This is a genomic window from Delftia sp. WSY_12 (assembly GCF_043104645.1).
GTDB lineage: Bacteria > Pseudomonadota > Gammaproteobacteria > Burkholderiales > Burkholderiaceae_C > Comamonas > Comamonas tsuruhatensis.
Genome location: NZ_JBICKW010000003.1, coordinates 280,258 through 337,034, shown reverse-complemented (window position 1 = coordinate 337,034; position 56,777 = coordinate 280,258). Strand labels below are relative to the sequence as shown.

The window sequence follows — 56,777 nt, the reverse complement described above, 5'->3', positions numbered from 1 at the left end:
GCCGTCAGCCCGCGCATCACGGGCGGCTGCACGCCCGACTGGCCGAAGGCCTGGAACACAAAGCCCGGCACCTGGGCGGACAGCGCGTCCAGCCCGCGCACGCCGGCCGCCTCCAGCGCCGCGCCGTCGAAGACGGAGACGCTGGCGGGCACGGCGTCCAGGCTCTCGGCCTGCTTGTTCACCGTGACCGTGATCTCGGGCAGGGCCGCTTCGGGCGCCTGGCCCTGAGCCGCCACCGTGAAGGGGACCAGGGCCAGCGCGGCCGGCCAGCGAAGGGGGAATGCCATGGTTTTCTCGTCCTCTCCAAAAGGGAATCTCGTTGGAGACCGATGCTATGGAAGATGAGAATCGCTATCATTTGAAAACGTATGCGCGCCGGAGCGTTTCCTATGCGAAGCGCGCATCCATTCCTCTCCCATGACCTCCCGCATCCCTTCCTCGCTTGCCTTGCCCCAGCCCTGTGCACCGGGCTGGACGCGGCATGCCCTGCCCGCCGAGCTGGGCGACTGCCATGCGGAGCGCTTCACGCTGGGCGACGGCATCGTGCTGGCGCGCTCGCACTACTGCCCGCTGCGCGACCTGGTGGAGGACAGCGTGCAGGCCGATGCCTCGGACCAGGGCCGCACCCTGGTCATCACGCTGGGGCTGGCCGGGGAATCGGGCTTTGTGGCGCGCACGGGTGCGGCGCTGCGCTTCGGCGCGGGGCAGACCACGCTGGCAGCCTTTCGCGGCAGCCAGGGCGAGCGCCGCTATGCGGCAGGCCAGACCGTGCGCCAGCTGCGCCTGCTGCTGTCGGGCGCAGCGCTGGACCGCTATCTGGGGCCTGAACTCTCGCAGCGGCTGACGCAGGTGGACGGCGCGGCCGGCGTGCGGCCCTTGGACCACCGCGCCAGCCTGCCGGCCAGCCTGGCGCTGGCGCGGCGCCTGGCCCAGCCGCCCGGGCACCAGCCCACCGATGCGCTGGACCGCCACATCGCCATGCTGAGCCTGGCCGCGCTGGAGCTGCGCCACCTGGCACCTGCGCCGCAGCCGGCCAAGGCGGCACCGCGCTGGTCGGCCGACGAACTGGCCCGGCTGGAGCAGGCGCGCGAACTGCTGTCCACCCAGATGGACCGCGCGCTGACCCTGGCCTACCTGAGCGCCGCCGTGGGCCTGGGCGAGCACCGGCTCAAGCAGGGCTTTCGCGCCGTCTTCGGCACCACGCCCCAGGCCCTGCTGCTGGAGCTGCGCATGCGCCGCGCCTGGGCGTTGCTGGAGACCGGCTGCCAGGTCGCCCAGGCCGGCTGGCAGGTGGGCTATGCCCATCCGTCGAACTTCAGTGCTGCATTTGCGCGGTTCTACGGGCGCAGCCCGAAATCGGTCTTCGGCCGCCGCTCCTGATCTGCGTCAAGCCTTTTTGTCCTCGATAGTTCTTTGGAACTAGGCCCGCCTGCGCGCTCCTAGTTCTTCCGCCTTGTCCGAGCGTACGGCTGGCGGATGTGCGGCGCGGCCCTCGCGCGGGACCATGGAAGCCATAGCCCCCACGAGGAAAACAAAATGGCAAACACAGCGCCCACCGCACAGGGCGACCCCCGAAAGAGCACCAGCACAGGCACACGCCACGACCGCCAGGCCTGGTCGGTCCTGGCCGTCAGCACCCTGGCCTTCACCGTCTGCTTCATGGTCTGGATGATGTTCGGCATCATCGGCATCCCCATCAAGAAGATGCTGGATCTGAACGCCACGCAGTTCGGCCTGCTCACGGCCATGCCCGTGCTCACGGGCTCGCTGGTGCGCGTGCCGCTGGGCATCTGGACCGACCGCTTCGGCGGGCGCATCGTGATGGCGGTGCTGATGGCCGTCACCGTGCCCGCGATCTGGGTGATGGGCTATGCCACCGAGTACTGGCACTTCCTGACCATCGGCCTGTTCGTGGGCCTGGCGGGCGGCTCGTTCTCGGTGGGCACGCCCTATGTGGCGCGCTGGTTTCCCAAGGAGCGCCAGGGCATGGCCATGGGCATCTATGGCGCGGGCAACTCGGGCGCGGCGGTCAACAAGTTCGTGGCGCCGGTGATCCTGGTGGCCTTCGGCTGGGCCGCCGTGCCGCATGCCTATGCGGCCATCATGCTGGGCGCGCTGGTGCTGTTCTGGCTGTTCAGCCACAGCGACCCGGCCCACCTGGTGCCCAGCAACGTACGCTTCAGCGACCAGTTGAAGGCGCTCAAGGACCCGCGCGTGCTCAAGTACTGCCAGTACTACAGCATCGTCTTCGGCGGCTATGTGGCGCTGAGCCTGTGGATGGTGCAGTACTACGTGGGCGAGTACGGCCTGGACATCCGCGTGGCGGCCCTGCTGGCGGCCTGCTTTTCGCTGCCGGGCGGCGTGCTGCGCGCCATCGGCGGCTGGCTGTCGGACAAGTACGGCGCACACAGCGTGACCTGGTGGGTGCTGTGGGTGTGCTGGATCTGCCTGTTCCTGCTGTCCTATCCGCAGACGGATTTCACGGTACTCACCACCGAGGGCAGCACCCGCTTTCACCTGGGCCTGAACGTCTATGCCTTCACCGCGCTGATGTTCGTGCTGGGCATTGCCATGGCCTTCGGCAAGGCCAGCGTCTTCAAGTACATCAGCGACGACTACCCCGGAAACATCGGCGCCATCAGCGGCATCGTGGGCCTGGCCGGCGGCCTGGGCGGCTTCATCCTGCCCATCCTGTTCGGCGTGCTGCTGGACTGGACGGGCATCCGCTCCAGCGCCTTCATGCTGCTGTACGGCGTGGTCTGGGTGTCGCTGATCTGGATGTATTTCACCGAGGTGCGCCGCACCGACGTGCTCAACAGCCACGGCGGCCACAGCGATGTGCAGCCGGCCGCGCGCTGAACCGCAGGAGTTGCACATGCATGCGAACACCAAGACCGCCGCAAAGGCATCCGCGCGCAGCCGCCCCGGCAGCGTGCTGACCCTCTGGCGCCCCGAGGACAAACAGTTCTGGGAGCGCGAGGGCGAGGCCATCGCCAGGATCAACCTCTGGATCTCGGTGCCCGCCCTGTTCCTGGCCTTTGCCATCTGGCAGGTCTGGAGCGTGGTGGCCGTGAACCTGCCCGCGCTGGGCTTCACCTACTCCACCAACCAGCTGTTCTGGCTGGCGGCCGCGCCCGCGCTGTCGGGCGCCACGCTGCGCATCTTCTATTCCTTCATGGTGCCGCTGATGGGCGGGCGCCGCTGGACGGCGCTGTCCACGGCCTCGCTGCTGATCCCGGCCATCGGCATAGGCTACGCCGTGCAGGATGCCAGCACCGGGTATCCGACCATGCTGATCCTGGCCCTGCTGTGCGGCCTGGGCGGGGGCAACTTCAGCTCCAGCATGGCCAACATCAGCTTCTTCTTTCCCAAGGAGCGCAAGGGCTCGGCCCTGGGCGTGAACGCGGGCCTGGGCAACCTGGGCGTATCGGTGGTGCAGTTCCTGAGCCCGCTGGTGATCACGGCCGGCATCTTCGGCGTCTTCGGCGGCGATGCGCAGACCATCACCAAGGCCGGCGAGACCACCCGGGTCTGGGCGCAGAACGCGGCCTTCATCTGGGTGCCGTGGATCGCCATCGCCTCGCTGGCCGCCTGGTTCGGCATGAACGACATCGCCGACGCCAAGGCCAGCTTCGCGGCCCAGGCCGCCATCTTCCGGCGCAAGCACAACTGGGTGATGTGCCTGCTGTACCTGGGCACCTTCGGCTCGTTCATCGGCTTTGCCGCCGGCTTTCCGCTGCTGATCAAGAGCCAGTTCCCGGCGGTCAATCCGTTGGCCTATGCCTGGCTGGGCCCGCTGCTGGGCGCGCTGTCACGGCCCTTTGGCGGCTGGCTGGCCGACAAGGCGGGCGGCGCGCGCGTGACGTTCTGGAACTTCCTCGTCATGGCCGTGGCCGTGGTGGGCGTGCTGTATTTCCTGCCCAAGGGCAGCGGCGGCTACGCGCTGGGCTTGGGCCCTGCCGAGGGCAGCTTCATGGGCTTCTTCCTGATGTTCCTGGTGCTGTTCCTGACCACGGGCATCGGCAACGGATCGACCTTCAGCATGATCCCGGCGATTTTCCTGGCCCTCAAGCAGCGCGAGCTCGGCGCCCATCCCAGCGAGGAAGCCCAGGTCCATGCCCTCAAGGAGGGCAATACCGAAGGCGCGGCCGCCCTGGGCTTTGCGGGCGCGCTGGGAGCCTACGGCGGCTTCTTCATCCCCAAGAGCTACGGCAGCTCCATCGCCGCCACGGGCGGGCCCGAGCTGGCGCTGTGGGTGTTTGCCGCCTTCTATGTGCTGTGCGTGGGCGTGACCTGGTGGTACTACGCGCGCAGGAACGCCGAGATGCCCTGCTGAGCCCCGGGCCGCAGGCACTACTGCACCGAACAGCAACGCACCGCAACGAACAACAAGGAGTCCCGCGATGAGCCATTTTCTGGACAAGCTTTCCTACTTCTCCCTGCCCCGGCAGGAATTCTCCAACGGCCATGGCCAGGTGACGGGCGAGGACCGTACCTGGGAAGACGCCTACCGCGACCGCTGGGCGCATGACAAGGTGGTGCGCTCCACGCACGGCGTGAACTGCACGGGCTCGTGCTCGTGGAAGATCTACGTCAAGGGCGGCATCGTGACCTGGGAGACCCAGCAGACCGACTACCCGCGCACGCGCGCCGACCTGCCCAACCACGAGCCGCGCGGCTGCGCGCGCGGAGCCAGCTACAGCTGGTATCTGTACAGCGCCAACCGCGTCAAATACCCCATGGTGCGCGGCCGGCTGCTCAAGCACTGGCGTGCCGCCCTGGCCGTGGCCAGGAGCCCGGTCGATGCCTGGGCCGCCATCGTCGAGAACGCGGATGCGCGCAGCGAGTGGCAAAAGCAGCGCGGCCTGGGCGGCTTCGTGCGCAGCAGCTGGGACGAGGTCAACCGCATGATCGCGGCGGCCAACGTCTACACCATCAAGAAGCACGGGCCGGACCGCATCATCGGCTTCTCGCCGATTCCGGCCATGTCCATGATCTCGTATGCCGCAGGCAGCCGCTACCTGAGCCTGATCGGCGGCGTGTGCATGAGCTTCTACGACTGGTACTGCGACCTGCCGCCGGCCAGCCCCCAGACATGGGGCGAGCAGACCGACGTGCCAGAGAGCGCCGACTGGTACAACTCCAACTTCATCATCGCCTGGGGCTCCAACGTGCCCCAGACGCGCACCCCCGACGCCCACTTCTTCACCGAGGTCCGCTACAAGGGCGCCAAGGTCGTGGCCGTCACGCCCGACTACTCCGAGGTCGCCAAGCTGGCCGACCTGTGGATGCACCCCAAGCAGGGCACGGACGCGGCCGTGGCCATGGCCATGGGCCACGTCATCCTCAAGGAGTTCTACTTCGGCGAGCGCGGCCGCCCGGCCTATTTCGAGGACTATGCGCGCCGCTACACCGACCTGCCGCTGCTGATCCGCCTCAAGCGCCAGCAACTGCCCGACGGCCGCACGGCCCTGGTTCCCGAGCGCTATGTGCGCGCCAGCGACTTCGACGGCCACCTGGGCCAGGACAGCAACCCCGAGTGGAAGACCGTGGCCTACGGCGAGGACGGCGGCGTAGCCCTGCCCAATGGCTCCATCGGCTTTCGCTGGGGCGAGGCCGGCCGTGCCGACGAGGGCCTGTGGAACCTCGAATCCAAGGAGGCGCGCACGGGCAACGACGTGCAGCTCAAGCTCTCGGTGCTGGACGGCCAGGGCGTGGACAGTGAAGTGGCCGACGTGGCCTTCCCCTACTTCGGCGGCCTGCAGTCGCCGGGCTTCGACGCCAACGAGCAGGGCACGGATGTGCTGCTGCGCCGCGTGCCCGTCTCGCGCATGGTGCTGGACGGCGAGGAGGCCATCGTGGCCACCGTGTTCGACCTGCTGGCGGGCAACTACGGCATCCACCGCGGTCTGGAAGGCGAGGGCGCTGATGGCGGCTATGACGCCGATGCGCCCTACACCCCGGCCTGGCAGGAAAAGATCACCGGCGTGCCGCGTGACCAGGTGATCGCCATTGCGCGCCAGTTCGCCGACAACGCCGAGAAGACGCGCGGCAAGTCCATGGTCATCATCGGCGCGGCCATGAACCACTGGTACCACTGCGACATGAACTACCGCGGCATCATCAACATGCTGATGCTGTGCGGCTGCATCGGCCAGAGTGGCGGCGGCTGGGCGCACTACGTGGGCCAGGAAAAGCTGCGCCCGCAGACCGGCTGGACCGCGCTGGCCTTTGCGCTGGACTGGCTGCGCCCGCCGCGCCAGATGAACTCCACCAGCTTCTTCTACGCCCACACCGACCAGTGGCGCTACGAGAAGCTGGGTGTGGAAGAGGTGCTGTCCCCGCTGGCCGACCGCAGCCAGTACGGCGGCGCCATGATCGACTACAACGTGCGCGCCGAGCGCATGGGCTGGCTGCCCAGTGCGCCGCAGCTGCAGGCCAACCCGCTGCAGCTGGTGCGCGACGCCCAGGCCCAGGGCCTGGACGTGAAGGACCACGTGGTGCAGTCCCTGCAGGACGGCTCGCTGTCCATGAGCTGCGAGGACCCCGACCACCCGGCCAACTGGCCGCGCAACATGTTCGTGTGGCGCTCCAACATCCTGGGCAGCTCGGGCAAGGGCCATGAGTACTTCCTCAAGCACCTGCTGGGCACCACCCATGGCGTGCAAGGAAAAGACCTTGGAGAACAAGACCCCCCCGATGCGCTGCGCGCCTCCCCCCAGGGGGCGGCCGGCTTGGGGCGGCCCGGCGCCGGCCATTCGGCCAAGCCGCAGGAAGTGCGCTGGCACGACAAGGCGCCCGAAGGCAAGCTGGACCTGCTGGTCACGCTGGACTTCCGCATGAGCACCACCTGCCTGTACTCGGACATCGTCCTGCCCACGGCCACCTGGTATGAGAAGAACGACCTCAACACCAGCGACATGCACCCCTTCATCCACCCGCTGTCGGCGGCCGTGGACCCGGCCTGGCAGGCCAGGAGCGACTGGGAGATCTACAAGGGCTTCGCCAAGTCCTTCAGCGAGGTCTGCGTGGGCCACCTGGGCGTGGAAAAGGACGTGGTGCTGACGCCGCTAATGCACGACACCCCCGCCGAGCTGGCCCAGCCCGATGGCGTGCGCGACTGGAAGAAGGGCGAGTGCGCCCTGATCCCCGGCAAGACCGCGCCGCAGATTGCCGTGGTCGAGCGCGACTATCCCAACCTCTACAAGCGCTTCACGGCCCTGGGCCCGCTGATGGACAGGCTGGGCAACGGCGGCAAGGGCATCGGCTGGAACACCGAGACCGAGGTGGAGCAGCTGGGCGAGCTCAACGGCCTGGTGCGCGAGGAAGGCGTGAGCCAGGGCCGCCCGCGCATCGTCACCGACATCGACGCCACCGAGGTGGTGATGATGCTGGCGCCCGAGACCAACGGCCACGTGGCCGTCAAGGCCTGGGAGGCGCTGTCGAAGCAGACGGGGCGCGAACACGCCCACCTGGCCCTGCACCGCGAGGACGAGAAGATCCGCTTTCGCGACATCCAGGCCCAGCCGCGCAAGATCATCAGCTCGCCCACCTGGTCGGGCCTGGAAAGCGAGAAGGTCAGCTACAACGCCTGCTACACCAACGTGCATGAGCTGATCCCATGGCGCACCCTCACCGGCCGCCAGCAGTTCTACCAGGACCATCCGTGGATGCGCGACTTCGGCGAAGGCTTCGTCAGCTACCGCCCGCCCGTGCACATGAAGGCGCTGCAGGAAGTGCAGGGCCAAAAGCCCAACGGCCACCCCGAGATCGCGCTGAACTTCATCACGCCGCACCAGAAGTGGGGCATTCACTCCACCTATGGCGACAACCTGATGATGCTCACGCTGGCGCGTGGCGGCCCCATCGTCTGGCTCAGCGAGGACGACGCCAAGAGCGCCGGCATCGCCGACAACGACTGGGTGGAGCTGTACAACGCCAACGGCGCCATCGCGGCGCGGGCCGTGGTCAGCCAGCGCGTCAAGCCGGGCATGGTGATGATGTACCACGCGCAGGAGAAGACCATCAACACGCCGGGCTCGGAGATCACCGGCACGCGCGGCGGCATCCACAACTCGGTCACGCGCATCGTGCTCAAGCCCACCCACATGATCGGCGGCTACGCGCAGTACAGCTACGGCTTCAACTACTACGGAACCATCGGCACCAACCGCGACGAGTTCGTCCTGGTGCGCAAGATGCGCCGCATAGATTGGCTCGACGACGAAGCCGAGGCCGGCGCGGCCGCCCATGCCTGAACAACAAGGAGAAACACGATGAAAATCCGCGCACAGATCGGCATGGTGCTGAACCTGGACAAGTGCATCGGCTGCCACACCTGCTCCGTCACCTGCAAGAACGTCTGGACCAGCCGCCCCGGCGTCGAATACGCCTGGTTCAACAACGTCGAGACCAAGCCCGGCATCGGCTACCCGCGCGAGTGGGAAAACCAGGCCAAGTGGAACGGCGGCTGGATGCGCCGCACGGACGGCTCCATCGCGCCCCGCCAGGGCGGCAAGTGGAGCCTGTTGATGCGCATCTTCGCCAACCCCAACCTGCCCCAGATCGACGACTACTACGAACCCTTCACCTACGACTACGAGCACCTGCAGTCGGCCAGGGAAAGCAAGGCCGCGCCCACGGCGCGCGCACGCAGCCTGATCTCGGGCCAGCGCATGGAGAAGATCGAATGGGGTCCGAACTGGGAGGAAATCCTGGGCGGCGAATTCAGCAAGCGCAGCCATGACGTGAACTTCGAGCAGATCCAGAAGGACATCTACGGCCAGTTCGAGAACACCTTCATGATGTACCTGCCGCGCCTGTGCGAGCACTGCCTGAACCCGGCCTGCGTGGCGTCCTGCCCCTCGGGCTCGATCTACAAGCGCGAGGAGGACGGCATCGTCCTCATCGACCAGGACAAGTGCCGCGGCTGGCGCATGTGCGTCTCGGGCTGCCCCTACAAGAAGATCTACTACAACTGGCAAAGCGGCAAGGCCGAAAAATGCATCTTCTGCTACCCGCGCATCGAGGCCGGCCAGCCCACCGTCTGCTCCGAAACCTGCGTGGGCCGCATCCGCTACCTGGGCGTGCTGCTGTACGACGCCGACCGCATCGAGGAAGCGGCCAGCGTGGAGCGCGACCGCGACCTCTACCAGGCGCAGCTGGACATCTTCCTGGACCCCAATGACCCCGAGGTCATCCGCCAGGCCCGCATCGACGGCATCCCCGACGCCTGGATCGAGGCGGCCCAGTCCAGCCCCGTCTACAAGATGGCAGTGGACTGGAAGGTAGCCCTGCCGCTGCACCCCGAGTACCGCACCCTGCCCATGGTCTGGTATGTGCCGCCGCTGTCGCCCATCACCTCGGCGGCGAACGCCGGGCATCTCGACAGTGTCGGCCGCAGCCCCATCAATGGCGACCTGCCCGATGTCTCGCAGCTGCGCATCCCCGTGCAGTACCTGGCCAACCTGCTCACCGCCGGCGACACCACGCCCGTGGTGCGCGCGCTGGAACGCATGCTGGCCATGCGCGCGTACCAGCGCAGCAAGCACGTGGACCAGGAGCAGAACCTGGCCGTGCTCCAGTACGCGGGACTGACGGTGGACGAGGTCGAGGACATGTACCAGACCATGGCGATCGCCAACTACGAGGACCGCTTCGTCATCCCCTCGGCCCACCGCGAATACGCCGAAAGCGCGTTCGATTTGCGCGGCGGCTGCGGCTTCTCGTTCGGCAACGGCTGCTCCGACGGCAGCACCGACGCCAGCCTGTTCGGCGGCAAGAAGCCGCGCACCATCCCCATCCGCGCGCAAATGTGAGGACTGCCGCCATGTTCAATCACAACACCTCCACCCCCGTGCGCCTGACGCTGCGCGCGCTGGCCTGCCTCATCGGCTACCCCGGCGCCGAGCTGCGCGCCCTGCTGCCGGGCCTGATCGACGCCCTGCGCCTGGAGCAATCCGTGGCGCCCGCGCGGCTGCGCGAGTTGCAGCAGCTGGCCGAGCAGCTGCAGGCCATGGACCCCTTCGAGGCCGAGGCCCGCTACGTGGACACCTTCGACCGGGGCCACCAGACCTCGCTGCACCTGTTCGAGCATGTGCACGGCGACTCGGCCGACCGGGGCCCGGCGCTGATCGACCTGCAGCAGACCTACGAGCGCGCGGGCCTGGCCTTCGAGGCCGACGAACTGCCCGACCACCTGGCCGTGGTGCTGGAGTTCGCCTCCACCCAGCCGCCGGCCATCGCCCGTGAATTCCTGGGCGAGATGGCCCACATCCTCAACGCCCTGTTCACGGCGCTGGCGCGGCGCGACAGCCCCTACGCCAGCGTGATCGCGGCCGTGCTGGAGATCACCGGCCACAGGGCCGAGCGCGTGGAAATCCGCCCCGAGCCCGCCATGGACGAGGCCTGGGCCGAACCCGCCGCCTTCGACGGCTGCAGCAGCCAGGGCAAATCCCGCCCCGGCGCCGAGCAGCCCGTGCATTTCGTGCGCCGCACGGCGGCGCCCCAAGCCCAAGGACCCCGCCAAAGGAGCCTGACATGACCCCCTCCTGGATAGACCACCTGCTCTTCGGCCTCTACCCCTACATCTGCCTGGCCGTGTTCTTCATCGGCAGCTGGCTGCGCTTCGACCGCGACCAGTACACCTGGAAGAGCGACTCATCGCAGCTGCTGCGCAGCGGCAGCCTGCGCTGGGGCAGCAACCTGTTCCACATCGGTGTGCTGTTCCTGTTCTTCGGCCACACCGTGGGCATGCTCACGCCGCACTTCGTCTACGAGCCCTTCATGGCCGCAGGCGCCAAGCAGCTGCTGGCCATGGTCAGCGGCGGCATCGCGGGCACGCTGGGCTTCATCGGACTCACCATCTTGCTGCACCGCCGGCTGTCGGACGTGCGCATCCGCGCCAACTCCAGGTTCAGCGACATCGCCATCCTCTGGCTGCTGTGGCTGCAGCTGCTGCTGGGCCTGGCCACCATACCGCTGTCGGCAAAGCACATGGACGGCTCCATGATGATGGCCCTGGCCGAATGGGCGCAGCGCATCGTCACCTTCCGTGGCGGCGCGGCCGAACTGCTGGCCGATGCCGGCTGGGTGTTCAAGGCCCACATGTTCCTGGGCATGAGCATCTTCCTGGTCTTCCCCTTCACGCGCCTGGTCCACGTCTGGAGCGGCTTCGGCACCCTGGTCTACCTGCTGCGCCCCTACCAGCTGGTGCGCTCGCGCCGCCTGGGCCTGCCCGCATCGTCGGCACGCCGTGACGCCAAGCCCGGCCATTGAGGAGATCGACATGGAACATGGATGCAACGGATCGGGCGGCGGCCACTGCGGCTGCGCGTCTTCAACCCCTTCTTCTTCTACTTCTTCTGCCCCGATGGGGGATCTCCCGGCGATTCCCGAAGTGCCCGCCTTCCAGCCCGTGGGCGAGGCCGGGGCCGAGGTGGCCCGCATTAACAACACGCCGCTGCACGCACCCGGACAGCGCCCGCCCGAGCGCGAACTGCGCCAGCGCGCCTGCACCGAGCTGCTGCGCCAGGCGGCCCAGCGCGAAGGCCTGCTGGGCGCCGATGATGCGGCCGGCGACGACGGCGTCATCAGCGAGCGCGCCTCCCAGGCCATAGAGCAGCTGCTGGAGCAATCGCTGCATCTGCCCGAGCCCGGCGAGGACGCCTGCCGCCGCCACTTCGATGCCAACCCCGCGCGCTTCGCCCAGGGCGAGCGCGTGCGCCTGCGCCACGTGCTGTTTGCCGTCACGCCCGGCGTGGACGTGCGCGCCCTCACCCAGCGGGCCGAGGCCCTGCTGATCGAGCTGCGCTGCGCCGACGACGCCGGCCTGCGCTTTGCCGAGGCCGCGCGCCAATGGTCCAACTGCCCCAGCGGCCAGCACGGCGGCGAACTGGGCTGGCTGGGCCGCAGCGACTGCGCACCCGAATTCGCGCGCGATGTCTTTGCCTCCCAGGAAATCGGCGTGCTGCCGCGCCTGGTGCACAGCCGCTTCGGCCTGCACGTGGTCGAGGTCTGCGCGCGCGAGGCGGGCGTTCTGCCCGACTGGCAGCAGGCGCGCCCGGCCGTCGCCCAGGCCCTGCACCAGCAGACCTGGGTGAGCGCGCTCCACCAGTACCTGCAACTGCTGGCCGGCCAGTCCGAAGTGGTGGGCGTGCGCATCGCTGCGGCCGACTCGCCGCTGGTGCAATAGCCGGGGAAGTGCCCATGCCCGACGACGAGCTGCTGCTGCGCCTGCGGCGCTTCCACGAGCACGCCTTCCCGCAGTACCGCGCGCAGTTCCGCACCCTGGTCGAAGAGGGCCAGCACCCGACCACGCTGTTCATCGGCTGCTCGGACTCGCGCCTCGTGCCCTACCTGCTCACGGGGGCGCCGCCGGGCGAGCTGTTCCTGGTGCGCAACGTGGGCGCCTTCGTGCCGCCGTACGACAGATCGCACGGCCACCACGGCACGGCGGCGGCCATCGAATTCGCCGTGCTCAACCTGCAGGTCAGCCGCATCGTGGTCTGCGGCCACAGCCACTGCGGGGCCATCAAGGCCCTGTATGGAGAAGTCTCGCCCGAGGCGCGCAACCTGCAGCGCTGGCTGGACCTGGGCCGCGAGGCCGTGCTGCCCGTGCAGGCCGGCCCCGAGGCGCTGCGCCGCACCGAGCAGCGCGCCGTCGTGCTGCAGCTCGAACGGTTGATGGACTATCCCATGGTGCGATCGCGGGTAGAGGCCGGGCAGCTCAGCCTGCACGGGTGGCACTATGTCATCGAAGACGGCGAAGTCCATGTCTTCGATGTCCAGACCGGCCGCTTTGTTGCGGCATCTCAAGCTCCGCACAGCGGCACCGGGCCGTACCCGCCCTACGTGGAGCATGATGGACAAGTGCTTGTCGACTGAGGCCCGAGCAAGTGCCAGGGACGGCGGCAGGCAAGTCAACACGGGAGCCATGCCAATGCATCGCGAAAACCTGGGCCGCGCGCAGGACGCGGCGGATCTGCAGCCCATCAGCCTCGATGTGCTGCGCGAGAAATACCTCAAGGACGGCGAGACCGGCGTGGGCGAGCTCTACGCCCGCGTGGCCCGCGCCCTGGCCTCGGTCGAGCCCGAGGCGCGCCGCGCCGAATGCGAGGCCCTGTTCCTGGCCAACCTGCAGGCCGGCGCCATAGGCGCGGGGCGCATCATGAGCGCGGCCGGCACCGACTTGCAGGCCACGCTGATCAACTGCTTCGTGCAGCCCGTGGGCGATTGCATCCAGGGCGTGGACGACGGCGGCTACCCCGGCATCTACGAAGCCCTGCGCGAAGCCGCCGAAACCATGCGCCGTGGCGGCGGCGTGGGCTACGACTTCTCGCGCATCCGCCCCCGTGGCGCCGAGGTGCGCGCCACCGCCTCGCTGGCCTCGGGCCCGTGCAGCTACATCAACGTCTTCGACCAGTCCTGCGCCACCGTGGAAAGCGCGGGCGCGCGGCGCGGCGCCCAGATGGGCGTGCTGCGCATCGACCACCCCGACGTGCTCGAATTCATCACCGCCAAGCGCACGCCGGGCCGCTGGAACAACTTCAACGTCTCGGTCGGCGTCAGCGACGCCTTCATGCAAGCCGTGGCCGAAGACCAGCCCTGGCACCTGGTGCATCGCGCCCGCCCCGGCACCGCCCTGCTGGAGCAGGGTGCCCACCAGCGCGCCGACGGCCAGTGGGTCTACCAGACCCTGCCCGCCCGCACGCTGTGGGACACCATCATGCGCTCGGCCTACGACTTCGCCGAGCCCGGCATCCTCTTCCTGGACCACATCAACGACGACAACAACCTGCGCTACTGCGAGGAGATCGCGGCGACGAATCCTTGCGGCGAACAGCCGCTTCCCTCCTACGGCTGCTGCGACCTCGGCCCCGTCATCCTCACGCGCTTCGTGCGCCATCCGTTCGGTTTCGCGGGCGAGCCTGCGTTCGACTTCGAGGCCTTCGAGCGTGCCGTGGCCGTGCAGGTGCGTGCGCTGGACAACGTGCTGGAGCTGACCTGGTGGCCGCTGCCGCAGCAGCGCGAGGAAAGCGAGGCCAAGCGGCGCATCGGCGTGGGCTTCACGGGCATGGGCAATGCGCTGGCCATGCTGCGCCTGCGCTACGACACGCCCGAGGGCCGGGCCATGGCCGCGCGCATTGCCGAGCGCATGCGCGATGCGGCCTACGGCGCCTCGGTGGAGCTGGCGCGCGAGAAGGGGGCCTTCCCCAAGTTCGACGCCGATGGCTACCTGGCCGAAGGCACCTTCGCCAGCCGCCTGCCCGATGCGCTGCGCCAGCGCATACGCCAGCACGGCATACGCAACAGCCACCTGCTGTCCATCGCGCCTACGGGCACGGTCAGCCTGGCCTTTGCCGACAACGCCTCCAACGGTATAGAGCCGCCGTTCTCCTGGACCTACAAGCGCAAGAAACGCACGGCCGATGGCGGCAGCGCCGAGTACGCGGTCGAGGACCATGCCTGGCGCCTGTACCGCACGCTGGGGGGCGACGTGCAGCAGCTGCCCGAGTACTTCGTCAGCGCGCTGCAGATGCCTGCGGCCGGCCACATCGCCATGATGCAGGCCGTGCAGCCCTTCGTGGACACGGCGATCTCCAAGACCGTCAACGTGGCGGCCGACTATCCCTACGAGGACTTCAAGGACCTGTACCGCCAGGCCTGGAAGGCCGGCCTCAAGGGCCTGGCCACCTACCGGCCCAACACCATCCTGGGCGCCGTGCTCGAGACCCATGCGCCCGAATCTGCTGAAAAGCCGGCCTCCCCCGCGCCGGCAGGGGCCGCGGCTTCGGCACCCGACCCGCTGCGCACCGTGATAGAAAGCCGCCCGCAGGGCGCGCTGGACGCCGTGGCCGAGAAGATCGAGTACTGGACCCAGCAAGGCCCCAAGCGCCTGTACCTGGTCGTCTCCTTCCTGCCCGTGGTCCTGCCCGATGGCCGCACGGTGGACCGCGCCATCGAATTCTTCATGCCCGTGGGCCAGAGCGGCGAGTCCCAGCAATGGGTGACCTCCAGCATGCGCCTGCTGTCACTGGCCGCGCGCGGCGGCTTCCTGGAGCGCGCCCTCAGCGACATGCGCAAGGTGGCCTGGGACCGGGGCCCCGTGCGCCTGGGCACCCACCAGCGCGACGACGGCACGCGCGTGCCCATGTGGCACGACTCCGAGGTGGCCGCCATCGCCTATGCGGTGCAGAACATCCTGTCCCGGCGCGGCAGCGGCGCGCCGCCCGCCCCATCGCCGCTGCCCGAGCCCGAGGCCCTGGCCACCGACCCCATGGTCATGGCCGGCCGCAAATGCGAGGAATGCGGCGCCCATGCCGTGATCCGCAAGGACGGCTGCGAGTACTGCACGGCCTGCGGCCATCTGGGGAGCTGTGGGTGAAAGTTGCCGTGGCCCCACGCCCGCAGGGCGATGCCGTGCCCGGCTGGCGCGCGCCCGGCACGGGCTTCGACCAGCCCTTCGAGATGCTCGAAGCCTGCCACGAGCGCGTGCTGCGCATGCTGGCGCTGCTGGACCGGCTGCGCGTGCATCTCCGGACCAAAGGTTGCGACGACAGCGCACGCCAGGCGGCGCGCGACATCCTGCGCTACTTCGACCAGGCGGCGCCGCTGCACCATGAGGACGAAGAGCTGCATGTCTTCCCGCCGCTGCTGGAGCAGGGCGATGCGCAGACCGTGGCCCTGGTGCAGCGCCTGCAGCGCGAGCATGGCCTGATGAGCGCCGACTGGGCGCTGGCGCGCCAGCCGCTGCTGGACATGGCCGAGGGGCGGTCCCAGGGCTTTGGCGCGGCTGACGAGGCGGTGTTCGAACGCTTCGCGGCCTGCTATGCCAGCCATGTCGAGAATGAAGAGCGGCTGGCCTACCCCCAGGCGCGCGGCCTGCTGCCAGAGGCAACGCAGGCGGCCATGGGCCGTGAGATGGCCGTGCGGCGCGGCGCGGACCTGTCACGGAGATAGCGCCGCCGGCAGCGCGCGGGAGCCGGCGCGGCGATACTCGCAGGCTTTGGACCTGCCCCCGCCTCGCCTGCCATGCCCGAGCGCCGCCCCATTTTCCTGCTTCGCATCGCACTGACCCTGCTGGGCGCCCTTGCCGCCGCCCAGCTGTGCCTGTGGCTGCGCACGCCGCTGCCCTGGATGCTGGGGCCGCTGATCGCCACCTCGCTGGCCTCCATCCTGGGCGCGCCCACGGCCAGTTCGGGCCGGCTGCGCAACGGCGGGCAGTGGATCATCGGCGCCTCGCTGGGCCTGTACTTCACGCCGGCCGTGGTGCAGTTGATCGCGGGGCTGTGGTGGGCGATTGCCGTGGCCATCGTCTGGGCGCTGCTGCTGGGCTGGGGCTTCGGCGCCTGGCTGTACCGCGTGCATGCGCCGCGCATGCCGCAGATACCGGCTGGCGAGATGCGCGCCACCACCTATTTCGCTGGCGCCATTGGCGCGGCGTCGGAGATGACGCTGCTGGCCGAGCGCGAGAACGCGCGCACCGACCTGGTGGCGGCCAGCCACAGCCTGCGCCTGGTCATCGTCACCGTGAGCATTCCGTTTGCGCTGCAGTGGAGCGGCCTGCACGGCCTGGAGGGGCTGACGCCGCCCAGCATCCGCATCGTCGAATGGCCGGGGCTGGCGCTGCTGGCCGTGCTCACGGGCCTGGGCGCCTGGGCCATGGACCGGCTCAAGCGGGCCAACCCCTGGTTCCTGGGCGCGCTGCTGGTGTCCATGCTGCTGACCATGTGCGGCCAGGAACTGTCGGCCGTGCCCCAGGCCCTGGTCAATGCGGCGCAGCTGGTGATCGGCATCAGCCTGGGCGTGCGCTTCAAGCGCGAATTCCTGCACACCGCGCCGCGCTGGCTGGGCTCCGTGGCCGTGGGCACCGTGGGGCTCATGGCGATCTGCGCGGCCTTTGCCTGGCTGCTGCACCTGGCCGTGGACCTGCCCTGGGTCACGCTGCTGCTGGGCACCTCGCCGGGCGGCATCACCGAAATGGCCATCACCGCCAAGGTGCTGCAGCTGGGCGTGCCCGTGGTCACGGCCTTCCAGGTCTGCCGGCTGATCGCCGTGCTGCTGTTGGTGGCGCCGCTGTTCCGCTGGGTGGAGGCGCGCGGGCCGGCCGCGTCGCGCACGGCCTAGGGCCCGCCTCACCACAGCCCACTGTCGCTGGTAGACACCGCAATCGCACCACCGGCCAGCGCCTGCTGGACCTGCTCCTGGCTGCAGACGAAGCCCGAGGCCACCAGGGGCGGCAGGATGCGGCGCTCGGCCTCGGTGATGTGGGCCAGCATGGGGGCGGGCATGATCTGCACGAGGTTGGGGTCGCTCTGCTCCACGGCCTTGATGCTGCGCGGCCAGGTGGAGCGGTCGGTGACGAAGACCTTTTGCATGGTCAGCAGCCCGGCCTTGTTGGCGCGCTGGATGGTGGCCACGCGCGTGGACAGCAGGCTGCTGGCGCCCAGGTCCACAAGGTAGTCCACGCCGCCCTTGTCGGGCGAGATGCCGTCGCAGCTGTCGATATTGACGATGGCGATCTTGCCCGCCCCGGTGATGGTGGAGATCACCGAGCGCAGGCGGCGCAGTTCGATGTTGGCGACGATGGCGACCTCGGCCTGGCTGGCCAGCAGCGCGTCCATCTGCTCGGCCCCGTACAGGGTGGCGATGACGGGGCGGCGCGCCAGCCGCGCGCCCAGGGAGTTGTCCGGGCGGCCCATGTCAGAGGTCCAGCCCCAGCTTGCCGGGGTTGAGCAGGTTCTTGGGGTCCAGCATGCGCTTGGTGGCCTCCAGCAGGGCAAAGGCCGGGCCCAGCGACTGCCGCATGTAGGGCGCGCGCAGCAGGCCCACGCCGTGGTGGTGGCTGAGCGTGGCGCCGTGGCGCAGCAGCACGGCGTTGGCCGCGTCCCAGGCCGCGCGGTACCACTGGGCGCGCTGGTCCACGGCCACCTCGCCGCGCAGCGAAAAGTACAGGCAGGCGCCATCCACATAGGCATGCGACTGGTGGGCCGAGCCGGCCAGGGTGCCGGGGATGGCCTGCAGGGCGGAGACCACTTCCTCGTAGATGGCCGGCAGGTCTTTCCAGGGGCCGCACATCTCCAGCGTGTCGGCGACGAAGCCCGGGCCTTTCTTGAAGCCCTCGGCGCTCTTGCCGGTCAGGTAGCGCGTGTCCAGCCAGCGCTCCAGGGTGGCGGCGCCGTCCAGCCGTTCACCCAAAGGTGCACATACACGCTCGCAGATGGCCATGACGGCATCGACGATCTCGGGCGCGCCTTCGTCGGCGATCAGCAGCACGTTGAGGTCGCTGCGGCCGAATTGCACGCCGCTTTCCAGCGCGTCGTACAGCCGCAGCGCGGCGGGGTTGGCGCCTTGCTGCAGGATCTGGCGGCAGGCCTCCAGGCCCTGGGCAAAGCTGGCAAAGCCATAGGCGATGGCGCGGCCGTGGTCGGGCAGGCGGTGCAGCTTGAAGCGGATGCGCACGATCACGCCCAGCGTGCCTTCCGAGCCGATGAACAGCTGCTGCAGGTCCGGCCCGATGGCCGCGCGCGCGTAGCCGCCCACGGTGACGAGGCGGCCATCGGCCAGCACCACGTCCATGCCGTGGACCATGTCCTCGATCTTTCCGTAGCGCGTGGACAGCTGGCCCGCGCCCCGGCAGGCCACCCAGCCGCCCACGGTGCTGATGCCGAAGGACGAGGGCCAGTGGCCCATGGTCATGCCGTGGCGGCGCTGGATGGTTTCCTCGAACACGTCGCCGAACATGCCGGCCTCGACCTCGACGATCTGGCTTTGCTCGTCCATGGCGATGAAGCGATTGAGTTCGCACAGGTCCAGCACGATGCCGCCGCGCAGGGGCAGGGCCGCGCCCGTGACGTTGCTGCGCCCGGCCGAGACGGTGACGGGAATGGCGTGCGCGTCGGCAATGCGCATCACGGCCTGCACCTGCTCCACGGTGGATGCATGGGCGATGACGGCCTGCGGCGTGGCCGGGTTGCCCGAGGTCTCGGCCACCATGGTGCGGGCCCACCAGTCGCGCGTGCCGGCAACGATGTCGGCGCGCTCGGTCTGCACGCGGTCGCAGGCGGCGCGCAGCGCGGCGAGCGCGGCCTCGGGCACGGCCACGGGCTCGTGCTGCAGGCCGTAGGGGCTGCCAGTGGCCGCACCATCGGATGCGGGTGCGGCCTGCGCCGCCCAGCCCGGGGTCGTGGGGGCGCCCACCACGTAGTTGCGGCGGTTGTAGCCGCGGGCGATTGCGTCTTTGCTCAGCATTGGATGTCTCCCATCAAAATCTGTTTCTCGCGCTCCATGGCGCGGCGGTAGTCGTGGATCTGCTGCGCTATCTGCGCAGGCGCCAGCCCCAGTTCCTGGGCCAGGATGTCGCCCACGCGCGCTGCGGCGCGGGCCGATGCATCGCGCGCCATGAGCCGGGCGCGCATGCGGCGAGAGAGCACGTCTTCCACCGTGCGCGCCATTTCGTGGCGCGCGGCGTAGACGACTTCGGCCTCGGTGTGGGGCAGTCCCTCGACGATGGGCCGGGCCAGCGCGGGATGCGCGTCGAGGATGTCGCTGACGAAGCGTGCCTCCGTGCCGTAGCGCTCGCCCAGGTGGGCCGACAGTCCGCCCGTGGCCGTGATGGCCTGGGCGTCGTAGCCGGCCGCGCCCAGCAGGAAGGCCGAGGCGGTGGTGCAGCGCGTGCGCCGGCCCAGCAGCTTTTCCACGGCGTCCACGGTCTGCTCGGCCATGTGGCGCGAGGTGGTGAGCTTGCCGCCGACGATGGTGACCAGGCCGTCGCCGGCCACATGGATCTCGTGGTTGCGCTTCATCTCCACGGTCTTGCCGCCGGGCGGGCCGACCAGGGGGCGGCAGCCGGCGATGGAGCCGACCACGTCCTCGGGCGACAGGTCCACCTTGAGCGCCGATCGCGCGCCTTCGAGCAGGAAGTCCAGCTCGGCGCGCGTGCAGTGCACATCGTCCAGGCTGCCCGCATAGTCCTCGTCGGTGGTGCCCAGGTAGGAGACATCGCCCCAGCGCGTGATGGTGGCGCGCCGGCTGCGGCCCGGCACGGGGATGGTGACGGTGCAGTCGTTGCGTATGCGCAGCCAGGGAATGGCCACGTGCACGCCCTTGGCGGGGCGCACGTGCAGCTGCGCCTGCTGGTCGGACCTGCGGCCATCCCAGTCGCGCAGCCAGACGCCCGTGGCCATGACCACGCTGCGCGCGCGCACCGTGATCTCGCGGCCATCGGCGTGGACGATGGCGCCGTCCACGCCGCCGTGGGCGTTGCGCGTGATGGCGGTGGCCCGGGCATGGTTGAGCACGGCCGCGCCATGGAAGGCCGCCGTGCGCGCCACGGCCAGCGTGAGCCGCGCATCGTCCACGCGCGCGTCGAAGTACATGTAGCCGCCCAGGAGCTGCTCTTCGCGAAAGGTCGGGCAGTGCGACAGCACCTCGGCCTTGCCGAGCTTGCGGTGCAGGATGCCTTCGCGCCAGCCGCCGGCCAGGTCGTAGGTCCACAGCAGGCTGCCGAAGGCCTTGGCCAGGCGGGCGTCGAAGACGCCGTCGCGCTCCATCACGGGAAACAGGAAGGGCAGGCGCTGCACCAGGTGCCGCGCATTGCGGCGCAGGCGCTGGCGCTCCAGCAGCGAGTGCCGCACCAGTCCCAGGTTGCCCTGCTCGATGTAGCGCAGGCCGCCGTGCACCATCTTGGAGGACTTGGACGAGGTGCCCGAGGCGAAGTCGTCCTTCTCCACCAGCGCCACGCGCAGGCCGCGCAGGCTGGCGTCCAGCGCCGCATAGGCGCCGGTGATGCCGCCGCCGATGACCAGCAGGTCGAATGCCTCGTCGCCCAGCCGCGCGAGCTGGTCCGCGCGCTGCAGCTGCAGCGGCGCGGTCTGGGTCAGTGCGGCGCTGTCCCTGCGCTCCTTGCCAAAGGGCCATTGCATCATGCGCAGCCCTCCAGGGCGGCGCTGCGGCCGGGGGCCCGGGCGCGGGCCAGTTCGTCGCCCACGCGGGCGCGCCAGATGCGGCGGCGCTCGCCGCGCTCGTCGGCGGCCATGCGCGGGGTGAAGACCGCTTCGGTGCGCAGCGTGGCGCAGGCCTGCTCCAGCCCGTCCCACAGCAGGCCTGCGCTGCCGGCCATGAAGGCGATGCCGCGCAGGCTGGCCTTGTCGGTATCGGCCAGGCGTCGCACGGGCAGGCCGCCCAGGTCGGCCTGGATCTGCAGCAGCGCATCGCTGCCCGACAGGCCGCCGCCCACCAGCAGCTCGCCCACCTCGGTGCCTGCGGCCGCCTCGTCGGCCTGCACGCAGGAGGCCACGGAATGCGCAATGCCTTCGAGGATGGAGCGCGCCAGCTGCGGCCGCGAGGTGGCCATGGACACGCCCGAGATCGAGGCCCGCGCGCCCGGCTCCATGGCCGGCAGGCGCAGGCCGGTGAGCGCGGGGATGAAGACCAGGTCGGTCGGCGTCTCGGCCTCGCGGGCCAGGGTGCTGATCTGCTGCGGGTTGTCGAACCACTGCAGCTTCTCGCAGATCCAGTTGAGCGCCGATCCCGTGGTGGGCACATAGGTCTCGATGGCATAGCGCGAGACACCGTCCATGCGCCGCGCCGTCATGGTCAGCGAGCTTTCATGGGCCGCGTCATGCGCGGGCAGCTTTGTTCCCGTGAGCACATCGACGAAGCTGCCCGTGCCATGCACGCACAGCGCCTGGCCCCGCTCCAGGCAGCCCAGGCCCACGGCGGCCGCATGCTGGTCGCCCGCGCAGGCCAGGATGGGCACGGCCAGGCCCAGCAGCTCGGTGCGCGTGCGGCCGAAGTCCTGCACGTCCTCGCACAGGCGGGGCAGCAACTCGGCGGGAAACTCCAGCGCGTCCAGCCAGTCCTGCAGGTAGCGGTGATCGCCCAGCGCATAGGAGTTGCCCGAGGTCACATTGGTGGGCGTGGTGACCACGGCGCGCGCATCCGACAGATGCCACAGCAGCCAGGAGTCGATGGTGCCGAAGGCCAGGCGGCGCTGCTGCCAGGCCTGGGCCACGGCCGGGCATTCGCGCAGCTTGCGCGCGGCCCACAGGTAGGGCGAACGCACGCCCACGGGCCGGCCCGCGTGACGGATCAGCCGGGCATCCCAGTCGCTGGCCAGCAGGGCCAGTTCGTCGCGGTGGCGCGAGTCCTGCCAGACCATGATGGGCGCCAGCGAACGGCCCGTGGCCGTGTCCCAGAGCACGGCCGAGCAGCGCTGGTTGGCAATGGCCAGGGCCACGATCTGCTGGCCGCTGCTCTGGGCGCGGGCGATGGCGCGGCGGCACACGTCCAGCGTGCGCTCCAGCAGCAGGTCGGCGTCCTGCTCGACCACGCCGGGGCGCGGGCAGTGGATTTCCAGCGGCAGATAGTCCTGGGCGGACACCTGCCCGTCGCGCCCCACGACGGCGGCGCGCGTGCCCGAGGTGCCTTCGTCGATGCAAAGGATCACGGCTTCATGGTGCATGGGGTGGTCTCTTTCAGGCGGTGGTTTGAGCGATCTTGGCGGGCGGGGCGGCGTCGTCCGCGAACTGGGGCGCGCCGGGCTCGTCGTCGGGGTTCACCGTGGTGCGCGTGGGGTCCCAGCGGATGGAAAAGCAGACGATGCTGGCCAGCAGCGGCACCACGGACAGGATGAGGAAGGTGTTCTCCAGCCCGTACTGCTGGCGGAACAGCGGGAACACCAGCAGCCCCAGCGCCGCGCCCATGGCGCCCAGCGCGCCGATCACGCCGTTGGCGCCCGCGCGCAGCTCGCTGCGGAACGACAGCGTGGACAGGCTCTTGCCGTTGGCGCCGGGCCCGCCCGAATGAAAGAGGATGAACAGCGAGGGCACGGCCACGGCCAGCCAGATCGGCATGCGGCCGTTGAACAGGCCCAGCACCAGCAGCATCAGGAACACCAGCGCAAAGCCGAAGGCCGAGGCCCGCCGCAGGCCCAGCCGGCGCCCGATGACGGGCGACAGGAAGCCGCCGACAATGCCGAACACGTTGAACACCAGCGCTCCCAGCGTGGCCTCGCGGAAGTCCTTGCCGAACAGCGAGGCGCTGATCAGCGGCAGGTACCAGCCCACGGCGAAGTACTGGATGGACTGGCCTATCTGCACCGTGGCCGCCAGCAGCGTGCGCGGCAGGTAGATGCCGCGAAAGATCAGCAGCACATTGGCCAGCCCGCGCCGCGCCGGGTTGAGCACGGGAAGGCGTTCGGCGGGCGGCGCGGCCTCGAAGCGCTGGCCGTGTGCGCCGTAGATGCGCGTCATGGCGCGGGCGGCGTCATCCAGCCGCTCCTTGCGTGCCAGCCAGGTCGGGCTTTCCACCAGCAGCGCGGCCTGCATGCCCAGGATGAACAGGCCGAACACCGCCGTGGCGGCCACCGAATAGCGCCACAGCGAATCGCCCACATCCCATGAATGGAACCACAGCGCCAGCACCAGGTTGCTGCACACGGCCATGTACCACATGCCCTGCCAGACATTGAGCCGGCTCTTGAGGCGGGCGGGCGTGAATTCGGCCAGCACCGCCATGGCGATGGCGAAGTCGATGCCATAGGCCGCGCCCACGAAGAAGCGTCCGAAGAGGATGGTGGCGTAGTCGGGCGCCATGCTGACCAGCAGCGCACCGGCCACGGCCAGCACCTTGGCAATGACCAGCGGGCGCATGCGGCCCCAGCGGTCGGCCATCCAGCCGCCGATGGGGTTGAAGGCGATGGACACCCAGGAGGCCAGCGACGTCATCCAGGCCACCTCGGCCGGCGTGAGCTGCTGGTCGCGCGTCATGGGCCCCAGGCCCACGCTGAGCGCGGAGTTGGAAAAGGCGTCGAGGAAAAGGCCGCCGAGTGCCAGCCACCAGATGGTGCCGGCGCGGCCTGAAATGCCCTGGCGTGCGTCGATGTACGAGATGACATCCTGAACGCCACGAATGCTGTGGCCTGTGGTTTGCATCGCTGCCTCCTGGTTGTCTGCAAGAGGCCGGCGCACACCACACAGGCGCGACAAGACCATCTCACAGATGGTCTTCAAATCTTGAACCTGTGCCCGGGATTCTAGGAAAGAGCAGGGGTTGCGCAGTATCGGTAGAAGCACCAGGGCGAAGGCGCCGGGCTATCAGGCGCGCTAATAGCAGGCGGCAGGCAGGGCCGGCAAGCATTGGTTTTTCCTGTGGCGCGAACGCTGCGCGTGTTTCACTCTGTTTCTCGAGCGATAGAAAAAGACAATAGGATTTTTCGATTAATTGTCTAAACAGATGAAATAGAGGGAGGGAACCCATGATGTCAATCAGACGATGGGCAAGGCTGTTGCTGTGTGCCAGCATGCTTTTGCTGGGCAGTCAGGCAATGGCGCAGAAGATGTTGATGCTGACCACGGACGCGGGCGGGGTGAACTCTTCCGTCGAGGAGTCCGAGTTCACCAATATGAGAACGGAATTCTCCAACGTGGTGGGCGCAGCCAACGTGACACGGGTGTCCACTCTGTTCACAGCCAATGGCATCAGCGCAGCCACCTTCAACCCGCCCGGCGGGCCCTACGACATGGTGGTGGTCGCCAGCCACTATCGGGCCATCCATCCCACGAACTGGGCAGTCCTGTCACAGGCCGTGGCCAATCGCTGGGCCAACAGCGTGCTGCTCTTCGTCGATGGCTATGACGACACGCTGACCAACGACGTGCAGATGCTGGAGCTGCTCAATGCCAATACCGGGCGGAATTTCACATTGGGCACGAAGGTGGGAGTCTTTCAGAGCTATCCGCTGAATGCCAACTCTGCCTATTCGGGCTCGTTCACCAGTCTCGACCCGGTCTACGGTGGATTTTTCGACTACATCAACAACGTCCCCGGAGAAAACGTGCTGTACCTGGCGAACGGCACACCCGTTGCCGGCTTCCCGCCTGCGGGCTCCACCGCCCTGGTCAATGGCGTCTACGCCTTGCTGGTGCCCGTCGCCCAGTCCAACAATGGCCAGGGCGCCTGCGTCTTTGCCACCGTGGATGTGTCCAGCTTCCGAGATACGGACATGACCCCCACCCGCAACGGCGGCAAGATCGCGCAGGCCTTTGTGCGCGCCGTGACTGATCCGGGTGGTGCCTGCGGCCTGCCCACGGTGACCAAGCGCTTTGACAAGACCGATGTGCTGCTGGGCGGCGCCGGCAACACGGCGCAGCTGACCATCGAATTTCAGAATGACACGCTGCAGGACGTGGCCCATGCCAAGGTCACCGATGCCCTGCCCAGCCCCCTGCTGATCGGCAGCGGTCCCGTCACCCATACCTGCACGGGCGGCACGCTGACCGCGACTGAGGGCTCCAGCACGGTCAATCTGGATGACTTCGGTATTCCCCACACCACGGGCTGCTCCATCACCGTGCCCGTGGTCTGGCCCAATGACGCGGCAGGCCGCTCAGCCTGCGCGGACCCTGTGGCACGCACCGTGACCAACATCATCCGGCCCGGCGTGGACTTCACACCCGCAAGTTCGGGCAACAACGCCACGGCCACGCTGACCTGCCAGCCCGGCACGCTGGCCGTGGGCAAGACGGTGGCCTGGGCCGCAGGCAGTCAGGCCACGGATCTGACGGGCAGCAGCTTCCCCGTCAGCGTTTCCTGCACGGGAACGGACGGCGTTGTGGTGCCGAGCATTGCCACCAGCGTGACGCTGAGCACGCCCACGGCGGGCGCCGTCTCTGTCACGCCCGTCATCTCCAGCGGCAGCTGCACGGTGACCGAAACCTCCCGCCCAGCGGCACCGGCCAATCACCAGTGGGTGGAGGTCAGCCCGCCCAGCGGCACCGTGGCCTTGCTGGCGCCACCTGGCAGTCCTGCCGTGGCCTTGACCAACACGCTGGCGCGCAGCGCCGCATCGATTGCGCTCACCAAGACCGTGGCGGGCGGCCCTGCAGCGGGCGTAACCGGCAACTTCGACTTCACTGCGAGCTGCGGCGTGGACGGCAACTACACCGGCGCCGTGGCGCTGAGCAATGCCTCGTCGGGAACGGGCGGCATCGCCGGTGTTCCGCAAGGCGCGAGCTGCGTGGTCACCGAGAACACGCCTTTGCCTACCGCGCCGGTCAACTACAGCTGGGGCGTCATGCCCGCTGCCGTGCCGGTGACGGTGGTGGCTTCCGGCAATGCGGCCGCTTTCACCAATACCCTGGTGCGCAGCACCGCTGCCATCAGCCTGACCAAGAACGTCACGGGCGCGCCTGCAGGCGGCGTGAGCGGCAGCTTTGCCTTCACGGCCAGCTGTGGCGCGAGTGGCAGTTTCACGGGGACCGTGGTGCTGGCCAATGCGACCACGGGCACAGGCACCATCACCAACGTGCCCCAAGGCGTGAGTTGCTCGGTCAGCGAAAGCACCACGCTACCCTCGGCACCCGCAGGCCTGGCGTGGGGCAGGATGCCGGCGGCCGTCACGCTGACGGTGGCGGCCACGGGCAACGCAGCGGCTTTCACCAACGAGCTGACGGCGGCGGCTGGCAATGTGGCAGCCATCCCCACGTTGAGCCAGTGGGCGCTGATGATGCTGGCCCTGATGCTGGCCGGGATGGCGGCACTTTCGATCAGGGCTGCGTCCAGGGATTGACGGTGGAATGGGGCTGGGTCCGCCCAGCCCAAAGCCCAATGAAAAAGCCGGAAATGCTCATCGCATTCCCGGCTTTCTTATGGGTTGGAGGGAGGTGAAAAGCGCGGCGTCAGTGGACCACGACAGGCTGCTGGGCCAGGCCGGCGTAGCGCTCCAGGGCGTCCTCGACCTCTTCCTCGGTGGGGGCGTCCTGCTGCCAGGCGATGATCTGCTTCTGGAACATCTCGGCCCAGGATCCATCCAGATAGACCTCCTTGCCCGAGCGCTTGTCCACGATTTCGAAGCCGTGGCGTGGCAGCTGGCGGGCGGCATCGACCGCAGCTTCGCCGGCCGCTGCATCCGGATCCATGTCGGGACGCAGATGGAGCACCACAAAAGATTCGGAGTCGTAAAGCATTTGCATGGTGTTCCCTTTCTGGCCCGTTGCCGGGCGTCGCACAGCCTACATGGCTGCGAAGCGCCGGATTTCAAGGACCGTGGGGGTCCCGATCTATCGCAGGCACTTGCATGCAGTATTCCACGGATTGGCATGCGCTGCGGCGTGTGCCGCAGGCCGCGCTGTGGTAGGCGGGCGGTGGCGTTGGCTGCAAGTGCAGGACTACCGGGAAATCACCGGTGTCCCACCGGTGGCCCGTGTGTCATGGCGCCTGGCGGCCCTTGAGCTGCAGATCGGCGAAGTCGCCGTTGTCCTGCGCCAGCCGGATGCGCACGGGCAGGTATTGCACGGACGGCGCCAGCCACAGCGAGGCCTGCTGGTCATCGCCGGCCGCCGCGATCTTGTCCAGCCGCAGCGCCTGCGTGCTGCCCGAGGGCAGGTCCAGCGTCTCGGTCTCGCCCACGCGGAAGGTCCAGCGGTCGGCGCGCCGCGCGCTGACGGTGATGAAGCTGATCTGCGTGCCCGCCGGGTAGCGCTGCGGCGCCGCCGCCAGCAGGGCGGACAGCTGCAGGAACACGCTGAGCCGGTCCTGCGCGCCGGGCGCGATGGGCGCGTCGGGCGCGCCCGTGCTGAAGCGCGCCAGGTTCTGGTCGAACGCCAGCTGCGCCGATTGCTCCTTGCGCGCCTTGTCATTGAAGCGGCTGGGCTCCAGGCCCCTGTCGGTGATGCGGCCCTCGCTGGTCTGCGAGCGCGAGCCCAGCAGGAACAGGCTGACTTCCTGGCTGGCCTGGTACTGGCCGTTGGCATGGCGCCAGACCAGCTCGGCATTGGCCGAATAGTTGAAGCGCTTGGCCTGGCCGGTGACGGCGAACGACAGCCGCGCGGGATCGGGCAGTTGCACGGGAACGGGGGCGTCGGAGGCCAGCGGCGTGCCATCGGGCGAGGTGATGGCCATGCCCTGGGCCGGTCCGGCCGAGGGCGTGGGCGGTGTTTCGGGTTCGGGCTTGGGAGCGGGCGGCGCTGGCGGTGTGGCCGGAGTTGGCTCGCTGCCGGCACCCGTATCGGCAGCAGCACGGGCGGTTTCCGAGGCGTCCGATGCAGCAGGCTCCTGCGCTGCGGCCATCGGCAAGGGCTCCACGGTTTCGCGGATGGGCGTGTCCAGCGGCTCGGCCACGGGTGCGGTGGGCGCGGCGGGTGTCGGGCGCTGGACCTTGGGGCGAGGGCGGGGTTGCGGCTTGGGTACGGGCGCAGGTGTCTCGGGCGCGGCGGCAGGCGGGGGAGCGGGTGGCTCGGGCAGGGACAGCGCCCGTGTCTGCATGGCCGCCACCTCGGTGTGCGGCGCTGACACCTGGCTCCACAGCGGCAGGCCCAGCAGGGCCAGGGCGTGCACGCCCAGCACCACGGCGGTGAGGGCGGGCAGGGCGCGCTGGCGCAGGTGCATTTCAGGCATTCCAGCCCAGGTCCTGGGACAGCTGGACGCAGGCCTCGCGCAGGGGCGCGTCGATGGCGCCGCCGTATTCGGGGTCGAAGGTGGCAATCGAGCCCAGCGTGGTCAGGCCCAGCACGATATGGCCCGAGGAGTCGAAGACCGGCGTGCAAAAGGCCACGATGCCGGGCAGCACGGTATCGACCACGCGGGCGGTGCCGCGCTCGCGCACCTCGGCCAGCATGGCGTCTATGGCCTCGGGGGTGAGCGGCAGGTCCTTGCGCTGGATGCGGCGGGCCTTGTCCACTTCGGGCTCCAGCAGCGGGGCCGTGACCTCGCGCGGCAGCCAGGCCGCGAAGCAGCGCCCGGTGGCCGAGGCCAGCATGGGCATGACGTCGCCCAGGCGCAGGTTGGCGGTGACCGACTGCGCGCTTTCCTCCCAGTGCACGATGGTCGGCCCGTGGTTGCCCCAGACGGCGATGGCCGCCGTGTGGTGGATGCGCTCCATGAGTGCGGGCATGCGTTCGCGCGCCAGCCGCACGGGGTCCAGCCGGGCCAGCGAGGCCAGGCCCAGCTTGAGCGAGGCCGGGCCCAGGTCGTAGCGGGAGGTGCGCGCGTCCTGGGTGACCAGTCCGATGCGCTGGAAGCTCACGAGGTAGCGGTGCGCCTTGGCGGCGCTCATGCCGGCGTCGGACGCCAGGTCCTTGAGCATCTGCGGGCCCCGGGCGCGCGTCAGCGCCTCCAGCAATGTAAAACCGACCTCGACCGATTGAATCCCTGCGCGTTCCTTGTCCATTGCAATAGAATTTGGTTTTGTTTAGTTAAATCAATTTAACTTATCGTAATTCGTGGCTGCGTCGCCATGGGTATCCAGGCCGCTGCCCGGATGCCGTGGCGCGCGGCGGCGGCACGGGGGAGCAGCATGAAACTTGCCACATACAAGGACGGATCGCGGGACGGGCAACTGGTCGTGGTGTCACGCGACCTGAGCCAGGCTCATTATGCGACCGGCATAGCGAGCCGCCTGCAGCAGGTGCTCGACGACTGGAGCTACATGGCGCCCCAGCTGCAGGACCTGTACCACCTGCTCAACAGCGGCAAGGCGGTCCATGCCTTTGCCTTCGATCCGCGCCAGTGCATGGCGCCGCTGCCACGCGCCTACCAATGGGCCGACGGCTCGGCCTACATCAACCATGTGGAGCTGGTGCGCCAGGCGCGCGGCGCCGAGGTGCCCGCCAATTTCTACACCGACCCGCTGATGTACCAGGGCGGCAGCGACGATTTCCTGGGCCCCTGCGACGATGTGGTGGTGCCCAGCGAGTCCATGGGCATCGACTTCGAGGCCGAGATCGCCGTCATCACCGCCGACGTGCCCATGGGCGCCACGCCCGAGCGTGCGCTGGGCGGCGTGCGCCTGGTCATGCTGGCCAACGACGTGAGCCTGCGCAACCTGATCCCCAATGAGCTGTCCAAGGGCTTCGGCTTCTTCCAGTCCAAGCCCGCCACCTCCTTCAGCCCCGTGGCCGTGACGCTGGACGAGCTGGGCGACGCCTGGAAGGGCGGCCGCCTGCACCTGACGCTGCAGTCCACCTGGAACGGCCGCAAGGTCGGCATGTGCGATGCGGGCGAGGACATGAGCTTTCACTTCGGCCAGCTCATCGCCCATATCTGCAAGACGCGCAATGTGCGCGCCGGCTCCATCGTGGGCAGCGGCACCGTGAGCAACAAGGGCGTGGAAAGCGGCAAGGGCAAGAACCGGCGCATGGAGTGGCCCAAGGGCTACAGCTGCATCGCAGAGAAGCGCTGCATAGAGACCATCCAGGACGGCGCGCCCAAGACCGAGTTCATGCGCTTCGGCGACACCATCCGCATCGAGATGAAGGGCAAGGACGGCCAGAGCATCTTCGGCGCCATCGACCAGAACATCGTCGAGCCTGCCGAATGAGCCGCGTCTGCGCACCCTGGTGGCGCCTGGCGGGCAGGTCGCTGCGCGCCGGCCTGGCCGCGCTGGCGCTGTCGCCGCTGGCCGCGGCATTCGCGGCGCCCCCGGCCGCGGACCCCGTCACCTGCCCGCCCGAGGCGCGCATGCCCGGCCCGGACGAGATCCGCGCCCTGCAGCGCAAGGCGCAGGACCGCGGGCTGCTGTGGCGCATCGAGCACCGCGGCCGCACCAGCTGGCTCTACGGGACCATGCACGCGGCCAAGCTCGACTGGAGCGTGCCCGGCCCCACGGTGGCGGACGCGCTGCGCGCCTCCGACAGCCTGGCGCTGGAGCTGAACATCCTCGATCCCGATGTCATGAAGGTCCTGTTCGCTGGCATGCAGGCGCGGCCCGATGCGCCACCGCTGCGCGGCGATCTCCAGCGCCGGCTTGAGGAGCAAAGGCGCCTGGCCTGCGCCGGCCCCGAGCTGGCCCTGCTGCGCCCCGACGCCCAGGTGATCTCCCTGTTGTCGCTGGCCGGCCGCAGCGAGGGACTGGACGCGTCCTATGGCATCGATTTCTCGCTGGCCGGCGTGGCGCTGGCCCTGGGCAAGCCCGTGCTGTCGCTGGAGACACCCGAGCTGCAACTGCGCGAGCTGGTCTCGGACGACCCCGCGCGCGTGGCCGAGACGGTGGAGTCCGGCCTGCGCCAGCTGGAAAGCGGCATCGCCGCCCAGAAGCTGGGACTGATCGCGAAGGTCTGGGCCGATGGCCGCATCCACCTGCTGGAGAGCCTGCCCGACTGGTGCGACTGCATGGCCAATGCCGCCGAGCGCGCCGACTACGACCGCATGGTCTATGGCCGCAACCCCGGCCTGGCGCGCGAAGTGGCGCGGCAGATCCGTTCCGGCCGCAGCGTGTTCGCCGCCGTGGGCGCCCTGCACATGGTGGGCACGCGCGGCCTGCCGGCGCTGCTGGCGGCCCAGGGCTTCAAGGTGCAGCGCGTGGAGTTCCCCGCCGCCAGCCCGCCCTGAAACACACGGCCGCCGCCTCCATGAACAAGAGCAACAGGGCGCGGCCAGGACCCATCCACACCCATCCCACAGGAGACAACAATGGACCGTAGACAATTCCTGGCCGCCGTGGCGGCCTCATCCGCCGGCATGGCCGCGCCTTTTGCGCAGGCGCAGGACTGGCCCGCCAGCAACATCCGCTGGGTCGTGCCCTATCCGCCCGGCGGCGGCACCGACGTGCTGGCGCGCACCGTGGCCGAGGCCATGCGCCAGACGCTGAACCAGACCATCGTGGTGGACAACCGCCCCGGCGCCTCCACCAACATCGGCGCCCAGATCGTGGCCACGGCCAAGCCCGACGGCTACACCATCATGTCGGCCGACAACGCCGTGCTGGCCTACAACGAGCACCTGTTCAGCAAGCTGTCCTTCAACCCCGAAAAGGACTTCACCTACATCGGCGGCATCAGCCGCTTCCCGATGGCGCTGGTGGTGAACCCGAACTTCGAGGCCAAGACCTTCAAGGAATTCCTGGCCTACGTGAAGGCGCATCCGGGCCAGGTCAACTACGCATCGCCCGGCAACGGCTCGCCCCACCACCTGGCCATGGAGATGTTCAAGAACCGCACGGGCACCTTCCTGACGCACATCCCCTACCGTGGCGCGGCGCCCGCGCTGGCCGACGTGATGGGCGGCCAGGTGCCCTGCATGTTCCTGGACCTGGCCTCTGGGCTGCCCGTGATCCAGTCGGGCAAGGTGCGCGCCCTGGCCATTGGCACGGGCAAGCGTGTGCCCAGCCTGCCCGAGCTGCCCACGCTGGCCGAGGTCGGCGTGCCCGATACCGAGGTCTATGCCTTCCAGGGCATCCTGGGCCCGGCCAAGATGCCCCCGGCCGTGGTGCAGCGCCTGAACGCCGAGCTCAACAAGGCCCTGGCCAACCCCGCCGTGGTCAAGCGCATGCAGGACTTCGGCATGGAGGCGCTACCCGGCACGCCCGAGCAGTTCCTGGCCATGTCGCGCGCGGAGTCCAAGCGCTGGGGGGCCATCATCAAGAGCGCGGGCGTCAAATTGGACTGACCCCCTGAGCGGCTGCGCCGCTTCCCCCTTCTCGCTTCGCGGAGGGGGACGACACCCTCGGTGCGGGGCGGCCCTTCCTCGGTGTCTCTGGGTTGGGCCGTGGCGGTTTTGGGGGCGGCGCCCGGCTTTGATCTGATGCGCTGGTGCTGCTTTTTTTTGGCGTTCCTGATCGCCAATCCAGCGATCAATCCAGCGATCAATCCAGCGCCTTCTGCCTGCGCATGGTGGTGAAAAGAACAGCCAGGCTGGCGGCGGCGCCGGCCACGCCCAGGGCGGCGAAGAGGGGGATGCCCCACAGGCGCGGGCCCATGGTCAGCAGGCCGGGGGCCAGGCCCAGGATGAAGGCGCCGGAGACCACGGCCAGGGCCAGGCGGGTGGCGGCGCGTTCCAGGGCCTGGGAGAGGCGGTCGATGTGGCGTATGTCCAGGTCGGCCTGCAGCCGGCCCGAGCGCAGTCTTTGCATCACCAGCCGCAGGGTGTGCGGCGCGTCGTCGGCCAGGTCCATCCATTGCGCCATGGCGGCGCGGCGCTGGCGCGCCAGGCTGCGCAGGGAGTAGCGCTGCAGCAGCTGGGCCTTGACCAGGGGCGTGGCCGTCTGCACCACGTCGAATTGCGGGTCCAGCTGCAGCAGCACCTGGTCGGCCGTGATCAGGGCCTTGAGCAGCAGCGCCATGTCGGCGGGCAGGGCCACGCCGGTTTCGCGGGCCAGGGCCATGAAGTCCTGCAGCGCGCGGGACATCACCAGGCGGCCGTTGCTGGCGCCGGGGCCATGGCGGGTCACGAAGCGGTCCACGGCGGCTTCGATGCGTGCGGCTGAGGGCGGAGCGCGGCCGGGCATTTCGCTTTCGGCGGCCCAGTCCAGCAGCACGCCCGAGAGGCTGCGGCCCTGGCCCTCGACCAGGGCGCGCATCAGGCCCAGCACCTGGCGGCGGCGCTGGGGAGACAGCCGCCCGACCATGCCGAAGTCGATGAAGCCCACGCGGTTGCCGGGCAGGGCCAGCAGGTTGCCCGGGTGCGGGTCGGCGTGGAACAGACCGTCGCGCAGCACCATCTGCAAAAACGCGCAGGCGCCACGGCGCGCCAGCAGCGGGCCGTCCAGCGCGGGGTCCGCACCCACGGCCGAGGCTTGCACGCCCGGCACGAAGTCCTGCACCAGCAGGCGCGGCCCGCTCAATGCCCAGTGGATGGCCGGCACGACGATCTCGGGCTGGGCCGCAAAGTGCCGTGCCACGGCGTCGCCGTTGTGGGCTTCGACGGTGAAATCCAGTTCCTCGCGCAGCGCCTGTCCCAACTGGCGCGTGACCTCGCGCGGGCGGTAGCGTGCCAGCTGCGGCCATTGTTCCTGGGCCAGCAACGCCAGGTGCTCGAGCAGGCGCAGGTCGGCCTCGATCTGGGGGCGCAGGCCGGGGCGCTGGACCTTGACCACGACTTCGATGTCGGCAGCGCGGGCCGCAGGGGGGCTGTCGCTGCCGCTGCCGTCCTCCCGGCCTTCCCGGTCATCCCGGTCATCCCGGTCTTCGGCCGCAGGCAGCCGCGCGCGGTACACCTGGGCCATGGAGGCCGAGGCCAGCGGCACGGGATCGAAATGCGTGAACACCTGCTCCACGGGCAGGCCCAGCGACTGCTCGATCAACGGCTGGGCCGTCTCCCAGGGCAGCGGGGCGGCGTGGCTGTGCAGTTGCTGCAGCGCGGCCGTCCATTCGGGCGCGAGCAGGTCCGAGCGCGTGGCCATGATCTGGCCCAGCTTGACGAAGCTGGGGCCCAGGTGTTCGAGGGCCATGCGCAGGCGCTCGGGGCGGCTGGCATCCAGCGGATGCTCGGGATGGGGCTGGCTGCCGCGCGGCGCGAAGCGGGCCAGGCCCAGCGTGTCGACCAGGTCGGCCAGCCCGAAGCGCAGCAGCACGCCGACGATTTCCTGCAGCCGGGCACGGTCGCGCACGGCGACCACGGCGGTTTGCAGCATGGGCATCTCCTGTCGGTGGTGGCAATGCGGTCCATTGTGCCGATGCGCCAGACGCCATTGCGCAGGAATCGCCCGCCTCCGGGGCGGGGCTCAGGCCAGCCGCTGCACCTGTACCGCGCAGTCGTAGAAGCTGGGCGCGCGGCCCAGGTCGGTCAGGCGCTGGTGGGTGAGCTCGTTGACATTGGTGCCGTTGTCGCCGTGCTTGCGCCACCAGATGCCCAGGCCGTTGACCACGCCACGGCGCGCGCGGCCGTTGAGGGTTGCGTGGCATTCGTAGCTGCCCCGGTCGTTGAAGACGCGCACGCGGTCGCCCTCGGCCACGCCGCGCGTGGCGGCGTCGTCGGGGTGCAGCTCCACCAGCGGGCGGCCTTCCATGGTGCGCAGGCTCTTGACGTTGACGAAGCTGCTGTTGAGAAAGTTGCGTGCCGGCGGCGAGATCATGGCCAGCGGGTAGCGCGCATCCGTTTCGGCGGTTTCGTAGTTGGGCAGGTAGTCGGGCAGCGGGTCCATGCCGCGCCGCGCCAGCTCGGCGCTGGTGAATTCGCAGCGGCCCGAGGGCGTGGGAAAGCCGCCCTCGGCAAAGGGGGCCTCGGGCAGGGCCAGGGTGGCAAAGCCCTTGTCCAGCAGCTCGTCGAAGTCCACGCCGCGCCCCTCGAAGGCTTCGCGGCACAGTTGCTCGTCTCCCGTCTGGAAATGGGCAGCGGCAAAGGCGTCGTCATGCCGCGCCATGTGCGCGGCCAGGTCGCGGAAGATCTGGCCGTTGCTGCGCGCCTGGCCCAGCGGCGCGATGGCGGGGCGGTTGAGCAGCACGTCGGTATGGCCGTAGCTGCCGTGGATGTCCCAGTGCTCGATCTGCGTGGTGGCCGGCAGCACGTAGTCGGCCAGGTCGGCCGTGTCGGTCATGAACTGCTCCAGCACCACGGTGAACAGGTTCTCGCGCGCAAAGCCGGCCACGACCTTGGCCGACTCGGGCGCCACGGCCACGGGATTGCTGTTGTAGACCACGATGGCGTCCACGCGCGGGCCGAAGCCGTTGCCGCCTTCGTGCAGCAAGGCGTCGCCGATGGTGCTCATGTTGATGGTGCGCGGGCGGCGCTCGCCCAGCAGGTGCGGCATCTGCAGTCGGGCGCGCTGCGCGGGCAGGGCGCCCGAGGCGGACAGCAGCAGGCCGCCGGCACGGTGGCGCCAGGCGCCCACCAGGGCCGGCAGGCAGGCGATGGCGCGCACGGCATTGCCGCCGCCGCGCGCGCGCTGCACGCCGTAGTTCAGGCGGATGGCGGCGGGCGTGGTGGTGCCGTAGTCGCGCGCCAGCTGGCGGATCTGCTCCACGGGCAGGCCGCAGACCTGGGCCGCGCGCTCGGGCGGCCACTGCAGGGCGCGGGCCTTGAGTTCCTCCCAGCCCAGCGTGTGGCGCGCGATGTAGTCATGGTCCAGCCAGCCGTGCGTGATCAGCTCGTGCATCAGGGCCAGCGCCAGGGCGGCATCGGTGCCGGGCAGCAGCTGCAGGTGCTCGTGGCATTTGTCGGCGGTCTCGGTCTTGCGCGGGTCGATGCACACCAGGCGCGCGCCGTTGCGCTTGGCCTCCAGCGCATAGCGCCAGAAATGCAGGCTGCTGCCGATGCTGTTGCTGCCCCAGATGAGGATGAGCCGGCTTTCGGTGAAATGCTCCACGCGCATGCCCAGCTTGCCGCCATAGGTCAGGTTCAGGGCCTCGCCCCCGGCGCTGGAGCAGATGGTGCGGTCCAGCAGCGAGGCGCCGAGCTGGTGGAAGAAGCGCCGGTCCATGCTCTCGCCCTGCACCAGGCCCATGGTGCCTGCGTAGCTGTAGGGAAGGATGGTTTCGGGATCGCGCGCCGCCAGCGCGTGCAGCCGGGCGGCGATGTCGGCCAGCGCCTCGTCCCAGCCCACGGGCTCGAACTGCCCGGAGCCCTTGGGGCCCACGCGGCGCAGCGGGGTGAGCACACGCTCGGGGTGGTAGCTGCGCTCGGTGTATTTGCTGACCTTGGCGCAGAGCACGCCGCCCGTGTGCGGATGGTCGGGGTTGCCCTGGACTCTTTTGGCGATGCCGTCTTCGACCGTGGTCACCAGCGAGCAGGTATCGGGGCAGTCATGGGGGCAGGCGCCCAGCACCTGTGAGGTGGCCTGGAGTGGGGGCGTGGCGGAGGACATGGTGGCAGCGGTCTCGGACAGGGTGGGTACTTTGCGAAAAAACCGTGAAAAGCCGGGAAAACGGGAAAAGGCCGTCACGGGCAAGGGGCGGTGCCGGTCTTGCATGCCGCAATCGCCGCTTGTCTTTATTATGCGGACCCTTGCAGCCGGCTGCACGCAGCAACGGCGCCGATTCCAGCGACAAAAACAGGCAAGTTCATGCTCCGACCCAAGACGGCGTTCAGCCGCAGACAGTTCATCGCAGCCAGCACGGCTGCCGCCGCCACCTGGACCGGCGCAGTGCGCGCCCAGGACGCGGGAGGCACCATCGTGCTGGGCCAGTCCTGCCCGTTGACCGGGTCTGCAGCGCAGATCGGCCAGCCCTTCCATGAAGGCGCCAAGCTGTACTTCGAACAGCTCAACGCGCAGGGGGGGATTGCCCGGCGCAACATCGAACTGCGCGTGATGGACGACGGCTACGAGCCCGAGCGCTGCGCGGCCAATACCCAGCGCTTCCTGTCCGACGACGTGTTCGCCCTGTTCGGCTACGTGGGCACCTCCACCAGCATGGCCGCGCTGCCGCTGCTGCAAAAGGCGCGCGTGCCCCTGTTCGCACCGCTGACGGGCGCCGACGCGCTGCGCCAGCCCCAGCTGGCCCACCTGGTCTTCAATGTGCGCGCCTCCTATGCCGACGAGACGGCGCTGATGGTGCGCCACCTCACGGGCCTGGGTCTCAAGAAGGTGGCCGTGCTGCACCAGAACGATGCCTATGGCGAGTCGGGCCTGGCCGGTGTCAAGGCGGCACTGGCCGCCAAGGGGCTGGAGCCCGTGGGCGCGGCCACGGTGGAGCGCAACTCGAACAATGTGGCGGCGGCCGTCAAGACGCTGGTGCCGCTGGGCGCCGATGTGATCGTGCAGATCGTCACCTACTCGGCCAGCGCGGCCTTTGTGCGTGCGGCGCGCCAGGCAGGCTTTGGCGGGCAGTTCTACAACGTGTCCTTCGTGGGTGCCCAGGCGCTGTCGGAGACGCTGGGCAAGGATGCCGAAGGCGTGGTGGTCACCCAGGTCGTGCCCTCGCCCTTCCAGACCTCGCGCCAGATCACGCGCGATTTCCTGGCGGCCATCCAGAAGGGCGGCGGCAAGCTGACGCCCAACTATTCCAGCATGGAAGGCTATCTGGCGGCGCGCGTGTTCGCCGATGCGCTGCGCCAGGCCTCGGCCTCGGGCAAGCCCACGCGCGACGGCCTGGTGGCCGCGCTCGACGCCATGCACGGCCAGCAGGTGGCCGGCTTCCCGCTGGTCTTCAAGCCGCAATCGGCCAAGCCGCGCTTCGTGGAGTTGTCCATGCTGACCGGCGACGGCAAGGTCCGGGTGTAGGCTTGCAGCTTTCCCGGAGGGTTGGCTCTGCGCGCAGGCGCTCGCGGCGTTGCAGCGCTTGCCAAGGCTTCAGCCTTGGCGGCGCACTGCGCCTTGCGATCACCAGCGCGCAAAGCCAACGCTGGTACTTAAAAGTGCATAACACGCTCTAAAAGGAGAACCCCATGGCCTTGCTGCAGGAGCTGCTGGACAGCGCACCCGAGATCACCGCGCTGCGCCGCGACATACATGCCCATCCCGAACTGTGCTTCGAGGAACTGCGCACCGCCGACCTGGTGGCCCGGCAGCTCGAAGGCTGGGGCATCGCCGTGCACCGCGGCCTGGGCCGCACGGGCGTGGTGGGCACCATCCACGGCCGTGACGGCGGCGCCAGCGGCCGCGCCGTCGGCCTGCGCGCCGACATGGACGCCCTGCCCATGCAGGAGTTCAACACCTTCGAGCACGCCAGCCGCCATGCCGGAAAAATGCACGCCTGCGGGCATGACGGCCACGTGGCCATGCTGCTGGCCGCCGCGCAGTACCTGGCCGCGCACCGCGACAGCTTCGAGGGCACGGTGCACCTGATCTTCCAGCCGGCCGAAGAGGGCGGCGGCGGCGCGCGCGAGATGGTCGAGGACGGCCTGTTCACCCAGTTCCCCATGCAGGCCGTGTTCGGCATGCACAACTGGCCGGGCATGAAGGCCGGCACCATGGCCGTGGGCCCGGGCCCGGCCATGGCGTCGAGCAACGAGTTCCGCATCGTCGTGCGCGGCAAGGGCGGCCACGCGGCCATGCCGCACATGGTGATCGACCCGCTGCCCGTGGCGGCCCAGCTGATCCTGGGCCTGCAGACCATCGTCAGCCGCAACGTCAAGCCCATCGAGGCGGGCGTGGTCTCGGTCACCATGGTCCATGCGGGCGAGGCCACGAACGTGGTGCCCGATAGCGTGGAGCTGCAGGGCACGGTGCGCACCTTCACGCTGGAGGTGCTGGACCTGATCGAGCGGCGCATGAAGACCCTGGCCGAGAGCATCTGCGCCGCGCATGACACGCGCTGCGAGTTCGAGTTCGTGCGCAACTACCCGCCCACCATCAACTCCGCGCCCGAGGCCGAGTTCGCACGCCGCGTCATGGCCGAGGTCGTGGGCGAGGCCAATGTGCTGCCCCAGGAGCCCTCGATGGGCGCCGAGGACTTCGCCTTCATGCTGCTGGAAAAGCCCGGCGCCTACTGCTTCATCGCCAATGGCGACGGCGACCACCGCGCCATCGGCCACGGCGGCGGTCCCTGCACGCTGCACAACCCCAGCTACGACTTCAACGACCAGCTGATCCCGCAGGGCGCCACGTTCTGGGTGAAGCTGGCGCAGCGCTGGCTGAGCGAGCCCACGCGCTGAGGCCCTTGCAGGGTCCGGCCGACACCGGCATGTCACACACCGCACCTAGCATGCGGTCCCTGTGACCTCCATCGAATCCTCCTCGGCCGCCGCGCAGGGCGTGGCCGTCCAAGCCCGGCAGCTCAAGCGCATCCACGGCGGGCGTGCCGTGCTCCAGGACATCAGCCTGCAGATCGCCCCCGGCGAGGTGCTGGCCCTGCTGGGTCCTTCGGGCTGCGGCAAGACCACCCTGCTCAAGATCCTGGCCGGGCTGGAGCAGCCCAGCCGCGGCGAAGTCTGGATGGGCGGGCAGTGCGTGGCCAGCGCCTCGCAGTCCCTGCCGCCCGAGCGGCGCGAGCTGGGCCTGGTGCTCCAGGACCATGCGCTCTGGCCCCATATGAGCCTGCAGGCCAACGTGGCCTTCGCGCTGGAAATGCGCGGCCTGCCTCGCGCGCAGATCCACGAGCGGGTGCAGCAGACCCTGGGCGTGGTCGGGCTGCAGGGCATGGGCGAGCGCCTTCCCGGCAGCCTGTCGGGTGGCCAGCAGCAGCGCGCGGCGCTGGCCCGCGCCGTGGTGGAGCGCCCGCGCCTGGTGCTGCTGGACGAACCCCTGTCCGGCCTCGACGGCAACCTGCGCGAGCGCCTGTGCGAGGAAATTCCCCGGCTGCTGCGCAGCCTGGGTTGTACGGCCGTCTATGCGACCCAGGACCGCCAGCAGGCCTTCGCCGTCGCCGACCGCGTGGTCGTGATGGAGCACGGCCGCATCCTGCAACCGGGCAGCGCCCGGGGCCAGGCGCCGGCCCCCGTGCCCTGCGAGGCCGACCGATGGCCCGTGGCCGGGCACCTGTGCAGCGCAGCGTAGGAGCGGCATGGCCGGTCTCGGTTCGGATGACGGTGAAAAAAGCACGGTCGTTCTAAATTCCTGCTTTTTTGGCTACACTGTGCCGCTACACGAACCGCCCACCAGGAGACCCGCCATGTCCGATCTGAATGCCGCCTTCGAGGCCGCCGTCAAGAACTCCACCTCGATCAGCGAGCGCCCCGACAACGCCACGCTGCTCAAGCTCTACGCGCTGTACAAGCAGGCCACCGAAGGCGACAACGAGGCCAAGAAGCCCAGCTTCACCGACATGGTCGGCCGCGCCAAGTGGGACGCCTGGGAAAAGCTCAAGGACACCTCGGCCGACGACGCCAAGCAGCAGTACATCGACCTGATCGAATCGCTGCGCTGATCCGCGCCACCACCGATCGCAGACACAGACAAGGCCCCGGACTCCGGGGCCTTGTCGTTTCCGGCCAGGCCACACCACACTATGTCAAAGAGTGGAGCGCTGGAAACTGGCGCGGCCCAACTCAGGGACGCCGAGCAAGAGCCGCCTCGCGGCGGGGGCGCCCAGCCGAAGGCGTCGTCCCCCTCCGCGAAGCGAGAAGGGGGAAGCGGCGCAGCCGCTCAGGGGGATCAATATTTGTTCGAGAAGTTCGCGCTGATGCGCTGGCGCAGGTACTCCGCGCCCGTGATGGGCGGGTACTTCTTTTGCGGGCCCTCGATCACCGCGTCCTCGTTGGCCTGGCAGAAGAAGGCCAGGCTGTAGCGCGCGCCCTGGTATTCATGGGGCAGGGGATTGCGCACGCGGTGGAAGTTGCTGGGCAGCTGGTCGTCGCTCCAGCGCGTGAGCATGTCGCCGATGTTGCAGGTGATCACGCCTTCCACGGGGTCCACGGGCGTCCATTGCTGGCCCTCCATCTCCTTGCCCGGCAGCACCTGCAGGCCGCCCTGGCCCGCGCGCTGGAACAGCAGGGTCAGGCAGTCGAAGTCGGTGTGGGCGCCTGCGCGCCACAGGCCCAGCTCATCCTTGAGCGCGGGATCGACCGCGAAGTAATGCAGCATGCGCAGCGTGCTCTGGTAGGCGGGCACCGAAGGGTCGTGGGCGCGCGTGAAGAAGTCCGCATCGAAGCCCAGCTTGTGCGCAAAGCACGACAGCAGCTGCATGCCCACCTGCCAGCACTGGCGCTCGAAGCCCAGCGTGGCCTGCTGAAAGCCCGGCAGCTCCTGCTGCGTGGGCCACAGGCCGGCCATGCGCGGGCGCGTCACCTGGTAGGACTCCTTCTGGTCGGGCGTGCGCGTGGAAGGCCGGATCTGCGCCTTGTGCTCCCAGCCCGCATTGCGCGACAGCGGCCACTGCGCCTTCACCTCGCGCGGCAGCGCGAACAACTGCTCGGCACGCCCGAAGGCCGCATCGATATCGGGCTGGGGAATGCCGTGGCCCGACACCTGGAAGAAGCCGATCTCCACCGAGGCCTGCCAGATCGCATCGGCAATCTCGGCCTTGCGGCGGTCAAAGTCGGAGATGTCGATCACCCGCACCTCCCGTGCGCGCGTCTCCTGCCCCTGGCCGCCCATGCGGGCCTCCTTGGCGAGTTCACCCAGCGCGTAATCTGACGCCGGTGCCGAAGGCAGGGTGGAGTTGGCAAGCATGTTCATGGTCTGTTTCCTTTGCCGCAAAGGCAGTGGCAAGGCACGCGGCCGCCGGCGCAAAAAGACACCGATCCCGCCCGTCGCTCTTGAAGTGGCTGACAGGGCACAGGTCGCAGCCACGCCGCTCCCGCACCCGCTTCAAGAGCAATGACCCGCGCCGGCACAGGCCGGCAAGCTGAACGCTTCTACTCTTGCCAACCACCCAAGCAAACAGCGCGCCAGCCCGCGAAGGCCGGTTCATGGCCGCCTGCGTTCCATAGTGGTGCAAGAGGGCCGGGCAGCTTGGTGCACGCGCCGCATCGGAACCGTCTGGCACCAATCTGATGCATGCCCGCCGCGTCGAAAACCGGCGCGGCCCAGCCCAGTGACACCGAGGAAGGGCCGCCCCGCACCGAGGGTGTCGTCCCCCTCCCGCGCAGCGAGAGAGGGGGAAGGCGCGAAGCGACTCAGGGGGTGGTACGCACTTTGCATACAAGGACGAACGAGTAGAAGCGTTCAGCACGCGCCCAGTGCGCGTTGCCCGGAAATTGCTCATGTCACGCCAGCCGCCCGGCCCCATGCCAGCGGCCGGTCCCCATGTTGATAGCGACTGAGAGTTCCACCATGCAACGCCGCCATTTCCTTGCCGCCGCCGCCCTTCCCGCTGCCAGTGCCGTGATGCCCGGTGCCTTCGCCCAGGGCAAGGCGCTGACACCGCTGAAGTTCACGCTGGACTTTCGCGTGACCTCGCAGACCGCGCCCTTTTTCGTGGCGCTGCAAAAGGGCTACTACCGCGACGAGGGGCTGGACGTGAGCATCGACGTGGGCTCGGGCTCGGTGGCATCCATCACGCGGGTGGCCAGTGGCGCCTACCAGCTGGGCCTGGGCGACATCAGCTCGCTGATCGAGTTCAATGCGCAGAACGCGGGCGCGGCGCGCGTGCAGGCCGTCTACCAGTACTACAACCGCGCGCCGTTCGCCATCATCGGCCGCAAGGACCGGGGCATCACGGGCGAGTTCGCCAGCCTCAAGGGCAAGAAGGTGGCCGCCGCCGCCGTGGAGTCCACGCGCCGCGTCTGGCCCCTGGTTGCGCAGCGCCAGAACCTGCCGGTCGACCTGTTCGCCTGGACCACGACGGAGTTCTCGGCGCGCGACAACGTGGTGGTGCGCGGCGATGTGGATGCGGCCACCTATTTCCATGACTCGGCCGTGTCGCTGTTCGCACGCATCAAGCCCGAGGAGCTGTCGGTGCTGCGCTACACCGATGCGGGCGTGCAGCTGTACGGCAATGCCATCCTGGCCTCCAGCGCTCTGGTGGCCGAGCAGCCGGCGCTGGTGGCGGGATTCCTGCGTGCCAGCAACCGCGCCCTCATCGAATGCCTGGCCCAGCCTGCGCTGGCCGTGGCCGCCGTGCGCCAGCGCGAGCCCATCCTGGATGAAAAGCTGGAACTGGCGCGCTGGGCCATCACCTCGCAATACCTGGCCGCGCCCGATACGCAGCGCCACGGCCTGGGCGACATCGACCCGCAGCTGCTGGCCCGACAGGCCGAGCAGGTCAGCCAGGTCTTCGGCCTCAAGGCACCCGTGTCGGCCGACGCGCTGTTCAACCGCAGCCTGCTGCCGCCGCTGGCCGCGCGCATGGCCAAGGCCTGAGGGAGTGCACATGGACCACGCCACCGTTTCACTGCCCCTTGAGGCCTCGCTCGACGAGCGCGACGGCCTGTACCTGCGCCGCGCCATCGCCATGGCCGACCGCGCGCGCCAGCGCGGCAATCGCCCTTTCGGCGCACTCATCGTGGCCGCCGATGGCCGCGTGCTGGCCGAGGCCTCCAACGCCAACGGCGAGAGCGGCGACTGCACGGCCCATGCCGAGCTGTCGGCCATCCGCCTGGCCAGCCCCCTGCATGACCGCGAGGCGCTGTCCGCAGCCACCTTGTATTCATCGGCCGAGCCCTGCGTGATGTGCGCGGGCGCCATCTTCTGGTCGGCCATAGGCCGCGTGGTCTACGGCATCGACGCGGTGCGCCTGCGCGAATTCCGCGGCGAGCGCCTGGACCAGAAGGATGCCGAGCTGTCCTGCCGCGATGTGTTCGCCGCCTCGTCCCACGCCATCGAATGCATAGGCCCGGCGCTGATCGGCGAGGCCGCCGCATCGCACCAGGGCGCCTGGAAAAGCTGACCCGGCCCCGTTCCGTCCCCACCGTTTCTTTTGACCACCAGAGAGGAAGCCCACCATGCAAAAACGACTGTTCCTGCACACCGTCCTGGCCCTGTCCGCCAGCGCGGGCCTGGCAACGGCCCATACACAGGCCCACGCGGCCACGCCGCTGAAGTTCCAGCTGGACTGGCGCTTCGAGGGGCCGGCCGCCTTCTTCCTGCAGCCGGTGGCCAAGGGCTACTTCAAGGACGCGGGCCTGGATGTCACGGTCGATGCCGGCAGCGGCTCGGGCGGCGTGGTGCAGCGCGTGGCCTCGGGCGCCTATGACCTGGGCTTTGCCGACATCGCGGCGCTGATGGAGTTCCAGGCCAACAACCCGGACATGCCCAACAAGCCCGTGGCCGTGATGATGGTCTACAACAACACGCCGGCCTCGGTGATGGCGCTCAAGAAAAGCGGCATCGCCAGGACGGCCGACCTCACCGGCAAGAAGCTGGGCGCGCCCGTGTTCGATGCGGGCCGCCGCGCCTTCCCGCTGTTCGCCAAGGCCAACCAGGTCGGCACCGTGCAGTGGACGGCCATGGACCCGCCGCTGCGCGAGACCATGCTGGTGCGCGGCGACGTGGATGCCATCACGGGCTTCACCTTCACCTCGCTGCTGAACCTGGAGGCGCGCGGCATCAAGGCCGCCGACGTGGTGGTCATGCCCTATGCGGACTTCGGCGTGAAGCTGTACGGCAACGCCATCATCGCCAGCCCGAAGCTGATCAAGGAGAACCCGGCCGCCATCAAGGCCTTCCTGCAGGCCTTCGCCAAGGGGGCCAAGGAAGTCATCGCCAACCCGGGCGCGGCCATTGCCTACGTGAAGGAGCGCGACGGCATCGTCAACACCCAGCTGGAGACGCGCCGCCTGCAACTGGCCATCGACACCGTGGTCAACAGCGCCGACGCACGTGCCGAGGGCTTTGGCCAGGTCGTGCCCACACGGCTGTCGCTGATGGCGTCGCAGGTCTCCGATGTCTACGCCACCAAGACGCGCGTGAACCCGGCCGAGGTCTGGAACGGCAGCTTCCTGCCGTCTGCGGCCGAGCTGAACATCCTGCCCAAGAAGTGACGACAAAGTGATTGACACCGTGCGCGTGCGCCAGCGGGTGGCGCGCACGGCCCTTGCCTGCTGCCTGACATGAATTCCTCCACATCCCACGGCGATGACGACGCCTTCTTCGTCGAGTTCCGCGACGTCTGGCTTGCCTACAACGAGGAGCTGCTGCGCGCCAACCACTTCGCGGTCGAGGCCATCGACCTGCAGGTGCGGCGCGGCGAGTTCATCGCCATCGTCGGCCCCTCGGGCTGCGGCAAGTCCACCTTCATGAAGCTGACCACGGGGCTGAAGATGCCGTCCATGGGCCGCGTCATGGTCAACGGCGAGCGCGTGACCGGGCCGCTGAAGATCTCGGGCATGGCCTTCCAGGCGCCGTCGCTGCTGCCCTGGCGCACCACGGTGGACAACGTGCTGCTGCCGCTGGAGATCGTGGAGCCGCACCGCTCGCTGTTCCGCCAAAAGCGCAAGGAGTACGAGGCGCGTGCGCGCGCCCTGCTGCAGAAGGTGGGCCTGGGCGGCTACGAGGACAAGTACCCCTGGCAGCTGTCGGGCGGCATGCAGCAGCGCGCCAGCATCTGCCGCGCGCTAATCCACGAGCCCCAGATGCTGCTGCTGGACGAACCCTTCGGCGCGCTGGACGCCTTCACGCGCGAGGAGCTGTGGTGCGTGCTGCGCGACCTGCAGGCCGAGCAGCGCTTCAACGTCATCCTGGTCACGCACGACCTGCGCGAAAGCGTCTTCCTGGCCGACACCGTGTACGTGATGAGCAAGAGCCCGGGCCGCTTCGTGGTGCGCCGCGACATCGAGCTGCCGCGCCCGCGCGAGCTGGAGCTGACCTACACGCGCGAATTCACCGACATCGTGCACGAGCTGCGCGGCCACATCGGCGCCATGCGCAAGACCGGCGCGGCCATCCAACAATAGAACGGGGGAGATTCACATGCACAAGAAATACGCGGAACGCTGGGCGCCCTGGGTGCTGCTGCTGGCGGTCATCCTGCTGTGGCAGGTCATCTGCTCGGCCTTCGAGGTCTCGGAATTCATCTTCCCCAGCCCCTGGGCCATCGGCCGGCAGCTGGCCGAGTTCAGCGGCATCATCGCCGCCCATGCCTGGCGCACCTACTGGGTGACGATGGCGGGCTTTGGCATCGCCATCGTGGTGGGCGTGCTGCTGGGCTTTCTGATCGGCTCCTCGCGCCTGGCCTATGCGGCGTTCTATCCGCTGATGACGGCCTTCAACGCGCTGCCCAAGGCGGCCTTCGTGCCCATCCTGGTGGTCTGGTTCGGCATCGGCGCGGGGCCGGCCATCCTCACGGCCTTCCTGATCAGCTTCTTTCCCATCATGGTCAACATCGCCACGGGCCTGGCCACGCTGGAGCCCGAACTGGAGGATGTGCTGCGCGTGCTGGGCGCCCGGCGCTGGGACGTGCTGATCAAGGTCGGCCTGCCGCGCTCCATGCCCTACTTCTACGGCTCGCTGAAGGTGGCGATCACCCTGGCCTTCGTGGGCACCACGGTCAGCGAGATGACGGCGGCCAACGAGGGCATCGGCTACCTGCTGGTGTCGGCCGGCTCGTCCATGCAGATGGGCCTGGCCTTTGCCGGCCTGATCGTGGTGGGCGCCATGGCCATGGTGATGTACGAGCTGTTCAGCGCCATCGAAAAGCGCACCACGGGCTGGGCACGGCGCGGCTCGCAGGGTGAGTGAGTGAGAATCCGGCCATGATGCCCGCACCCACGACGCCGCCGCCTATGACGCCCATGACGCCCCTGACCGACGAACAGGCGGCCCGCCAGCTGCGGCGCGCAGGCGCCGTGGCCGAGCGGGCCATGGCCATGGGCCGCCATCCCTTTGGCGCGCTGCTGCTGGCGCCCGACGGCGAGACCGTGCTGGCCGAGCAGGGCAACATCGACACGGTGAACCATGCGGAGTCCACGCTGGCGCGCACGGCCGCCGCCAACTATCCGGGCGCCTACCTGGCGCAGTGCACTCTGGTCACTACCTTCGAGCCCTGCGCCATGTGCGCCGGAACCATCTACTGGGCCGGCATAGGCCGCGTGCTCTACGGCGCCGAGGAAACGGCGCTGCTGGCGCTGACGGGCAACCATCCCGAAAATCCCACGCTGTCCCTGCCCTGCCGCGAGGTCTTCGCGCGCGGGCAGCGCGCCGTGCAGGTCGTGGGGCCCGTGCCTGCGCTGCAGGAGGAGATGCTGGCGCCGCACCGGGGCTTCTGGCAACAGGGCTGAGCCGCCTGCGCGGGCGGCTCAACTGCGGCAGCCGGCCAGCGCGTCCAGGGGCTTCTGGTAGGTGGGGCTGGTCACGTCCAGCAGGCCCAGGGTGGTGTGGTAGAGGTTGTCGTGCGACAGCGGCGCGTCCAGCTGGCCGCGCACGCAGCGTTCGGACACGCCGGTGCGCTCGCCCAGGTTGCCCAGCCAGGCGATCATGGGAATGTGCTTTTGCTCGTCGGGCGCCATGGCGTAGGGCATGCCGTGCAGGTAGATGCCCATCTCGCCCAGCGACTCGCCGTGATCGGACATGTAGACCATGCCGGTCTGGTAGCGCGATTGCTGGCGCGTCAGCCAGTCGATGGTCTGCGACAGGAAATGGTCGTTGTAGCGGATGGAGTTGTCGTAGACATTGACCACCTGCTCGCGCGTGCAGCCGGACAGCGCATTGGTCAGGCATTCTGGCTGGAAGACCTTGGTCTCCGGCGTGGAGCGCTTGTAGTAGGCCGGCCCGTGGCTGCCCATCTGGTGCATGACCAGCACCACGCCGCGCTCGCGGCGCTCGCGCGGCAGCGCGGCGATGCGTTCGTCGATGCCGCTGAGCAGGATGCCGTCCAGGCATTCGCCGTCGCTGGAGCACAGGGCCTTGCCGTCGGGCGTGTTCAGGCGGTCAGCCGTGCTGGCGTTGGGAATGCGTTCGCACACGCCCTTGCAGCCAGCCTGGTTGTCCACCCACAGCACGGCCAGGCCGGCGTTGTACAGCACGTCCACCAGGTTGTCGTAGTCCACCTTGCTCTTGTAGAAGCCCGTGCGGCCCAGGTGCGAGAACATGCAGGGCACGGATTCGCGCGTGCTGGTGCCGCAGGACGTCACGTTGCTCCAGTTGAGCACCTTGCGCCTGGCCAGCTCGGGCGTGGTGTCGCGCGCATAGCCGTTCAGTCCCCAGTTGGCGGCGCGCGCCGTCTCGCCCACCACGATGACGAACAGCGGCGGCTTGCGCTCGGCCGCGTAGGTGGCGCCCAGCGTGGCGCCGGCCGCAATGCTGGCAAACGGGCGCTTGGGCCGCAGGATGGGCTTGAGCACCGCGTCCAGCGAGGCCAGCACGGGGCTCACGGGGTTGAGCATGTGGCGCATCCACAGGTTGTTGCGGATCACGGGGGCCAGCTCGCGGTACGAGACAAAGACCGAGGCGGCCAGCAGCACCACCGAGGCGGCCAGCAGCCCCAGCGTGCGCAGCACCGTCTGCGTGCTGCGGCGCGGGCGGATGATGCGCAGCCGCAGCAGCCAGGCCGTGGGCAGGCCGGCCACCAGCAGCAGTTGCAGCAGCAACTGGGGGTTGAACAGGTCGCTGCTTTCGCGCAGGTCGGTCTGCAGGATGTTGTTGATCATGCCGCCGTCCATCACCGTGCCGTAGGCGGTCATGAAGTACTGGGCCGAGCCGGCAATCCAGGGCAGGGCGATCCACAGCGGCTTCATGCCGCGCGGCCAGGCCGTCAGCGACAGCAGCAGCAGGATGCCGCCCAGGCCCAGCGGCAGCAGGCGCAGCACCAGGGTGGCCAGGCTGCCGTCATAGCCTTCGAGGTGGGGCAGGCGCAGCCACAGCGCCCAGTTCGCCGTGGCCAGCAGCCACAGCGCCAGCACCAGGGCCACGGCCTGGGGCGAGCGCGGGGCGCTCCAGGCCGTGCGCAGCCGTGCCGGGAGGCTGGCGGGGGCAGGCTGGGCAGAAGATGGGGCCGGGGCTTGGCCGGTGCCGGAGGAGCCGGCAAAGGGGGGGCGGGCGAGCAGGCGTTCTGACATGGCCGCGAGCGTAGAATTCGCAGCTTAAGAACATCTGAACCCCGCGTTCAGACTCCGTTCAGCTTGAACCCCTCCCGTCCCCTCTGTTGCGCCCGTACCCGGTGCACACCCTGATGTGCGAAGGCCCAACCTCCCATGCGAATCCTGCTGGTCGAAGACGATGAGGCCCTGGCCCAGGCGGTGGGCAGCTATCTGCGCTCCAAGGCCTTTCTGATCGACAGCGTGCCTTCTCTGGCCCAGGCGCGCGCCTGCCTGGCCGGTGCCAGCTACGCGGCCGTGCTGCTGGACCTGCACCTGGCCGACGGTGACGGCCTGGCGCTCATGCCCACGCTGCGCCGGCTGGCGCAGCCTCCCGTCACCATCGTGCTGACGGCCCGCGACCAGGTCAGCGATCGCATCCGCGGGCTGGATGCGGGGGCCGACGACTATCTGGTCAAGCCCTACGACCCCGAGGAACTGCTGGCCCGCCTGCGCGCCGTGAGCCGGCGCGGCGGCGGCATGCAGGCCGGGCAGGACGCCGTGCTGCGCATGGGCACGCTGGAGATCGACCTGGCCCGCGAAATGGTGCGCGACGCCGGCCGCACCCTGCTGCTCACGCCCAAGGAATGGGCGCTGCTGCGCGTGCTCACGGCCCAGCCGCAGCGTGTGCACGCGCGCGAGCATCTGCTCGATGCGCTCTACGGCTTCGATGCCGAGGCCGACAGCAACACGCTGGAAGTGTTCATCAGCCGGCTGCGCCGCAAGCTCGGGCGCGACCGCATCCTGACCGTGCGCGGCACCGGCTACCGCCTGGCCCTCGAGCATGGATGAGCCGCAGCGCTACAGCCTGGCGCTGCCGCCCCGTCTGGCCGACCAGCTGGCCCGCGAGCTGACACTGGCCCTGGCCGCCGTCTGGCTGGCCTGCGTGCTGGCGCTGGCCTGGTATGTCAGCCACATCGTGCACCACAACTTCGACCAGGAAATGATCGACAGCGGCCACCGCCTGCTGGAGGTGGCCGTGCACCAGCTGGAACAGGAAGACCACTCGCGCGAGGGCGTGCAGCGCCCGCATGTGGCCTCGCAGCCGGGCGACGAGGCCGAGGATCTGGTCTACCAGCTGCAGGACGGCCGCGGCAACGTGCTGCTGCGCACCCAGGCCGCCCCCGTGGCGGCCTTTGCCGTGCCCATGCGTGAGGGCTTCTACGAGCGCGAGGGCTGGCGCATCTATGTGGTGGCCCATCCCCGGCAGCCGCTGTTCCTGATGCTGGCCGATCCCATGGTCGAGCGCAGCGAGGCGCTGCAGCGGGCGCTGCTGGCGCTGGGCGCGGTGATGCTGGTCATGCTCGCCCTCATGGGCTGGGCGCTGCGCGTGACCGCGCGGCGGCGCCTGCGCGTGCTGCGCGACATGCAGCTGCAGCTGAGCGAGCGCGGCGGCTCCAACCTGGAGCCGCTGGACCTGGACGCCATGCCGCGCGAGCTGTGGCGGCTGGGCCGGGGCATCAACCACCTGATGCAGCGCCTGTCGCATGCGCTGCAGGTGGAGCGCTCCATGGCCGCCAATGCGGCCCACGAGCTGCGCACGCCGCTGGCCGTGGCCACGCTGCGCTTGCAGACGGCCCTGGACCGTGGCGTGGACAACGCCGACGTGCGGGCCGCGCACGAGGCGCTGGAGCGGCTGAGCCAGCGCACGGAAAAGCTGCTGCAGCTGTCGCGCGCGGCCTCGGGCTCGGCGCTGGCGCAGGACGATGTGCGGCTGGATACGCTGGCCAGCATGGTGGCCTCCGAGTTCTGGCAGCAGGACGAATCCACCCAGCTGCGGCTGGACGTGGTGCTGCCCGAGCAGCCCTGCGGGCCGGTGGCGGGCGACGTGGACACGCTGGCCATTGCCTTGCGCAACCTGGTGGAGAACGCGCTGCGCTACAGCGATGGCTCGGAGGTGCTGCTCGAAGTCTGCGACAGCCATACCGTCCAGGTGCGCGACGAGGGGCCGGGCATGGACGCCGTGGCGCTGGGCACCGCGCGCGAGCGCCATGTGCGCCATGTGGACGATCTGCGCCTGCCCCAGGGCGCCGTGCGCGAACTGGCATCGCCGGGCTATGGCCTGGGCCTGTCCATCGTGTCCATGATCGTGGCCCAGCACGGCGGCAGCCTGCAGCTGCAGTCGCCACCGCCTGGCAGCTCCAGCGGCCTGCTGGCACGCATTCAGTTGCCGGGGCGCGATCCGTCCGCGGATTCCGACGCCCCGGCCTGATCCGGGGCGCAGGCAGGCGGCAGGGGCGCATCGGCGGGCATGAGACCGCACAGCCTTGTGTTGCGCTGCAAGGCAGGCAGGGCGGCCAGTTTCTCTACCTCGGCATAGAAACGCTGCCAGCCCTGGGCGGCCTCGCCGCCGGCCTGGGCCGGCGCCTGGGTCTGCGCCTTTTTCCACAGCGCGGTGAACGCAGGCACCCAGTCGTCGTAGGCGGCCAGCGCGCCAAAGCTGGCGTTGTTGGCATCGGCTACCCACTGGTCCAGCCGCGCCTGGTTGCGGTCGTAGAGCTGGCGCTGTGCATCGGTGGTCAGCAGAGCGGCATCGGCGCTGCGCCATTGCGCGCGCAGCGCGGCGTAGTCGCTGCGGAACTGCTGGTAGATCTGCGCCTTGGCCTGCGCCATGGCGGGGCCGCGCTGCTGCGGGTCCTGGTAGAGCTGCTGCAGTGCCTGGCGCGTGTGGCCGGTCAGTGCCCGCCACTGCGCGCGCCGCAGCTGGCCTGCATCCCAGCGTGCGCGGGCGGCGGGGCCGGCCTCGGTGGCCAGCCACAGCGGCGTGCCCAGGCGCTCCACGGTGGTGGCAAAGGATTCGTTGAAGGCCGTGTCGCCGGCCACATAGACCACCTGGTGGGCCAGTTCGTGGAACAGCAGGCCGGCGAACTCGCCCTCGCCCCAGCCGATGAAGGTGTTGAGCAGCGGATCGCCGCCCAGCCAGTTCAGGTAGCCCAGCGTGGAATAGGCGGGCACGCCGTAGCTGCCGGACTCCAGGCCCTGGTCGGCCAGTTGCCGTGCCTGGGCCATGGCGTCGGCCTCGGCAAAGTAGCCCCGGTAGCCCACGCAGCCGGCCACCGGAAAGCACCAGCGGTGCAGCTCCAGGCTGTCGGGCGGCGCGGCCACCACGTTCCATACGGCAAACGGCCGCTGCAGATCGGCGTAGCGGCGGTAGCTGGCGTTGTCGGGCAGGCCCAGCCGTTGCACGGCGAAGCTGCGCATGCGCTGGGCCGCAAGCAGGCGCTCGCGCAGCGCGGGTGCCAGGTTGTCGTCCTGCAGCCAGTCGTCAATGGGGCGGCTGGCCTGCAGCAGGTGTATCTGGCCGCGCAGGCTTTGCCAGTAATAGCCCAGGCCGTCGCCGCCGGCCCCCGTGCTGGCACAGCCGCCCAGCAGCAGGCCTATGCCCGCCAAAATCGCGGGCAGGCCGCGCCTGACTACACTCAAGCCTTCACGCACCCTTGGCCCCCTTGCTGCTTTCATGGACTTCTTCACGCTGGCGATCATTGTCTTCATCGCAATCTACCTTCTCAAGACGCAGGAGCAGCGCCGGCATACCCTGCTGCTGGCCCAGTATCTGGGGCGTTTCCAGATAGAGAAGCTGATGGGCGGCCTGATCGAAGGCTATCTGCGCGCCCTGGGCGAGAACGACGAGCAGCGCCGCGGCCAGATCTGGACCGTGCTGGACAACACCGAAACCAGCCTGGTCGAGCAGTTCCAGCGCTTTGCCAAGGAAATGGCCTCGGCCGATCCGCAGCTCACGCGCGTGAGCACGCTGCCCGTGGCGCTGCCCTATCTGGACCGGCTGTTCCCGTCGTCCGGCTTCGATCTGCGCGAAGCCATGCAGCTGCATGCGCGCGGCATTGCCTCCGTGCGCGTGGCCGACAGCGCCACCGAGGAAGAACGCCGTGCGCGCGCCTTCATGATGACGGCCGAGCTGTTGCTCATGCAGTACACCTGTCATTGGTTTTGCAAATCGCGCGCCGTGGCATCCCTGCGGCTGGTCGCACGGCACAAGACGCCCTTCGAGCAAGTGCTTGCTTCGGTGAGTGACCAGACACGGCGCGACTACAGGCAGCTGATCGCCTGATCGCCCCCTCTGTGGCGGGGCGCCATGCCCCGCCATGCACAGCCCAGGCTGCGATTGACGCAGTGCGGCTTGCTGTCAAAAATGAACGCCATGACACAAGTGCTGAGCTCCATCGAGGCGCGGCTGGCGTCTCTCCCTGTTCCCGTGGCCGTGATCCTGCCGTCCGGCCAGCGCGCCGGTCCTGCGGATGCGCAGGTGGTGCTGCATTTCCAGTCCATGGCGGCCATGGCCAGCCTGGCGGCCGGGCAGATAGGGACACTGGGCAGTGCCATCGTGGAGGGGCTGGTACGCATCGATGGCCGCATGCGCGACGTGATGGCGGTGGCCGCCAGCCTGCTGCAATCCGATCCGGTGCGCGGCACATCGCACTGGTGGGTGCATGCCATGGCCCGCATGCGCTCCATGGCCGCGCACACGCTGGCGCGCGACGCCCAGCAGATCCAGTTCCACTACGACATCTCCGACGACTTCTACGGCCTGTGGCTGGACCCGCGCCGCGTCTATTCCTGCGCCTACTTCCGCGATCCGCAGATGACGCTGGCCCAGGCCCAGGAGGCCAAGCTCGACCACATCTGCCGCAAGCTGGACCTGCGGCCCGGCGAGCGTTTCCTGGACATCGGCGCGGGCTGGGGCGCGCTGCTGCTGTGGGCGGCCGAGCATTACGGCGTCACGGCCACGGGCATCACGCTCTCGCACAACCAGCACCGCCATGTGCAGCAGCTGATTGCCGAGCGCGGCCTGCAGGGCAGGGTGGACATGCAACTGCTGGACTACCGCGCGCTGGCGCCCGGCCAGCCCTTCGACAAGATAGGCTCGGTGGGCATGTTCGAGCATGTGGGCCAGGCCCAGCTGCCCGAGTACTTCCAGACCGTGCACCGCCTGCTGCGCCCGGGCGGCATGGCGCTGATCCACGGCATCACCGCGGGCGGCGTGGACAACACCCAGCTGGGCGCGGGCATGGGCGAGTTCATCGACCGCTACATCTTCCCCGGCGGCGAGCTGATGCATGTGAGCCGCGTGCTGCACGACATGGGCCACAGCGGGCTGGAAATGGTGGACACGGAGAACCTGCGGCCCCACTACGCACGCACGCTGTGGAACTGGTCCGACGCATTGGAGGCCCAGCTGCCGCAGGCGCAGCGTATCCTTGAGCAGCATGCCGATGCCGAAGGTGCCGCCAAGGTGCTGCGCGCCTACCGGCTCTATCTGGCGGGTTGCGCCATGGGCTTCGAGCGCGGCTGGATCGCCCTGCACCAGATGCTGTGCACGCATCCCGACGGACGGCTGCAGTCGGGGTCCATGGTGGGAGCCCAATCGGACTATGCTTTCAACCGCGAGTACATGTACCGCTGAGTGCATGACACGCCACACAGAAAAAGGATAGCCATGCTCTACAAGTTCAAGTCCCGTGCCACGGCCGACGTCATCATGCTCGAATCCAACGGCCGCCAGGTCCTGGAGATCGTCGGCAAGACGCCCGGCGCCAGCGGCATAATCACCGTCCAGCAGATCCCGGCCGCCATCGATGCGCTGGAAGCCGCCGTGGCCGATGACGATGCCCGCCGCAAGGCCAACCAGGAAGAGGATGCGCAGGATGGTGACCAGGACAATGCCGCACCGGGCGCACGCGATGCCGTCAGCCTGCGCCAGCGCGCTGCGCCCATGATCGACATGCTGCGCCGCAGCGCCGCCGAGAACAGCGACGTCACCTGGTAAGCCGGAGGCCCCCGCTGGCCCGTCAGGCGTTGATGCCCTTCATGCCTTCCTCCGTATAGCGCTGCCCGGCCACGGGCAGCTCGTCGCTGGCGCGCCGCAGCTCGTCCAGCTCGCCGGGCGTCAGTGCCACGGACAGCGCGCCCAGGTTGTCCTGCAGATGGGCGATGCGCCGGGTGCCCGGAATGGGCACCACGTCCGGCCCCTGGGCCAGCAGCCAGGCCAGGGCGATCTGCGCAGGCGTGCTGCCCTTGCGCTGCGCCAGGGCCGATACGGCACCCACCAGGGCCTGGTTGGTGTCGATGTTGCCGGGCTGAAAGCGCGGCAGGCTGGCGCGGAAATCGCCCTGCTCGAAGGCCGTGCCGCCATGAAAGCGTCCCGTGAGAAAGCCGCGCCCCAGCGGCGAATAGGCCACCAGCCCCACGCCCAGCTCGCGGCAGGCGGGCAGCACCTCGTCCTCCACCTCGCGCGTCCACAGCGAATACTCGGTCTGCACCGCCGCCACCGGGTGCACGGCATGGGCGCGGCGCAGCGTGGCTGCGCTGACCTCGCACAGGCCGATGCGGGCGATCTTGCCTTCCTGCACCAGGCGCGCCAGCCCTTGCATGGTCTCTTCGATGGGCCGCGTGGCATCGACGCGGTGCACGTAGTACAGGTCGATGCGCTCCACGCCCAGGCGCCGCAGCGAGTCCTCGCAGCTTTGCCGCGCGTACTGCGCGCTGTTGTCGATGCTGCGCCGGTACTCGCCGGCCTTGCGCACGATGCCGAACTTGGTGGCGATCTTCACGCGCGGCCGGCGCGAGGCCAGGAAGCGGCCGATCAGCTCCTCGTTGTGGTGCGGCCCGTAGACATCGGCCGTGTCCAGGAAGTCGATGCCGGCCTCCACGGCATGGTCCAGCGCCTGCAGCGCCAGGGCGTCGTCGCGCGGGCCATAGAACTCGCTCATGCCCATGCAGCCCAGGCCCAGGGCGGATACCTGCAGATCGTGGCCAAGTGTGCGTTGTTGCATTGCATATCCTCTTGCTGAAACAAGGGGCCAGTATGGTTTTCCGGGGTGGGCTTGCCTACTGAGAAAATCGCGCTTCGATCTTCCATTTCCGGAAAACATTTCCACAAAGGCTCTCCGCAAGGGCTTTCCAGGAAAACCAAGGAGCACTTCATTGCAGTGGGACGACGCCCGCATCTTCCTGGCCATTGCCCGCGCCGGTAGCCTGAGCGGTGCCTCGGCCGCGCTGGGGCTGGGCGTGGCCACGGTCTCGCGCCGGCTGGACCGGCTGGAGTCCGCGCTGGCCATGCCGCTGTTCAGCCGCCACCAGAGCGGCTATCGGCTCACGGCCGACGGCCAGGCGCTGCTGGCCCCGGCCGAGACGCTGGAGCAGGCGGCCCAGGCCCTGGGCGATGCCGCGCACAGCCAGGCGCAGGTCGCGGGCGTGGTGCGGCTGGCCACGGCGGAGAACCTGGCCAACCCGCTGATCGTGCCCTCGCTGGCGCAGTTGTTCGCGCGCCATCCGGGGCTGCGCGTGCAGCTGGTCAGCGGCGTGCAGACGCTGAACCTGCACCGGCGCGATGCCGACCTGGCCGTGCGCATGACCCAGCCCGAGGCCGGCCACGTCACGATCCGGCGCCTGGGAACGCTGGGTTTCGGCTTGTACGGATCGGCCGGCCATGTTGCTGGTCGCGCTGGCCGGAGCGGCTCGGACCCCTTCGAAGGCGACGCCTTCATCGGCTGGGACGACAGCCATGCCCACCTGCCCGCCGCACGCTGGATGGCGCGCGCCCTGCGCGGGCGTCCCTGCCGGCTGGAGACCAACACCCTGTCCGCGCAGCTGGCCGCGGCCCAGGCGGGCCTGGGCCTGGCCGTGCTGCCGCATTTCCTGGCGCGGCAGGCGGGGCTGGTCTGCGTGGAGCCGCAGCTGGGCGCCGATCAGCCCATCTGGCTTGCCATGCATGCCGACCTTGCCCATTCGCGGCGGGTGCGGGCCGTGGCGGACCACCTCATTGAACTGTTCGAGCGGCG

Annotated in this window: 47 protein-coding genes (2 of these 47 only partly in view); 32 read left to right on the top strand and 15 right to left on the bottom strand. The window is 69.2% G+C overall.

From position 1 onward, the window contains the following. Nucleotides 1–287, bottom strand: partial view of a TonB-dependent receptor gene (locus ACF8LI_RS01775; protein WP_392411852.1) — the 5' portion only. It extends 1,708 nt beyond the left edge of the window; only the first 287 of its 1,995 coding nucleotides appear in the window; its start codon is at nt 285–287; its stop codon lies off the left edge, out of view. 130 nt (nt 288–417) lie between these two features. Here ACF8LI_RS01775 and ACF8LI_RS01770 point away from each other — a divergent pair, with 130 nt between their 5' ends. The 12 genes from ACF8LI_RS01770 to ACF8LI_RS01715 all read left to right on the top strand — a co-directional run bounded on the left by ACF8LI_RS01770 (nt 418) and on the right by ACF8LI_RS01715 (nt 17,127). After that, nucleotides 418–1,380, top strand: coding sequence for an AraC family transcriptional regulator (locus tag ACF8LI_RS01770; protein ID WP_180318212.1), 963 nt, complete (start codon nt 418–420; stop codon nt 1,378–1,380). A gap of 156 nt (nt 1,381–1,536) precedes the next feature. Continuing rightward, nucleotides 1,537–2,859: a nitrate/nitrite transporter gene (locus ACF8LI_RS01765; RefSeq protein WP_034363526.1), complete on the top strand. Its 1,323-nt coding sequence runs from the start codon at nt 1,537–1,539 to the stop codon at nt 2,857–2,859. Nucleotides 2,860–2,875: 16 nt separating this feature from the next. Next, nucleotides 2,876–4,336: an MFS transporter gene (locus ACF8LI_RS01760; RefSeq protein WP_392411849.1), complete on the top strand. Its 1,461-nt coding sequence runs from the start codon at nt 2,876–2,878 to the stop codon at nt 4,334–4,336. Between the two features lie 67 nt (nt 4,337–4,403). Continuing rightward, the gene (locus ACF8LI_RS01755) at nt 4,404–8,258 is read left to right on the top strand and encodes a nitrate reductase subunit alpha (protein ID WP_046239789.1); all 3,855 of its coding nucleotides are present in this window, start codon (nt 4,404–4,406) and stop codon (nt 8,256–8,258) included. An 18-nt stretch (nt 8,259–8,276) separates the two neighbouring features. Next, entirely contained in the window at nt 8,277–9,818 is a 1,542-nt protein-coding gene (gene narH / locus ACF8LI_RS01750) for a nitrate reductase subunit beta (protein WP_012203041.1), read from the top strand. 11 nt (nt 9,819–9,829) lie between these two features. Then, nucleotides 9,830–10,543, top strand: coding sequence for a nitrate reductase molybdenum cofactor assembly chaperone (gene narJ / locus ACF8LI_RS01745; protein WP_047326399.1), 714 nt, complete (start codon nt 9,830–9,832; stop codon nt 10,541–10,543). Then, nucleotides 10,540–11,277, top strand: a complete 738-nt coding sequence (gene narI / locus ACF8LI_RS01740) for a respiratory nitrate reductase subunit gamma (protein WP_047218517.1) — start codon at nt 10,540–10,542, stop codon at nt 11,275–11,277. Before narJ ends, narI begins: the two co-directional genes overlap by 4 nt. A gap of 94 nt (nt 11,278–11,371) precedes the next feature. After that, nucleotides 11,372–12,193 (top strand): peptidylprolyl isomerase, encoded by an 822-nt coding sequence (locus tag ACF8LI_RS01735; protein ID WP_043780720.1) that lies wholly within the window; start codon nt 11,372–11,374, stop codon nt 12,191–12,193. Between the two features lie 14 nt (nt 12,194–12,207). Next, nucleotides 12,208–12,885 carry a carbonic anhydrase gene (locus ACF8LI_RS01730; protein WP_392411846.1) on the top strand — a complete coding sequence of 226 codons (678 nt, stop codon included), beginning with the start codon at nt 12,208–12,210 and terminating at the stop codon, nt 12,883–12,885. Nucleotides 12,886–12,940: 55 nt separating this feature from the next. Continuing rightward, the gene (locus ACF8LI_RS01725; RefSeq protein WP_392411844.1) at nt 12,941–15,385 is read left to right on the top strand and encodes an adenosylcobalamin-dependent ribonucleoside-diphosphate reductase; all 2,445 of its coding nucleotides are present in this window, start codon (nt 12,941–12,943) and stop codon (nt 15,383–15,385) included. After that, nucleotides 15,382–15,960, top strand: coding sequence for a hemerythrin domain-containing protein (locus tag ACF8LI_RS01720; protein ID WP_199137739.1), 579 nt, complete (start codon nt 15,382–15,384; stop codon nt 15,958–15,960). The genes ACF8LI_RS01725 and ACF8LI_RS01720 overlap by 4 nt, the downstream gene beginning before the upstream one ends. Before the next feature lie 72 nt (nt 15,961–16,032). Next, complete coding sequence (locus ACF8LI_RS01715; RefSeq protein ID WP_392411841.1) at nt 16,033–17,127, top strand: AbrB family transcriptional regulator; 1,095 nt, start codon at nt 16,033–16,035, stop codon at nt 17,125–17,127. 8 nt (nt 17,128–17,135) lie between these two features. On the opposite strand, the gene ACF8LI_RS01710 is transcribed toward ACF8LI_RS01715, so the two are convergent. From ACF8LI_RS01710 to ACF8LI_RS01690, 5 genes are read right to left on the bottom strand one after another with little or no spacing between them, the layout of a single operon-like run. After that, on the bottom strand, nt 17,136–17,702 hold the full coding sequence (locus tag ACF8LI_RS01710; RefSeq protein WP_012203049.1) for a glycerol-3-phosphate responsive antiterminator: 567 nt from the start codon (nt 17,700–17,702) through the stop codon (nt 17,136–17,138). 1 nt (nt 17,703) lies between these two features. Then, nucleotides 17,704–19,251, bottom strand: coding sequence for an FAD-binding oxidoreductase (locus ACF8LI_RS01705; RefSeq protein ID WP_392411839.1), 1,548 nt, complete (start codon nt 19,249–19,251; stop codon nt 17,704–17,706). After that, the gene (locus tag ACF8LI_RS01700; RefSeq protein ID WP_392411837.1) at nt 19,245–20,927 is read right to left on the bottom strand and encodes an FAD-dependent oxidoreductase; all 1,683 of its coding nucleotides are present in this window, start codon (nt 20,925–20,927) and stop codon (nt 19,245–19,247) included. The genes ACF8LI_RS01705 and ACF8LI_RS01700 overlap by 7 nt, the downstream gene beginning before the upstream one ends. Then, on the bottom strand, nt 20,924–22,465 hold the full coding sequence (locus ACF8LI_RS01695) for an FGGY family carbohydrate kinase (RefSeq protein ID WP_392411835.1): 1,542 nt from the start codon (nt 22,463–22,465) through the stop codon (nt 20,924–20,926). Before ACF8LI_RS01695 ends, ACF8LI_RS01700 begins: the two co-directional genes overlap by 4 nt. Before the next feature lie 13 nt (nt 22,466–22,478). Next, complete coding sequence (locus tag ACF8LI_RS01690; RefSeq protein ID WP_392411833.1) at nt 22,479–23,936, bottom strand: nitrate/nitrite transporter; 1,458 nt, start codon at nt 23,934–23,936, stop codon at nt 22,479–22,481. A gap of 410 nt (nt 23,937–24,346) precedes the next feature. On the opposite strand from ACF8LI_RS01690, the gene ACF8LI_RS01685 reads away from it, so the two are divergent. Continuing rightward, complete coding sequence (locus ACF8LI_RS01685) at nt 24,347–26,572, top strand: IPTL-CTERM sorting domain-containing protein (RefSeq protein ID WP_162233975.1); 2,226 nt, start codon at nt 24,347–24,349, stop codon at nt 26,570–26,572. Between the two features lie 109 nt (nt 26,573–26,681). On the opposite strand, the gene ACF8LI_RS01680 is transcribed toward ACF8LI_RS01685, so the two are convergent. The 3 genes from ACF8LI_RS01680 to ACF8LI_RS01670 form a co-directional block, all read right to left on the bottom strand. Beyond that, a complete protein-coding gene (locus ACF8LI_RS01680) occupies nt 26,682–26,975 on the bottom strand; it encodes a DUF3567 domain-containing protein (RefSeq protein WP_034363542.1) in 294 nt (97 codons plus the stop codon). A 235-nt stretch (nt 26,976–27,210) separates the two neighbouring features. Further along, nucleotides 27,211–28,398 (bottom strand): DUF3108 domain-containing protein, encoded by a 1,188-nt coding sequence (locus tag ACF8LI_RS01675; protein WP_392411831.1) that lies wholly within the window; start codon nt 28,396–28,398, stop codon nt 27,211–27,213. Then, complete coding sequence (locus tag ACF8LI_RS01670) at nt 28,391–29,170, bottom strand: IclR family transcriptional regulator (RefSeq protein ID WP_012203056.1); 780 nt, start codon at nt 29,168–29,170, stop codon at nt 28,391–28,393. The genes ACF8LI_RS01675 and ACF8LI_RS01670 overlap by 8 nt, the downstream gene beginning before the upstream one ends. 126 nt (nt 29,171–29,296) lie before the next feature. Between ACF8LI_RS01670 and ACF8LI_RS01665 the strand changes: the two genes are divergently transcribed. The 3 genes from ACF8LI_RS01665 (at nt 29,297) to ACF8LI_RS01655 (ending at nt 32,385) form a co-directional block, all read left to right on the top strand. Then, nucleotides 29,297–30,319 (top strand): fumarylacetoacetate hydrolase family protein, encoded by a 1,023-nt coding sequence (locus ACF8LI_RS01665; RefSeq protein ID WP_034390060.1) that lies wholly within the window; start codon nt 29,297–29,299, stop codon nt 30,317–30,319. Further along, entirely contained in the window at nt 30,316–31,329 is a 1,014-nt protein-coding gene (locus ACF8LI_RS01660) for a TraB/GumN family protein (RefSeq protein WP_392411829.1), read from the top strand. The genes ACF8LI_RS01665 and ACF8LI_RS01660 overlap by 4 nt, the downstream gene beginning before the upstream one ends. A gap of 81 nt (nt 31,330–31,410) precedes the next feature. Continuing rightward, the gene (locus ACF8LI_RS01655; protein WP_016446620.1) at nt 31,411–32,385 is read left to right on the top strand and encodes a tripartite tricarboxylate transporter substrate binding protein; all 975 of its coding nucleotides are present in this window, start codon (nt 31,411–31,413) and stop codon (nt 32,383–32,385) included. A gap of 196 nt (nt 32,386–32,581) precedes the next feature. Here the strand turns inward: ACF8LI_RS01655 and ACF8LI_RS01650 are convergent, their stop codons facing one another. Together ACF8LI_RS01650 and ACF8LI_RS01645 are read right to left on the bottom strand one after the other, a co-directional pair. Next, nucleotides 32,582–34,348, bottom strand: coding sequence for an AarF/ABC1/UbiB kinase family protein (locus ACF8LI_RS01650; protein ID WP_126311242.1), 1,767 nt, complete (start codon nt 34,346–34,348; stop codon nt 32,582–32,584). A 90-nt stretch (nt 34,349–34,438) separates the two neighbouring features. After that, complete coding sequence (locus tag ACF8LI_RS01645) at nt 34,439–36,517, bottom strand: molybdopterin-dependent oxidoreductase (RefSeq protein ID WP_154835921.1); 2,079 nt, start codon at nt 36,515–36,517, stop codon at nt 34,439–34,441. A 198-nt stretch (nt 36,518–36,715) separates the two neighbouring features. Here ACF8LI_RS01645 and ACF8LI_RS01640 point away from each other — a divergent pair, with 198 nt between their 5' ends. The 4 genes from ACF8LI_RS01640 to ACF8LI_RS01625 all read left to right on the top strand — a co-directional run bounded on the left by ACF8LI_RS01640 (nt 36,716) and on the right by ACF8LI_RS01625 (nt 40,457). Further along, nucleotides 36,716–37,873, top strand: coding sequence for an ABC transporter substrate-binding protein (locus ACF8LI_RS01640; protein WP_209670116.1), 1,158 nt, complete (start codon nt 36,716–36,718; stop codon nt 37,871–37,873). Nucleotides 37,874–38,037: 164 nt separating this feature from the next. Next, entirely contained in the window at nt 38,038–39,246 is a 1,209-nt protein-coding gene (locus tag ACF8LI_RS01635) for a M20 aminoacylase family protein (RefSeq protein ID WP_126311244.1), read from the top strand. A 61-nt stretch (nt 39,247–39,307) separates the two neighbouring features. Continuing rightward, nucleotides 39,308–40,087, top strand: coding sequence for an ABC transporter ATP-binding protein (locus ACF8LI_RS01630; protein WP_392411826.1), 780 nt, complete (start codon nt 39,308–39,310; stop codon nt 40,085–40,087). A gap of 115 nt (nt 40,088–40,202) precedes the next feature. Then, complete coding sequence (locus tag ACF8LI_RS01625) at nt 40,203–40,457, top strand: acyl-CoA-binding protein (protein WP_012203065.1); 255 nt, start codon at nt 40,203–40,205, stop codon at nt 40,455–40,457. 227 nt (nt 40,458–40,684) lie between these two features. Here ACF8LI_RS01625 and ACF8LI_RS01620 read toward each other — a convergent pair whose 3' ends face one another. Further along, a complete protein-coding gene (locus ACF8LI_RS01620; protein WP_074920682.1) occupies nt 40,685–41,707 on the bottom strand; it encodes an isopenicillin N synthase family oxygenase in 1,023 nt (340 codons plus the stop codon). Between the two features lie 597 nt (nt 41,708–42,304). Between ACF8LI_RS01620 and ACF8LI_RS01615 the strand changes: the two genes are divergently transcribed. The 6 genes from ACF8LI_RS01615 (at nt 42,305) to ACF8LI_RS01590 (ending at nt 47,187) form a co-directional block, all read left to right on the top strand. Further along, nucleotides 42,305–43,333, top strand: a complete 1,029-nt coding sequence (locus tag ACF8LI_RS01615; protein ID WP_392411823.1) for an ABC transporter substrate-binding protein — start codon at nt 42,305–42,307, stop codon at nt 43,331–43,333. 10 nt (nt 43,334–43,343) lie between these two features. Further along, nucleotides 43,344–43,859 (top strand): nucleoside deaminase, encoded by a 516-nt coding sequence (locus ACF8LI_RS01610; protein ID WP_012203068.1) that lies wholly within the window; start codon nt 43,344–43,346, stop codon nt 43,857–43,859. A 55-nt stretch (nt 43,860–43,914) separates the two neighbouring features. Further along, complete coding sequence (locus ACF8LI_RS01605) at nt 43,915–44,952, top strand: ABC transporter substrate-binding protein (RefSeq protein ID WP_017406666.1); 1,038 nt, start codon at nt 43,915–43,917, stop codon at nt 44,950–44,952. Nucleotides 44,953–45,021: 69 nt separating this feature from the next. Next, nucleotides 45,022–45,864, top strand: a complete 843-nt coding sequence (locus ACF8LI_RS01600) for an ABC transporter ATP-binding protein (protein ID WP_012203070.1) — start codon at nt 45,022–45,024, stop codon at nt 45,862–45,864. 16 nt (nt 45,865–45,880) lie between these two features. After that, entirely contained in the window at nt 45,881–46,648 is a 768-nt protein-coding gene (locus tag ACF8LI_RS01595; protein ID WP_012203071.1) for an ABC transporter permease, read from the top strand. Between the two features lie 14 nt (nt 46,649–46,662). Further along, nucleotides 46,663–47,187, top strand: coding sequence for a nucleoside deaminase (locus tag ACF8LI_RS01590; RefSeq protein ID WP_392411821.1), 525 nt, complete (start codon nt 46,663–46,665; stop codon nt 47,185–47,187). A gap of 18 nt (nt 47,188–47,205) precedes the next feature. Here the strand turns inward: ACF8LI_RS01590 and ACF8LI_RS01585 are convergent, their stop codons facing one another. Further along, nucleotides 47,206–48,963 carry a phosphoethanolamine transferase gene (locus ACF8LI_RS01585; protein WP_392411819.1) on the bottom strand — a complete coding sequence of 586 codons (1,758 nt, stop codon included), beginning with the start codon at nt 48,961–48,963 and terminating at the stop codon, nt 47,206–47,208. Between the two features lie 135 nt (nt 48,964–49,098). Between ACF8LI_RS01585 and ACF8LI_RS01580 the strand changes: the two genes are divergently transcribed. Beyond that, complete coding sequence (locus ACF8LI_RS01580; protein WP_016446608.1) at nt 49,099–49,773, top strand: response regulator transcription factor; 675 nt, start codon at nt 49,099–49,101, stop codon at nt 49,771–49,773. Further along, entirely contained in the window at nt 49,766–51,193 is a 1,428-nt protein-coding gene (locus tag ACF8LI_RS01575) for an ATP-binding protein (protein WP_392411817.1), read from the top strand. Before ACF8LI_RS01580 ends, ACF8LI_RS01575 begins: the two co-directional genes overlap by 8 nt. Here ACF8LI_RS01575 and ACF8LI_RS01570 read toward each other — a convergent pair. Then, entirely contained in the window at nt 51,145–52,416 is a 1,272-nt protein-coding gene (locus ACF8LI_RS01570; protein ID WP_392411964.1) for an aminopeptidase, read from the bottom strand. The two genes, ACF8LI_RS01575 and ACF8LI_RS01570, sit on opposite strands and share 49 nt — an antisense overlap. Before the next feature lie 22 nt (nt 52,417–52,438). Between ACF8LI_RS01570 and ACF8LI_RS01565 the strand changes: the two genes are divergently transcribed. Genes ACF8LI_RS01565 through ACF8LI_RS01555 form a run of 3 tightly spaced genes read left to right on the top strand, consistent with a single transcriptional unit; the run spans nt 52,439 to nt 54,763 of the window. Beyond that, nucleotides 52,439–53,047 carry a hypothetical protein gene (locus ACF8LI_RS01565; protein ID WP_392411816.1) on the top strand — a complete coding sequence of 203 codons (609 nt, stop codon included), beginning with the start codon at nt 52,439–52,441 and terminating at the stop codon, nt 53,045–53,047. A 24-nt stretch (nt 53,048–53,071) separates the two neighbouring features. Beyond that, entirely contained in the window at nt 53,072–54,400 is a 1,329-nt protein-coding gene (locus ACF8LI_RS01560; RefSeq protein ID WP_016446604.1) for a class I SAM-dependent methyltransferase, read from the top strand. 33 nt (nt 54,401–54,433) lie between these two features. Further along, complete coding sequence (locus ACF8LI_RS01555) at nt 54,434–54,763, top strand: DUF1840 domain-containing protein (protein WP_016446603.1); 330 nt, start codon at nt 54,434–54,436, stop codon at nt 54,761–54,763. 22 nt (nt 54,764–54,785) lie between these two features. Here ACF8LI_RS01555 and ACF8LI_RS01550 read toward each other — a convergent pair whose 3' ends face one another. Next, a complete protein-coding gene (locus ACF8LI_RS01550; RefSeq protein ID WP_160851663.1) occupies nt 54,786–55,769 on the bottom strand; it encodes an aldo/keto reductase in 984 nt (327 codons plus the stop codon). Nucleotides 55,770–55,920: 151 nt separating this feature from the next. On the opposite strand from ACF8LI_RS01550, the gene ACF8LI_RS01545 reads away from it, so the two are divergent. Further along, nucleotides 55,921–56,777 carry the 5' portion of a LysR family transcriptional regulator gene (locus ACF8LI_RS01545; protein WP_047218497.1) on the top strand. It continues 28 nt past the right edge of the window, so 857 of the gene's 885 nt are visible here — the first part of the coding sequence; it begins with the start codon at nt 55,921–55,923; its stop codon lies beyond the right edge, outside the window.

Bases quoted from the DNA above. Each gene is read 5' to 3' on its own strand.
- ACF8LI_RS01770 (WP_180318212.1), top strand. From the start codon at position 418: ATGACCTCCCGCATCCCTTCCTCGCTTGCCTTGCCCCAGCCCTGTGCA.
- ACF8LI_RS01765 (WP_034363526.1), top strand. From the start codon at position 1,537: ATGGCAAACACAGCGCCCACCGCACAGGGCGACCCCCGAAAGAGCACC.
- ACF8LI_RS01760 (WP_392411849.1), top strand. From the start codon at position 2,876: ATGCATGCGAACACCAAGACCGCCGCAAAGGCATCCGCGCGCAGCCGC.
- ACF8LI_RS01755 (WP_046239789.1), top strand. From the start codon at position 4,404: ATGAGCCATTTTCTGGACAAGCTTTCCTACTTCTCCCTGCCCCGGCAG.
- narH (WP_012203041.1), top strand. From the start codon at position 8,277: ATGAAAATCCGCGCACAGATCGGCATGGTGCTGAACCTGGACAAGTGC.
- narJ (WP_047326399.1), top strand. From the start codon at position 9,830: ATGTTCAATCACAACACCTCCACCCCCGTGCGCCTGACGCTGCGCGCG.
- narI (WP_047218517.1), top strand. From the start codon at position 10,540: ATGACCCCCTCCTGGATAGACCACCTGCTCTTCGGCCTCTACCCCTAC.
- ACF8LI_RS01735 (WP_043780720.1), top strand. From the start codon at position 11,372: ATGGGGGATCTCCCGGCGATTCCCGAAGTGCCCGCCTTCCAGCCCGTG.
- ACF8LI_RS01730 (WP_392411846.1), top strand. From the start codon at position 12,208: ATGCCCGACGACGAGCTGCTGCTGCGCCTGCGGCGCTTCCACGAGCAC.
- ACF8LI_RS01725 (WP_392411844.1), top strand. From the start codon at position 12,941: ATGCATCGCGAAAACCTGGGCCGCGCGCAGGACGCGGCGGATCTGCAG.
- ACF8LI_RS01715 (WP_392411841.1), top strand. From the start codon at position 16,033: ATGCCCGAGCGCCGCCCCATTTTCCTGCTTCGCATCGCACTGACCCTG.
- ACF8LI_RS01710 (WP_012203049.1), bottom strand. From the start codon at position 17,702: ATGGGCCGCCCGGACAACTCCCTGGGCGCGCGGCTGGCGCGCCGCCCC.
- ACF8LI_RS01705 (WP_392411839.1), bottom strand. From the start codon at position 19,251: ATGCTGAGCAAAGACGCAATCGCCCGCGGCTACAACCGCCGCAACTAC.
- ACF8LI_RS01700 (WP_392411837.1), bottom strand. From the start codon at position 20,927: ATGATGCAATGGCCCTTTGGCAAGGAGCGCAGGGACAGCGCCGCACTG.
- ACF8LI_RS01695 (WP_392411835.1), bottom strand. From the start codon at position 22,465: ATGCACCATGAAGCCGTGATCCTTTGCATCGACGAAGGCACCTCGGGC.
- ACF8LI_RS01690 (WP_392411833.1), bottom strand. From the start codon at position 23,936: ATGCAAACCACAGGCCACAGCATTCGTGGCGTTCAGGATGTCATCTCG.
- ACF8LI_RS01685 (WP_162233975.1), top strand. From the start codon at position 24,347: ATGCTGACCACGGACGCGGGCGGGGTGAACTCTTCCGTCGAGGAGTCC.
- ACF8LI_RS01680 (WP_034363542.1), bottom strand. From the start codon at position 26,975: ATGCAAATGCTTTACGACTCCGAATCTTTTGTGGTGCTCCATCTGCGT.
- ACF8LI_RS01675 (WP_392411831.1), bottom strand. From the start codon at position 28,398: ATGCCTGAAATGCACCTGCGCCAGCGCGCCCTGCCCGCCCTCACCGCC.
- ACF8LI_RS01670 (WP_012203056.1), bottom strand. From the start codon at position 29,170: ATGGACAAGGAACGCGCAGGGATTCAATCGGTCGAGGTCGGTTTTACA.
- ACF8LI_RS01665 (WP_034390060.1), top strand. From the start codon at position 29,297: ATGAAACTTGCCACATACAAGGACGGATCGCGGGACGGGCAACTGGTC.
- ACF8LI_RS01660 (WP_392411829.1), top strand. From the start codon at position 30,316: ATGAGCCGCGTCTGCGCACCCTGGTGGCGCCTGGCGGGCAGGTCGCTG.
- ACF8LI_RS01655 (WP_016446620.1), top strand. From the start codon at position 31,411: ATGGACCGTAGACAATTCCTGGCCGCCGTGGCGGCCTCATCCGCCGGC.
- ACF8LI_RS01650 (WP_126311242.1), bottom strand. From the start codon at position 34,348: ATGCTGCAAACCGCCGTGGTCGCCGTGCGCGACCGTGCCCGGCTGCAG.
- ACF8LI_RS01645 (WP_154835921.1), bottom strand. From the start codon at position 36,517: ATGTCCTCCGCCACGCCCCCACTCCAGGCCACCTCACAGGTGCTGGGC.
- ACF8LI_RS01640 (WP_209670116.1), top strand. From the start codon at position 36,716: ATGCTCCGACCCAAGACGGCGTTCAGCCGCAGACAGTTCATCGCAGCC.
- ACF8LI_RS01635 (WP_126311244.1), top strand. From the start codon at position 38,038: ATGGCCTTGCTGCAGGAGCTGCTGGACAGCGCACCCGAGATCACCGCG.
- ACF8LI_RS01625 (WP_012203065.1), top strand. From the start codon at position 40,203: ATGTCCGATCTGAATGCCGCCTTCGAGGCCGCCGTCAAGAACTCCACC.
- ACF8LI_RS01620 (WP_074920682.1), bottom strand. From the start codon at position 41,707: ATGAACATGCTTGCCAACTCCACCCTGCCTTCGGCACCGGCGTCAGAT.
- ACF8LI_RS01615 (WP_392411823.1), top strand. From the start codon at position 42,305: ATGCAACGCCGCCATTTCCTTGCCGCCGCCGCCCTTCCCGCTGCCAGT.
- ACF8LI_RS01610 (WP_012203068.1), top strand. From the start codon at position 43,344: ATGGACCACGCCACCGTTTCACTGCCCCTTGAGGCCTCGCTCGACGAG.
- ACF8LI_RS01605 (WP_017406666.1), top strand. From the start codon at position 43,915: ATGCAAAAACGACTGTTCCTGCACACCGTCCTGGCCCTGTCCGCCAGC.
- ACF8LI_RS01600 (WP_012203070.1), top strand. From the start codon at position 45,022: ATGAATTCCTCCACATCCCACGGCGATGACGACGCCTTCTTCGTCGAG.
- ACF8LI_RS01595 (WP_012203071.1), top strand. From the start codon at position 45,881: ATGCACAAGAAATACGCGGAACGCTGGGCGCCCTGGGTGCTGCTGCTG.
- ACF8LI_RS01590 (WP_392411821.1), top strand. From the start codon at position 46,663: ATGATGCCCGCACCCACGACGCCGCCGCCTATGACGCCCATGACGCCC.
- ACF8LI_RS01585 (WP_392411819.1), bottom strand. From the start codon at position 48,963: ATGTCAGAACGCCTGCTCGCCCGCCCCCCCTTTGCCGGCTCCTCCGGC.
- ACF8LI_RS01580 (WP_016446608.1), top strand. From the start codon at position 49,099: ATGCGAATCCTGCTGGTCGAAGACGATGAGGCCCTGGCCCAGGCGGTG.
- ACF8LI_RS01575 (WP_392411817.1), top strand. From the start codon at position 49,766: ATGGATGAGCCGCAGCGCTACAGCCTGGCGCTGCCGCCCCGTCTGGCC.
- ACF8LI_RS01565 (WP_392411816.1), top strand. From the start codon at position 52,439: ATGGACTTCTTCACGCTGGCGATCATTGTCTTCATCGCAATCTACCTT.
- ACF8LI_RS01560 (WP_016446604.1), top strand. From the start codon at position 53,072: ATGCCCCGCCATGCACAGCCCAGGCTGCGATTGACGCAGTGCGGCTTG.
- ACF8LI_RS01555 (WP_016446603.1), top strand. From the start codon at position 54,434: ATGCTCTACAAGTTCAAGTCCCGTGCCACGGCCGACGTCATCATGCTC.
- ACF8LI_RS01550 (WP_160851663.1), bottom strand. From the start codon at position 55,769: ATGCAACAACGCACACTTGGCCACGATCTGCAGGTATCCGCCCTGGGC.